Consider the following 57671-nt stretch of genomic DNA (forward strand, 5'->3'; position numbering starts at 1 on the left):
AAAATGGCTAATGAGATTGGCCGCGCACTAGCATTTATGAAATCTGCAGGAGTAGATCCTGAAAGTTTCAAGTCAGTTGATTTCTTCGCAAGCCATGAAGCGTTAATCATGGAGTACGAAAAAGCGCTAACTCGTATCGATTCACGCACCGGTGATGCATACGATGTTTCAGGCCACTTCATCTGGATTGGTGAGCGCACACGTCAGCTAGATGGCGCACATGTTGATTTTGCTTCAAAGGTTCGCAACCCAATTGGTATCAAGCTTGGACCAAAGTCCACGGTTGAAGATGCACTTGCCTTGATCGACAAGCTAGATCCAAACCGCGAACCAGGTCGCATTACCTTTATTACACGTATGGGTGCTAAGAACATCCGCGAGATCTTGCCAGCGCTAGTTGATGGCGTTACAAAATCTGGCGCAAAGGTTTTGTGGGTCTGCGATCCAATGCACGGAAACACATATGAAGCACCAACTGGATACAAGACTCGTAGTTTTGATGATGTTATGGATGAAGTTAAGGGATTCTTTGAAGTTCACAAAGCGCTAGGAACTCATCCAGGCGGAGTTCACATTGAACTTACCGGCGATGATGTCACCGAGTGCGTTGGTGGCGGCGAAGAGATTTCACATGAGGACCTAGCTTCACGCTATGAAACAGCGTGCGATCCACGCCTAAATCATGCTCAATCCTTAGAGCTTGCCTTCTTAGTTGCTGAAATGTTGCGCGATCGCTAATTTTGGCGAGTGCCGCTTTTAGTAACTTCTCATAAGACTCCTGTCGGCACCCTCAATTTATTAGCTGATGATCAGATTCTGATCGGGGCAAACCTTTCAACTGTTTCTGCCTTTAAAGCAGGTCGTGATGTAAAGGTTGTTAAATCAATTCCAGTTATTTCAGATCTCATTAACGATTACTTTGATGGGGATTTAACGGCGCTTAACGGAATTCAAGTTCGTCAACCAGGTGCGGCATTTTCACAAGCGGCGTGGAAGGCGATGCGAAAGGTCGCACCAGGAAAAACTTGGTCTTACGCAGATCTTGCTGCAAAAGCAGGTTCACCTGCAGCGGTTCGGGCAGCCGGAAGTGCATGTGCAAACAATGCAATCATGCTTGTTGTTCCTTGCCACCGCATTGTAAAAACTGGGGGAGCGTTAGGAAATTACGCCTACGGTGTAGATAAGAAGCAGTGGCTACTAAGCCACGAGGGCTTTCTTTAAGATTTCAATTGCCTCTTCGCATTGAGCATCATCAAAATCTAGGTGCGTTACTAAGCGCGCATACTTTGGGCCGAGCGCGCTAATCCATAATCCTGCATCACGGCAACGTTGCGCAAGCTCAGCTGCGGTTATTGGTAGAGCTGCTAGATCTAAACCAACAATATTTGTTTCAACTGTTGCTGGATCAATAAGCGATGCATCTACTGCAGCGATTGCAAGAGCTAATTGCTTTGCGCGGCGGTGATCTTCAGCTAGACGATCGATGTTGTTATCTAATGCGTAATGAGCACCCGCTGCTAATAAACCAATCTGACGCATTCCTGCGCCGTAACGCTTGCGCCAAACACGCGCCTTTGTTACGCGCTCCTTTGTCGAAAGCATGATTGAACCAACTGGTGCACCTAATCCCTTGGATAAACACACAGAAATAGTGTCGAAGTGCTTTCCATATTCTGCAAAAGAAACACCGGATGCAACATGAGCGTTCCAGATTCGTGCACCATCTAGGTGAAGTGCAAGTCCTAACTCATCTGCACCTTTGCGAAGTGTTGCAATTTCCGAAATTGATTGAACAGTTCCGCCACCAAAGTTATGTGTATTTTCAACAGCGATTGCAGTTGTTGAAACAAGATATGGGCCGCTATTGGGGCGAGCAATTTCCAGCGCATCAGCAGCTCTTAAAAGGCCATTCTTTGCAGGAAATGTGCGGGTAGTAATTCCGCTAAATACAGCTGCTGCGCCAAGTTCTGCACGAACTATGTGGCTATTGGTTTCAGCGATTAATTCCTCGCCAGGGGCAACCAACATTCGGATGGCCAATTGGTTTGCTAATGAACCGGTAGGAGTAAAGACTCCAGCTTCTTTGCCAAACATTGCTGCAACGCGCTCTTCAAGAGAGTTAACAGTTGGGTCATCGCTGTACACATCGTCACCAACTGGTGCGCTAGCAATTGCCTCGCGCATCGCTGCAGATGGACGTGTAACTGTGTCGCTTCGAAGATCAATAGCCATGGCTTAGTTTCTCACGATTCCTTAATAACAATCACAAACATTGCGATGACAACCATTACGCCACCCAGCGCTTTTTGCAAGGTTAAGGTCTCGCCACCAAAAGCGATAGCAAAGATCGCCGCAAAGACAACCTCCATGGTCAAGATAACTGCGACCTTGGTTGTACTCATGTGAGCCTGAGACCAGGTTTGAATAACGAAAGCAACTGCGGTGCAGGCAACAGCGGTAAAGATAACTGTTGCCCACACGCCACTATCGGGAGGTAATTGATATCCGCCCTCAAAGGCTGATGCGATACCTGAAAGAATCGCACAGACAGTTAGCTGAACAACTGTCATCGCATAGGCATCGCGACCATTGCTCCACTTACCTAAAGCGATGATGTGAGCACCAAATCCAAAGGCGCTTCCTAGAACAAGAAGTTCACCAATACCAATTGACCAACCATTCAATGACAGCAACGCTAAACCAATTGTCGCAAGCGCAACGCAGCCCCGTGTCAGTTTTGAGATTCGAGCCTTCAAGACAACTGCTGCGATTAATGGAGTAAAGACAACATATAAACCGGTGATAAATCCTGTGATTGCCGCGCCTGTGCGTTCTAGGCCAAGAGTTTGCAGAATGTATCCGCTACCTAGGAACAATCCGGCCATAGATCCACGAAGCAGTAAATCTTTATTAAAGAATTTAATGCACTGAGGGCGAATCAAAAGCATTACAACTACAGCCACGATAAATCTGCTAAATAAGAAGTTATTTACTGTTTGGCGCTCAATCGCATCCTTCATAACCACGAAGGCAAAACCCCATGCTGCGGCAACTGATAAAAGCGCCCATGGAGCAAGCTTTAACTGCAGTTGGTGGCGAGCTGACATTAGCCGCGGAGCTTCTTCAGTAACGCAACTTCCTTGCCGTGTTCTGGCTCCATGCCTGGTGTTTCAAGAATAAGCGGCGCATTTGCAACCGCGGGATGTGAAAGTAGTTCTTTAAAGGGATCCACGCCAATGTGACCATCACCAATATTTTGATGACGATCTTTTAACGCGCCGCACACATCCATCGAATCATTTGCGTGCACTAGTTGGAAGCGCTCGATACCGGCAACTTCTACCAATAGATCGATAGTTGCAGTCATTCCACCTTTAACAGAGATGTCATGGCCTGCGGCAAATACGTGACAGGTATCAAGACAGATACCAACCTTTGGGTGGTATTCAAGTGCCTTCAAATACATTTCCAGATCATCTAACTTCTTTACTAGTGATTGACCTTGACCAGCTGTTGGTTCAAGCAACAGGTAAGGAGCATCATCACCAAGTGCGTTCAGGATTGGCATCATGCCTTCATGAATCTGCTTCCACGCCTTTTCAACATGGTTCACATCCACAGCAGAACCCGTATGAATTACTACGCCAAGTGCGCCAATTTCAGCTCCACGCTTAAGTGAGTATTCAGTTGACGCTAAAGAGTTTAAATATGTTGCCTCTGTAGGTGAACCTAAGTTAATCAAAAACGGTGCGTGAACATAAGTTTCAATATCTAGTTCGGCAGCTTTGATCTTGAATGCTTCATCTAATTCAGGCTTAGCCTCAGGCATCGCCCACGTACGCGGACTGGATGCAAATACTTGAATTGCTTCGGCGCCAATTTCTTGGGCGTATGCGATTGAGCGCTTGGCCATTCCACCAGTAGTAGGGGTGTGGGCACCGATACGAGGCTTTTTAACTGGTGTAGGCATTGGATCACCCTACGGTAATCGTCACCAAACTTCCACGTAATACCTTTGTATTTACCGCAGGAGATACCTTCTTTACTACCTTTTTCTTCGCACTTCCGATACTGACAACCTTCACCTTTAGGCCAAGAGATTCAAGCATTGCTTTAGCTGCATTTGCTTCCATTGTGATTACAGTCTTCGGAATAAATGTATAGCGAGGACCCTTTGAAATAAGAATAGAAACCTTGCCACCCTTATTTGCAGTTGCACCCCCTGCAGGATTTTGTGAAATAACAGCTAGCTCAGGAGTTGTTTCACTAAATGCATAACCTGCTTCAACATTAAACCCGGCTTGTGTTAGTTCGTTCAACGCTTGCTCGCCACTCTTTCCAAGGTATGAAGCAAGTGCGACTTGTTCAATTCCCTTTGAAACTGTTAAGTCAACTGTTGCATTTCGTTTCACTTCTGTTCCAGAAATTGGTGTAGACGAGATTACATATCCCTTTGGAATATCAGAGTTAAATACTTCAGTAATTGTGCCAACGGTCAGCGGGCTTTTTGTAATTGCTGCTTGCGCAGCTTCTGGGGTTAAGCCCTTTACGGAAGGAATTGTGTAACGCTCAGGACCCTTTGAAACAATTAACTTAACGCTTCCGCCAGCATCAACTTTGCCGCCACCTTCGGGGATCGATTGAATAATCTTTCCCTTTGGAATCTCTTCGTCATAACGATTCTCGACAACAACTGCTGTTAAGCCAAGTGGGGTAAATGAGTTCATTGCCTCGTCGTAAGTGCCACCAACTGTTGAGGGAACAACTACACGCGAGCCAGGACCAATTAATGTCCACCAACCACCAACTCCAATTGCAATCGCAAGGATCAATGCAACCTTGCGATTACGACGTACACGTTTGCTTGCACGCTTCTTTTTTTCCTCTTGACGCTTTATCTCGCGGGTAGATTCCTTAACAGGTGTTGTTTCTTCTTTAACGGGCTCTTCCTTTGCCTTTTTGCGTGACTTCTCGCGGATAGGTTCAACCGGAAGATCCAAGCCAAGGTCCAGCTGGTTTTTCTTAGGATCAATTTCAATCTGAATCTTTTGAAGTTGTTCCAGAAACTCAGCGGCTGTGCGTGGACGATCATCTGGATTCTTGGCTGTGGCACTTGCAATTAGATCATCCAACGCTTGCGGGATTTCTTTGCGCTTACTGCGAAGGCGTGGAATCTCTTCATTCACATGCATGTAGGCGATCTGAATTGGTGAATCGCCATTAAATGGCTTTTCTCCTGTAAACATTTCATACGCCACAATTCCGGCCGCATATACATCGCTGCGAGAATCTGCGATTCCTCGCTGAACTTGCTCGGGAGATAGGTAGGAAACGCTTCCTAGAATCACACTGGACTCAGCGGTCATAGTTGTGCCGATTAATTCACCGCGAGCTAATCCAAAATCTGCAATCTTGATACGGCCATCTTTAGATATCAAAATGTTTTCTGGCTTGATATCGCGATGCACAATTCCAAGTACATGAGCCGCGGCAAGAGCGGACAAGATGGGTGTTAAGTAATTAATTGCATCTTTAATTTCAAAACGTCCGCGCTCATTGAGGTACTCACGGAGTGTGTGGCCTTCAATTAACTCCATCACTAAGAAGACTGCAGGTACTCCGCTTTGATTCCACCCTTGATCTTGCACAGCGACAATATTTGGATGTGAGAGCGCAGCAGCAGCCTTCGCTTCGCGGATAAAGCGAGAAACAAATGCTTCATCCTGAGCTAAATGTGGATGCATGATCTTGACTGCAACCTTGCGATCTAAACGGGTATCTAGCGCTTCGTAGATTGAAGCCATTCCGCCATTGGCCATCTGACGCAGCAATTGGTAGCGCCCATCAATGAGCTCTCCGGTCAGATCAGACATGTGCAGATTTTATGGAGCGCACCTGTGGCAGGTGCTGAGGGCGCGCCCAAAAAGGTTATGAAGTGAGTTTAAACTCGCAATTTTCCCGGGTTTCATCACGTGCAAAGTGTTTATCTTGATCAAACTGCCATTGCTTCATAAATGGCTCGACAACTGATCCATCTCGTTCCAAAACACGCTGCAATCCAATGTGTGGTTCTACATCAATCCAATAAGTAATAGCTCCCGCATCGCGCACAATTACTTGGGCTGCGCCAACTCCTTCGAGGATTAATACATCAGTTGGTTCAATAACCTCTTCGCGATCAAAGCTCATGCTGATCCAGTTAAAGAGTTTTACCGTGCAGGGTTGGCCCGCCAAATGCGCCGAAGCAAGTCGATCTAACACTTCAGTTAAGTCATTACCTAGCGCTGTTGTCCAGCCGCTATATAAATCATCAAGATGAACAACGCGAACCGAACCCGTGGCAGAAAACTCTTTTTCTAACTGCGCCGCAAGGGTTGTCTTTCCAGCTCCAGCCGGCCCATCAATAGCTAAGAGAGTCACGCCAGCGCTTCCAACCGATAACAGCAATTACAGTAAACATTGCGTACAACACCGCTGTAAACCAGTATCCAAGCAATGCGTACTCAATAGTTCCGGCTAAATCCACGACAAACCAAACAACCCACGATTCATACTTTTCGTACACCATCATTACCTGTGCAACAAGACTCCCAATGAGTAAAAATGCATCAGACCAAGTTGCTGCAGCTCCAATATTTGCAAGCACCGGTGAAAGCGCTGCAACACTTATTACAGTTCCAATTGCGATGTATTGGCGATTGCGGTTACTCATATTTCCCGGAACTGCACCAGTTGGTGCCCAATCCTTCCAGCCGTAAACAGCTGCAATGATAAATACGATTTGCAATACAGCTGATGCGAAGAGATCTACTTGATAAAAGAAAACTCCATATAGAGCACTACTTAACGCCCACCATGGCCAGGTGATTCGCTTGCCAGTTGTTCCAAGCCACACACCAACAAAAGATGTAAGCGCTGCAATAAATTCAAGGATTGAGACTTCATAGCCCCATGCTGTAAATAAAGTGGTTGACACGATGTATTCCTTTCCGCGTCCGCATTATCGGACGGGTCTATCGGTCGGTCTGAATTTCAGACCCTCTCAGCCTTGTGGGCTCCCGTGGTTATTACTCTAGCGTGAAACCAGCTGGCGCTTGATGAATGCGCCTCCAGCAACACGAACTCTTCGAGCTGTCGAAGTTTTTGCACGTTGATTGAAGATGTCATAACCAATCTTTTCTACCTCATCAACGATTCCGCAGTACAAAGTGCTTGCAGCCTCAATACATGGGCGGCTCGTTGCTTCAAGCATTGCAATTCCAGCAGCAGATTCTGCTTGCAATTGACGGACGCGAGCGATCTGGAACTTCAAAGCTTCAATAATTTCTGGAGTTAACACACGTTCTTCCAGCATTTCGCGGGTTACACCAAATTGTGCAAGCTCTTTAATCGGCAGATACACGCGACCACGATCTAAATCTTCATCAACATCGCGAATAAAGTTTGCTAACTGAAAGGCAATACCAAGCTTCTTTGCTGCCTCATATGCATCGTTATGTAATGGGCCAAGGATTGGAACCATTTCAAGACCTATAACCGCTGCAGATCCATACACATATTCCAGTAAATCTTCGTATGTTTCATATTCCTGCACAGTTAAATCCATAGTCATTGAATGCAGGAAAGCTTCAAAGTGCTCGTGCGGAATATCAAAGCGTTTGACGGTGTCGATCAGTGCACGTCCAACATGATCATTACTTGTGCCCTTTTTTAAATCGGCAAGAACGCCATTGCCCCAAGTGCTAAGGGCGTCTGCCTTTTCTTCAACACTTAGTTCCGATGCAAGATCATCAACGATCTCATCGGCGTAACGTGCAAAGCCATACAGCGCATGTACGAACGGACGTTTTGCCTTTGGAAGCAACAAGGTTGCCAAGTAGTAAGTCTTGCCATGTAATGCGTTAAGTCGCTTGCACTCTTCATATGAAGCACGAAGATCGGGATCTGTAATCCCAGCAGCGGTTAACTCATCCATTTACTTAACCGGACCCACAATGCGCTCTGCCGCTAGGCGTCCAGAAATCAAAACCATTGGTACACCTACTCCTGGTTGTGTTCCAGAGCCAGCAAATACAACGTTTTCAATTCCTGCCGCCATATTACGTGGTCTAAATGGACCTGTCTGGAAGAAGGTGTGTGCACTAGCAAATGGTGCACCGCGCTCCATTCCCTGCGCTTCCCAATCAAGCGGAGTTGTTAAAACTTCAGTTTCAATCGCATCACCAAAGCCGGTGTAACCACGATGTTCCAATGTTTCAATCATGTGGTCGCGATAAGGCTTTGCCTGCTTATTCCAATCAATATCTGCATCCAAGTTAGGGGTTGGAAACAGCACGTAATACGAATGCTTTCCATCAGGTGCCAAAGAAGGATCATCCTTAGAAGGAATAGTTACCAGCACACTGGGATCGCTCATGAGCTTCTTCTGCTTAATAAGCTCATCAAAGACGCCATCCCATGATTCTCCGAAGTGAATGTTGTGGTGAGCAGCAAAGTCATACTTCTTAGATGAACCAACCAACATAGTTACGCATGATGGTGAGTAGTTAAGACGCTTTACAGAAAGTGGGGTCTTGCCCAATAAATCGCGCCATGCAACCGGTAGATCTGGATTCAAAATTAATGCATCACATTCAATGCGCTGACCATCAGTAGTAATTACAGCCTTTGCGCGACCATTCTGAACATCTACCTTTGAAACTGTGGTGTTGTACTTAAATTCAACGCCATGCTTTTGTGCAGCAGCTGCCATCGCACGAGGAACTGCATGCATGCCACCCTTAGGGAAGAACACACCATTTACTGAATCCATGTAAGCGATAACTGCGTAAATTGCTAAAGCTTGTTGTGGGCTTACACCTGCATACATCGCCTGGAATGAGTACACCTTCTGCAAGCGTGGATCCTTCAAGAACTGATTCACCTTTGGTGACAATCTGCGGAATCCACCTAATGCAATTAAGCGCGCAAGGTTTGGAGTTAACAAGTTAAGTGGTGAATCAATATTGCGATCGATGAAATCATTCATCTCATACTTGTATAACTTAGTTACAAACTCTACGTAACGTGCGTAACCGGCAGCCTCTTCAGGGCTTACCTTCTCTGCAATCTCAGCCTCCATTTGCGCTGTATTTGCATGCACATCGATCTGTGAACCATCTGCATAAAAGGCACGGTACAAAGGAGAAACCGGCATGAGTTCAACCCAGTCCTTCATATCTTCTCCGACGCAGCTAAATGCATCTTGGATAAGTGAAGGCATAGTTAAAACAGTTGGGCCGGTATCAAATGCATAACCATCTTTATTTAATAAACCGCTGCGACCGCCAGGAACTGATTCCCGTTCAATCACAGTTACCTTGCGTCCAGCGCCAGCTAAGCGAAGTGCAGCACTTAGACCTGCGTAGCCTGCGCCAACAATGACGACATGATCGGTAGGACCTTTGACACGTGCAGGCATTAAGAACTCCTCTTTGTAGCGATGTTTGCAAGCTCGACGAGCAATGCTTTTCCATCATCGGTAAAGACTTGTGATTGTGCAGCGGTTAATGCTTGATCTGTCAGGCGATCAATTGTTGCTTCAAGCTCTGCTCGCGCACCTGTTGATTCAATAATGTCTTGCAAGATTGCAACGCCTTCAGCATCGATATCTGGCTTTCCGAAGTACTTTTTGCAAATCTCTAACTGTGCTGGGGATTGGCGTTCATGTGTCATAGCAATTAACACAGTGCGCTTGCCTTCACGAAGATCATCACCAGCAGGCTTTCCAGTAACTGATGGATCGCCAAATACGCCAAGCAAATCATCGCGAAGCTGGAAGGCTTCGCCTAGCGGCAATCCGTATGCAGAAAGTGCGTCGGTAACTTCCTTTGATGATGATGTCATCGCTGCACCTAAGTGCAACGGACGCTCGATTGTGTACTTACCTGATTTGTAGCGTGCGATCTTCATTGAACGCTCAACACTTGTATCTTTTTGTGTTTGTTCATGAATATCTAAGAATTGACCGGCCATTAGTTCAACGCGCATCTCGTTATAAAAAGGAAGTACGCGCGCAAATTGTTCAGTTGTTAAACCTGCGGTGTTTAACATTTGATCTGACCACACAAGCGCAAGGTCGCCAAGAAGTACCGCAGCTGATAATCCATATTGAGGCGCAAATCCATCTAATTGCTCCTGCACATGCACCGATTCAAAGTGACGATGAATCGATGGCTTGCCACGACGAGTATCTGAACCATCCATCAAATCATCATGAATTAATGCGCAAGCTTGTAAAAGTTCTAACGCCGCCATTGTGCGGATTGCGGATTTTTCAAGATTTCCACCAGCTGCAACAAAACCAGCATATGCAAACAATGGGCGAAGTCGTTTTCCACTATCTAATAAGAAGGATGTCAATGAATCTGAGACAGGGGATAGGTCTGATGAGATCGAATTCAGATACGCACTTTCGCGGTTAAGGAAGATGCTTAACTCTTCTTCAACGGCGCTGCGCACGCTCTTTAAGGTTGTCTTCGGCTCTGAACTCACGTGGTAACGGTACCCTCACTCAGTGGCATCGCGCATTTCGTATTCATTTGAGTTCTTCCCTCCAAAGGATGTTGAGGGTGAAGAACGGTTATGGGCTGCCATTGAAGGGCTTAAATCAATAGCCCCAGACTTTGTCTCTGTTACATATGGTGCCGGTGGATCAACCCGGGATCGCTCTATTCGAATTGCTCAAGAAATTACTAAGCGAACCGGAATTTCAACTGTTGCTCACCTGACCTGCGTCGGATCTACCCGCGAAGAGTTAATGGCAATTTTGCATAGTTATAAAGAAGCGGGCATTACAAGTATTTTGGCTTTGCGTGGAGATCCAACAGGGGGACCAAGTGCACCATGGACTTCAACACCAGGTGGCCTCAATCATGCAGATGAGTTGGTGCAATTAGCAGATGAGTTTGGCGGATTCACAATTGGTGTTGCGGCATTTCCTGATGGCCACCCTGCATCACATGGTGATTTCGAAAAAGATATTGATGTGCTGATTCGTAAAGAAGAACTCGGTGCAACATTTGCCACAACACAATTTTTCTTTGATGTAGATCGATACACGCAATTAGTAGATCGTCTTGCACAACGGGGCTCTAAGTTAGTCATCATTCCCGGCATCTTGCCTGTTACGAATGTGAAGTTATTGCACCGAATGGCTGAACTTGGTGGAACTCCAATCCCAAGCCATATTGCAGATGCCTTTGCAAGGGTAGAAAACGATCCTGCAGCGGTGCGCGCATTAGGCGTAGAGATAGCAACATCACTATGCAAGCAGCTAGTTGCCGCCGGCGCCCCAGGCTTACACTTTTACACAATGAATAGTTCGACCGCTACTAAAGAAATTGTTGGAAACCTCAATGCTAAATAAGGATGAGTTCAGAGCTAAGTGGAGCTCGCTTCATAGCGACGCCGAAACCACTGGCATCGTTGGTGGCTGGCTTAATATTTCTTACCGTTTTGGTTTGATCTGCACACTGCTTCGAATTTCTCCTAACGCGCTGACATTATTTGGTTTGCTCGGAGCAGTTGCTACAGCGTTGACCGCACATTCTGCTTGGGCGATATTTTTCTTAGTATTTTCACTGTTTTGCGATGGTATTGATGGAAGCGTTGCCATCTTCCAACACCGTGATAGCAAGTGGGGCGCAACGCTAGATTCGGTTGCAGATCGCATCAGCGAGGCGCTTTGGTTCTACGCGCTCTACGCAATCGGTGTTCCAGCGTGGATTCCCATTACTTTATGGAGTATTGCTGCATTCCAAGAGTATGCACGCGCAAAGCTGATCTCACTTGGTGTTAGCGATATTGGGGTAGTAACTCCTGCAGAACGTCCAGTTCGTGCAAGTTTCTTATTTATTGTTTTGATTTTGAATCAGTTGTCATTGCCTGGCGCAACTGCTCTTTCAATCGCATTCCTAGCTGTGCAGATCTACAGTTTTGTTAGTGTCGTGCGTTTTTCTCGTAGCCAATTGCTTCAGTAACTAAATCTCCACTAATTCCAACAAGCGGTAAACCGCCACCAGGGTGAGCAGAACCACCCACTAAGTACAAATCCTTTAGCGGCGAACGATTCTTTGCTCGCATAAAGGCAGCACGTGCCCCATTACTAGAAGTTCCATAAATCGCACCACCTGGAGCCATGACAGCTGATTCCAGATCTGCCGGAGTTCTAATTGTAAAAGATTCCAGACGATCACGCACTGAGATTCCACGAGCTTCAATCTGATCAATGATGCTATTTGCGTAATCACGAGCAAAGTCAGCGTTGCTCCAATCAAACTGGCCATGGGTCGGTGCGTTAACTAAGACAAACCAACCTTCTAAAGTTTCATCTTTTGTCATCGCTTCATCTTGCGGAGCACAGATGTAGATTGTGGGCTTTTCTACTGGCTTGCCATGGGTAAAGATCGCATCAAATTCAGCATCATAATTTTCGGGAAACAAGATTGTGTGGTGATTTAACACTTGATCTGGATCTTTACGCATGCCCAACAGCAAGGAAAATCCTGCAACTGAAACATCTGCGTTAGCTATGTTTTTGCGGGCTTTCTTCAGCAAGCGCTTATGCCCAGTAATAAGCTTGTTGTACACCAGCGATGCATCCGCGTTAGCGACAACCGCATCTGCTTCAACCACTGTTCCATCAGCTAAAACAACACCCGTGGACTTCTTTCCCTTAGTTGTAATTGAGGCAACAGGGGAGTTCAGATGGAAAGTAACGCCGACATCTATGGCACGTTGGTACACCTTTTCAGTTAACTGACCAAGGCCACCCTTTACATGCCATGCACCGAAACTCTCTTCCACAAAAGCAATTGTTGAAAGCACCGCTGGTGCTTTACGTGGATCTGATCCGCTATATGTGGCGTAACGATCCATGATGTAACGAAGGCGTTGATCCTTCAGAATCTCATCTGCATGCTCACGCAATGTTTTCCAGGGCGCAATGATCTTCATATCGCGCAGAAAAGTGATTCGCTTTATCAGCGAAAGGGGGGATTTAAGTTCAGATTCGATAAACGGTCCACGGCTGACATCCCACATTCGCTCTGCGCGCTTCATGATGCGATCCCACTGGCCCGCACTATCTGCGCCAAAGCTTGTAGTGATTGCATCCAAAGTTTCTTTGCGCGACAAATTCGCAAACTTCACATTGCTGCCATCTGCAAAGCGGTAATCAAATGAGGGATTTACAGATTCGATTGGGCACACAAGACCCATTGGCTTGCCTGTGCGCTGAAAGAAATCTTTGTAAACAGCTGGCAAAGTTAATAAAGATGGACCGGTATCAAATGCAACCTTTCCAATCCATTCAGTACGGCACTTTCCGCCAACTTGCCCAGATGCTTCATACAGAACAACCTCATGTCCACCGCGTGACAAGCGAGCAGCAGCGGTCATGCCGCCCATACCCGCGCCAATCACAACGATCTTCATACTGTGCGACCTTTCCACTGAACAGTTCCGCGCATTAAGTATGAGTAAACAATCAGATAAATCAACGCAGCGATAGATATTGGATGCAACACGCTATCTAGAACTCTTCCGCGACTCTTGATTGCACTTAGTACACGTGTGGCAACAATCGCAGCAAAACCTAACCAGCCATAAGTATTGCCGAGCAGACCAAGAATTAATGGCGCGATGCTTGTAGCAAATAAGAAGGCAATCACTAACACTGCCCCGAATATTGACCCAAAAGCTTTGTTTAAAGATTTTCCATACCCTGCTTCAATCTCATTCCATGATGCATACATGCGGGTCTCGGCGATATCTGAACCATTAATCACTGTTCCTGATGAACCACTTTCTATCAAAGCGCGTGCCAGGAACACATCATCAATAACTGCATGCTTTACAGATACATATCCGCCGATTGAGTCCAGCGCCGAGCGTCGAACAACAAAGAACTGGCCATTTGCCACCGCCATTGATTTCTGACGAGAACCTTCGGCATTTCTAAGTGGAACAGTTGATAGCCATGACCACTGAAGTAATGGCTGAATCAAACGCTCGCCGAAACTTAGTGCAATCTGTCGTGGGTACGGAGAAATAAAATCTAAACGTGCTCCACGCATCGTGGACACAGCTTTTGCTATTGCGTCGTTAGTTAAGCGCACATCTGCATCGACCGATACAAGAACATCTTCATTTGATGCTTCAAATAATTGCTGCAGTGCCCAAGTTTTACCGATCCATCCATCAGTCAAGGCAGCACCTTTAATCACTGTAAAACGTGAATCCTGTGCGGTGAATTTCTGCAGCAGCTCGTACGTTGAATCCTCTGAGCTGTCATCTAGTAAATAAAAATGCATATCCCCACTTTGTGCTGCAAGGGTTGCAACTAGACCTTCAACATTTTCAGCCTCATTGCGCATCGGAACCACGACGCCAACTGATTCCTGAAACTCTGATGCCTGCTTAGGTGTTCGAATCTGAACAAAGTTAACAGCTGCGATAGTCAGCAGGATCAAAGGAATTAAGAAAAAGAGGATCATCAAAGGGTTACGGTCTTCCGACCCATCGGTTAAAGAAGTAAGGCGCAAGTAATACACCCATGATTAATCCAGCAAATAAGGCGATTCCAGGACGGCTAAAGAAGAACAAGTTGCCGACAAACCCTGAAAATAATGTCCAGAACAACATCACATCGGCTGCAACTAAAGAACCGCCAACCTTTCGACGTTCACGTGGTGTAGAAAAATGCAGAATTGTCATTAAGAACATTCCAGATAACAACCAACCAAAAGCATTTGATACCGGAATCTCTGGCTGGAATGGAATATGGGAGCCCTTAACTACCCAAGTCCAACGTCCCGCTGAAACCATAAGCGGATCTAAAAATAGATCCCACGCCATCATTAACAATGCGCCATATAAAAAGACCCATGACTTACCAATACGGCGAGCTGCAACCAGACATGGATGCGAGATCATCACCCAAGCAAAGGGAACCACTAACGGAACAGAGAAAATCTTTGGACCCAAAGTAGATGAATATGAATACTCGCCAAATGGCCAGCTAGTTGAAACTCCAAGTTGTTCAATCGCATAACCAAAAACCAATGTAATACCCAACATGGTCCAGCCATAGCGCGCACCAAATGCAGCAATACCGTGCAAGAACATGGCAAGGGCGCCTGCGTAAACAGATGCAATTGTTATGACGCCAAGAAATCCACCATCAGATAATGGATACATAATTTGCATGAAGATAGTTGCACCAAGTGCAACAGCCATTGCTTTTATTAACATGGGAGATGCGCCACCACGTGCTCTACGTCTTGGGGTGTAATGGCGGATCGACATAGGTGTAAGTCTGCCCTATGTGCGCTGAACTTACTTAATTGAGCCGCGCACTTCACGCACGGCAAAGCGTGCAAAAAGCTCCTCTGAATACCAGTTAAAGGCAGATGTATCAGCAATCGCCTTTTGATGCGCTGCGCCCTTGTAAGCAAAATCGCGAATCGCAGCAGCAGATTCCCACAGCGAGAAAGTGCCCTGTAATCCAATTGGGGCTTCACCAATTCCAATAGCGGCGACTAATCCTGGCGCTGATTTAAGTGAGATTGTGACAGGGGGAACTGATTTCCAGAATCTAAAGTTCTGACTCCACTTAATTCGCGCTCGTGTAATTGCAGCAACCTGTCCATCCCAATCTTTGGCAGTTGCAATAAAGGGTTCTTTGCCTGCCCACTTGCCATGAGATGAAATCGGTTCAAGTAATGCACGAAACTCTGACTGTGAAATTCTGCGCCAACGCTTTACGACAAATGAGTTATCAAACTTCTCAAAATCCTCAACAGATGCAATCAAACCCCACTGCAGCGCGTTCGCATCACTTGGTGTAAAGGTTTCGCCTTTTCCTGTACCTAATGATTTATGAAAAGAAACATTCTTATCTGCCATCAGGAAGAAACGATCAAAGCCCATTGCGTGAATTGCATTTAAAAAGCGCGATGGCTTAATTGTCCAGAAGTAAGCAACAATCATTTGGTTAAGTCAGGCATTGGCCCATGAGCCAATTTCTTTGCCTTTGCTGGCGATATTCCTAGAATCGACAATATAACTTCAACTGTGGCATCCGCATCTTTTTCTGTTGTAGCTGGATTTAATAATTGATCTGCAAGGCCAGCAAGCAAGCAGGCAGAGATACTCCTAATACGGATTGCGGGAGATTCAATTTCAATAATCTTTGCTTTCATCAGCTCTGCGATGTGCTCAACAAGACCTTCTTCGGTACCGTGGAAATACTTTGGGATATCCGCCAAGTTGCGAGCTGACATAGCCGCATACATTGGATGGGTTTTCTTTACGCGCAAGAACAGACGCATAGGTAAAACCAGGTCTTCAAGTGGATCTTCGATACCTTCAAGCTGGGTATCTGCCCATAGTTCCCAATCGCGGAAAGCCTCGATGAAAGCTGCAGATATAAGTGCCTCTTTATTATCGAAATGTTTATAGATGGTGCTCACCGAAATCTCGGCAGCCTCAGCAAACTGATCGATGCTCGCTTCAGGGCCAATCTCAGCCAAGACCCTCTGGCTCGCACGCAGGAGAGCAGCCCGATTTCGCGCTACATAGGCGCTTTTACGCCCAGCATTTGGGGGCGTCGGCTTCTTTCTCGTGGGCACAAACACAGTTTAGACCTCGATTGGCTGAAAATTGAAGGTTCCCCTGACAACGGAAACACTAGCCTATAAAAGAGCGTTACCTCTATAAACGAATGCTATTCTTTTATTCAGTTATCCCAACACCTTCACCCAGCGGAGTTATTTCATGAGATTTTCCTCTAAGTCTGTAAATACATTGGTCTCATTTGTTCTCTCGTTATTCCTATTACTCGGCCTACTGCAAGTTTTTTACTTATTACTGCCTGCGCCAGCTAATGCAGCAAACGGTGATCCCGGAAGCATCGCATTCACAAGAACAGCTGGCCCAAATGACCAGCACCTAAGTACCACAGTTGTGGCACCGGGAAGCGACTCTTTGACTTATGAATGGTGGTTCAAATACACAAATGACACCTTAGGCGATATGGGAATGCTTGTAACACGCAATGGGGGATCAGGGTGTGATGGTATTGACGCGACAATCGGAAATGGAAAGTTAAGGTGGGGCAAATGCTCATGGATTTCAGATGGAGATTTAGCACTACCGAAGGACCAATGGAATCACATAGCATTTGTAAGAACTGGAAGCACTAGTTGGGTTGTCTACTTAAATGGAGAAAGTAAATTAACTTACAGCACGACTGCTGCACTTACTCCGACAACGAGTACCTACCTTCGAATTGGACGAAAATTTGGTGACACCGAGACATTCTCGGGGAATATAACTAATTTTAGATATGTCAAGGGTGTAGCGGTCTATACAGGCAATTTTACAGTTCCTACGTCGCAGTTGACGGCCACGCAGAGTAGCGGAGTTAATATCTCCGCTATTACGGGTACTCAGACTCAACTTCTCCTAAACATGCGTCAAGGCAATGCAACCACTGATGATTCAAGTTTTTCTCGAACTATCACAACCAATGGATCCCCGGTTAGTTCAAGCGAAACACCGTTTTTGGCTAATCAGACAATCGCATTTGCCACACTAAGCAATAAAACCTTGGGCATGAGTCCATTTCTCGTCAATGCCAGTTCAACAAGTGCACTCGCCGTCGCATTTACTTCGGCAACAAGCGGAATTTGTACTGTTTCAGGCTCAACCGTGACTTTAGTAGCCGCTGGACTATGTACGATCAATGCAGATCAGGCAGGGAATGCCAGCTACAACGCAGCTCAGCAAGTGCAGCAATCATTCACAGTTTTCTTAAATCAGTCGCCCTTGGCAGTTAATTCAGCGTCTGGAACCTTTGGATCAACAACCACACTCGGCACTTCAGGTGGAAGTGGCACAGGTGCGGTTTCATACACGGTCGTTTCTGGGAATTGCTCCGTCTCCGGCGATGTACTTTCAAACACAAGTGCTGGTAACTGCGTTATTACAGCTACTAAGGCAGGGGATGGAACTTACGGATCAATAACTTCAGCGCAAATCACAGTAGTTATTGCCAAGAAGTCACTAGTCTTCCCTTTCTCTATTGCATCTAGCACAGGCGCTTTTACTTATGGTGCCACTTACACAATTACTATGACATTTCCTGCCGATGCAGTGGCAGGCATTGGAACGTGGAAAGTATTTAAAGCAAGCACGGCTTATGGAATTAATGGTGCAGGAGATGAAGTTTGTTCCGGTTCGACTGTCACCGCAGCTGGAAACTACACATGCAGTTTCAATTCTGCAAGCATGTATCCAACCGCCCAGGCAATCGCAATCTCCGGATTGCACGTGAAATTCAATGGAAGTACCAATTACAACTCTTTTGATCAAACGACAAATGGAACTAAAATAACTATTGATTCCGATTGTGGTTATGTTTTTTGCCCGAATTCGGGTGCAGTTACGGTAACCGCAACTAACAAAACTATTAACTTTGGTGCTGCAAGTGGTCAGTTAAATCACTCGATTTCGAATGGTGCGAATGGGGCAACAACGGCTTGGGGCGTGGGCTGCACATCGACATACACGACAGGTGCAGCAGTTGGTACGTATCCAATTACTTGCACATCAACTTCTCGACCTACTGGTGGCCCTACCCCCATCACTAATGAATGGGTGGCGCAGAATACGAATTACACGCAACTCTATAATGCAAATGTAGATAACGACCGTTACACACTTAAAAATCCGGTTGATGCTATCTGCGGTACAGCTGCACAATGGTGGGTGAAGTGCTCTTTCTTTACTAGTGACACCTACTCGAATTTAACTTTTGTGGAAGGAGTGCTTACAGTACAAAAATTGACCTTAACTACGCCAAGCGCTCCTGCGATAAGTTCGATTACTTCTAGTTCAATAAATGTCTCTTATGTATCATCGGTACAGGCTACTTCTCACACACTTAAAATCTATGCGAGCAATGGAACAACTTTGCTGCAAACAGTGGCTAACTACATCTCAGGATCATCAATTACTGGTTTATCAAATGTGACAAGTTATAAGGTTTCAATATCTGCCATCGGGGATGGCACCAGCACGGAAAATTCAGCAGAATCTTCGCAGAGTGCCTTTACTACTCTTGGCGTTCAAGCTAATGATTTAACGATTACCTCAATGAGCGGCACATATGGAACAGATATAAGTCTTGTTTCTACTGGCGGCTCGGGTACTGGAGCACTTACATATGCAACTTCTACTGCTGGTTGCTCGCTCCCGACCTCAACTACTTTAAGGGCGACAGGCGCACTAACTTGTCAGATCTCTGTGACTAAAGCTGCAGATGCTACTTATGCGAGTGCAACTTCCGGGTTAATAAATATCGCTTTCGCAGCGAAGACGCTAACTATTACTGGACTTTCCGGCGTCAATAGAGCTTTTGATGGTGGGGTTGTTGGCACAGTTTCAGGAACCGCTACCTTGTCCGGAATTATTAATAGTGATGTTGTGACTTTACTTGGAACTCCCACCTTCGCTTTTGCAAATGCATCCGTAGGGGATTCAAAGACTGTTACGGCTAGTGGTTACTCGCTCACAGGTGCTGATGCGTCGAAATACGGTTTAACCCAACCAACTGTCACTGCAAATATCACTAAGAAGAGCGCCACAGTTACTGCAACGAGTTCAACAATCGCCGTAGGTAGTTCATACACACCTGCATTCAGTACAAGCGGATTAGCTGGATCTGATTCAATTACTGCCGTCACTTACAGCTTTTCTTCGACCGGCACAGGCACGCCTCCCACGACAGTTGGGTCTTCAACAATTACCCCTTCGGCTGCAATTTTTGGTGTCCTAGGTGCTGGTGATAACTACAACCTTAGTTATGTGACAGGAACGCTAGATATCGTTTCGTCATACTTGATCTCATTCAAATCTAATTTCACAAGTAGTGACACCTCAACCGTGACAGTCAATTTCGTCCCCGGCGATTCGCCAATTAATCAGGCTGCTCCAACTCGAAGTAACTTCACATTCCTGGGATGGTTTACATCTGCGATTGGTGGGACAAAAGTTAACGGTGGAATTACTCCAGTGGCAGACACCACCTACTGGGCTCATTGGATTCAGAACTCATTAAACGGGATGGGTTCAGCAACAAAGATTGGCTCCATAACAACGGATATTCAATATCTAGATACCTTCACACGTACTGGCGATTATGGAACTGTAACTATTTCCATTCCCGCCGGTGCGCTTCCGCATCAAACTTTGGTGGATATTTATCAAGTAACAGACCCCACCCGAGCTAATTCACTGTTGGTGGGATCCAATTACGTGCTGTCTCTAGTTGTCGCATGGTTAGCACCTGACGCTACAGTTCCAACTACGCAAACGGGTAAGCCTGTAACTATGACTATCAGTAACGGGACAATTAAGAAAGGCGCAAAGGTTTACGCCATTGTTAATGATGTTGTAACTCTTCTTGGCACAGCCACTCAAGATGGATCTGCGGAAGTTAGAATCACAGATGACCCTGAGGTTGTAATTGTTTTGACAAAGCCTGATGCCCCGACGGGAGTTTCCGCAACATCTGGAGGTAATGCAACTTCAACTGTTTCGTGGACAGTTCCAACTTCAGACGGTGGCTCTGCTATAACTGAATATACAGCAACTTCCAGTGGCGGACAGAGTTGCGTAAGTACAACTACTTCATGTTCAGTTTCAGGTTTAACAAACGGAACTGCATACACATTTACGGTCACTGCAACCAACGCAATCGGAATTAGCGATTCAAGTACTGCATCGTCTCCAATAACTCCATCAGCACCCGCTCCAACACCTGCTCCAAGTGGTGGTGGCGGCGGAGGTGGCACTGTTTATGTAGCACCAACGCCTGATCCCGCAATCGCAATTGCGGAAGCAGCGAAGGCGAAGGCTGCAGCAGAGAAAATTGCAGCAGATGCAAAAGCAGCGGCTGATCTAAAGGCGGCACAAGATAAAGCTGCTGCAGAAGCGGCTCAAGCTGCCGCGTTAAAGGCCGCGCAAGAATTAGCGGATGCTCAGGCAAAGGCTGATGCAGAGTTGAAGGCGGCTCAAGATAAAGCACAAGAGGATGCTCGAATTGCCGAAGAGTTGCGAATGGCGCAAGAAAAGGCAGAAGCAGATCTACGTGCAGCCGCCGAAAAGAAAGCTGCAGAAGATGCAGCCGCGGCGGCATTGTTGGCCGCTAGAAAGATAGTTCCAAATGTGACCTTGTATTCAATCTCTACTTCTCTGAAACTGAGCACATATGACAGTTCATACTTGAAAAAGTATGTTTCAAAGTTGAAGCCAACGGCGAAAGTTACTTGTGTTGGATACATTTACACAAAGAACACAAGCTATTCAAAGGCAAAGGCATTAGCTTCTAAACAAGCAAAGGCTGTTTGTGCATTGATCAAGGCTCAGAAGAAAACCATAGTCACATCAACAATCTTGTATCCATCGTCAAAGGCACCAAAGGCAGCTAATGGCGCCAAGTGGGTAGCGGTTAGTTATCGAGTGGATGGCTTCAAAAGCTAATCGCCAACAACCATTGGTTGGGCACCAGTGCATTCAAGCAATTCGGCGTACGAAGTTGGATACACCGCATGTGGGTGGCCAGCTGCCGCCCATACAACTTCATAATCATTGAGCGCTTGATCAATGAGAACCGTTGCGGTGGAGACCCAACCAATTGGTGCGACTCCACCAATTGAAAATCCTGATTTTTCCTTCACGTAGTCAGCATCAACTCGTCCGAGTTTTTCTATACCTAAGTTCTTGGCAACTAAGTCTGTGTCTACGCGATGGCGACCACTTGTAATAATCAAAAGAGGCGAATCATCTGGAAGTTTAAAGATAAGCGAAGAAGCGATCTGCCCAACTTCAATACCTAATGCCGATGCTGCTTCTTGAGCGGTACGAGCACTATCGGAAAGCACATGAACTTCGCCCTCAAGGCCGTGTTCATGCAGTGCAACTAAAACTCGCTTAACCGCAGCTTTTTCCTTTACGCCTTCCATGTGCGCACTTTAATACGATCCAGAATTAAATGAAGAGCAATTCCAATAGCCATTCCCCAAATAAGGTCGATCACAAGAACAGAAACAGCGGTAACAGCAAGGGTTGTCGCTTCTGGTTTAGTTGTTCGTAGAGATTCTATAATCGATGCGGGATTCAAAATTCGATAACTAGTGCCCAATAGAACCCCTGCGATTGCTGCTGTTGGAATGTAGCTAACCAATGGTGCTGCGATCAAAGCAATGAGTAGAAGAACTAGTGCGTGAAATACAGATGCGAGGCGGGATTTAGCGTGTGATCGCACATTTACGCTGGTACGAGCAATTGCACCTGTTGCTGGCATTCCACCCATGACAGATGCTGCAAGTGTTGCAATACCTTGTCCGAACAGTTCTCGATTAGGTTCGAAGTGTTTTTCTTCCTTCGCCATGCCATCGGCAACACGTGCAGAGAGTAGGGATTCAACCGCGGCAAGTAGCGCGATCCAAAGAGCAGGTACTAACAGGTTATTGAAGTCGGCAAATGTTGGAGATTGATACGTGCCGATGCTGCGGGGGATAGTTCCGATAGTCGCAACATCGATGTTCGCAGTCTTAACAATAATGGTGACAAGCAACAGGGATACGAAGCTTGCGGGGACATGAAATGGAAGCTTCTTTGCCAAACGAGGGAAGTTGAATTTGATCAGAAGGGTTAACACAACAACTAGAAGTGATGTTGTGTTGATTCCTGCTTTGATTGCGTTTTGGATTGTGTGCCAAGCAACGGGAAGAGATTTATCGCCTTCGCCCTTTGCAATTCCTAATGCGAGTGGAATTTGTTGAAGCGAGATAACAAGTGCAATACCAACGGTGAAGCCTTCAACTACGGCCCAAGGAACTCGATTGATAATCGCACCAAGCTTGAAGATCGCCATTAGAACAACCATGACGCCTGCCATCACACCAAGTGCCGGGATTGCTGTTGGTCCATACTTTTGAATAACAGGAATCAAAATAACTGTCATTGCACCGGTGGGACCACTGACCTGGAACTTGGATCCACCAAATACAGCAGCCAGGAATCCAGCGATGATTGCAGTGGTTAATCCAGCAGCAGCCGACATTCCTGATGTGATTCCGAAGCCAATAGCTAGGGGAAGAGCAACAATTGCAACGGTTATACCTGCAATTAAATCTGCAGTGATGTCTTTTCGGGTTCTAGAAAACTCGTTAAGCCGTGGCCAAAACGAGAAGAACATGCCTGATTGTAAGAGTTGAATTAGGTAGTTGTCAGTTACCGTTATCACTCTATGACAACTGATTTATATGCATTAGGCATGCGAGCCCGGAATGCTTTATGGGCTTCATTCTTTTTGCTCGGATTTTTAGGCCTTGCGTGGATTCCACGTATTCCTGAGATTAAAACCGCGCTTGGTTTAAGCGATGGTCAGTTTGGACTAGTGCTGCTTGCAAGCACGATTGGATCAATCCCTGGAGCGCAGATTGCTGGGCGTGCCGTACACATGCATTCATCAAAGTTAATAGTTCAGATTTCAGGTGTCTTACTGCCTGTCGGAGTATTTGTAGTGGGTTCTGCATCATCAGTTCAGATTCTTATTCTTGGACTATTTATTTGCGGTTTCAATGTTTCATTTATGGACATTGCAATAAATGGGCAAGCCGTTGAAATTGAAAAGCACACTAAAGGTCGCTGGATGTCGAGCTTCCATGGCTTGTGGAGTATCGGTGCATTCTCGGCAACATTGGTTGGTGGCTTAATCGCTAACTTTGTTTCACCGCAGTGGAATCTGTACATCATTGCAATCTTCGGACTTTTCACATTTCAAACAGTTGCGCATTACTTATTACCTGCAGAGTTTGATGGACACCTAGGCGAAGCTGGCGAAGGAGATGCTGGCAAGGTTGCCCTGTTTGGAAAGCAATCATTAGTTCTGTGGGCTCTAGGAATTGGCTTGATGTGTTCGCTGATTCCTGAAGGTGGCGCTTATGAATGGTCTGGAATTTTGTTGCAGGATCACATGGGAATCGGCAAAGGTTTAAACGCTGCAGCGGCAACAACTTTTTCATTAGCGATGATCGCAAGCCGCCTATTAGGTGACCGTGCCTTTGAAAAATGGGGCCATGTAAACACCGTTAAATATGGTGGCTACTTTGGTGGCGGATTATGGGGAATAGGTTTATTAGTTGGTATTCCGCTATCTGATTCCCATAAAACACTGGGATTAATAGTTGTGTGTATTGGTTTTGCAGCAGCAGGATTTGGAATGGGTCCATTCTTTCCGGCATTTAACTTGGCAGCTGCATCGATTCCAGGGATTGCGCCTTCAGTTGGCTTAGCCCGCGTAGGTTTAATTGCGATTGCTGCATACTTTGGTGGACCAACGATTATTGGTTTAATTGCCGAAGTTACTTCGCTGCCGGTGGCCTTTGCCTTCCCGGTGCTGCTTTATATGGTGGTTGGTCTGCAATCTAGATTCATCAAGGTGCGAGAACTTAAGCAATAACCCAAGTCTGTAGCAGTGTGAAGACTGCAACTGAGTACAGCAAGAAAGCAAAAGCTTTACGCAAGATAGTCGGATTCATCTGTCCGCTCTTAATGGATGCAAAGCGTGCAACAACAACCGCTCCTATTGCCATGGCAATAGGAGTACTCCATGTAACCGAAGACCAACTTTGATAGTGAGCAAAGAATGCGGTGATTGAATTGATCGCAATGATTGCAAGAGATGTACCCGCTGCTTTTCCTTGTGGAACTTTGAAGAACAGAACAAGAACGGGGATTGCAAGAAAGCCACCACCAATTCCAAATAAACCTGTCATTGAACCGATTACAAGTGAGATAACAATGAGCCAGAAGAAAGGAACCTTCTTTTCTGTTCCAGCAATTGGCTTAATCAACATCATTGTTCCCGCGGTTACTAGAACTATTGAAAAACCTGTTGTAATAACTGAGTCACTCAAGCGGTGGGCAATAATTGAAAAACCAATGTTGGTAACAAGGCCCAATGCCCAGATTATTGCCGCTTCTCTGAAAAGTACTTCTTTACTTTTTATCTTTGGAAGCAAGCCCGAAATTGCTGCGCTTAATACAACCGCGATTGCTGCAGTGGTCGCAGCTTGGGGAGTGAAGTCAAAGATGTACAGAAGAATTGGAACCGAGAGCATCGCGCCACCTGCGCCGATGAAGCCAAGGACCGCGCCGATAAAGGCACCCGCCAGCAACCCCCCAATGATCTCCATGGGGTAAGTGTGGGGCACCAAGCCCCCCTGCCAGCCGAGGCTCAACACGCTTGGCGGCTTGCTATTTGTCGGTGGCTAGGGCTATTTTTCGAACATCTGTTCGAATACCCACAGCCTTGAAAGGTAGCCTCAAAAATGTCAGCCAGCCAGGTTAACTCCGCCCTCGATGTCACTATCGATGGGGCAACAACGCCTATTGAGTTCACCTATAAAGGAAAACGCTTTCGCATCCATGCGGTGTTGTCACGGTGGTGTGAAGCAGGTGGCTGGTGGAACCGCATTAGCGATGGCAAGTATCGCCCCGATGATCAAGCACGCGCACTGTGGCGGGTAGAGGCTGCACCTATTGGTGCTTTAACAACCTTCGAACTAGAACGTGACGAGCTAACAGGTCAGTGGATTATTCGTAACGTATGAGTTTTATTCATCTCAATGTTGCCAGTGCGTACTCATTGAAATACGGAACAACGCAACCCGCCGATTTAGTGCACCGTGCCGCCGAGTTTGAAATGCCGGCGCTGGCGCTAACAGATCGCGATGGGCTAGCTGGTGCTATCCGTTTTACTCAAAGTTGTGTTGATTATGGAATCGCGCCGATTATCGGAGTCAATTGTGCAATCGACCTGGGCGATAGCAAAGGTCGCATCACATTGTTGGCACATAGCGATGGGGGATGGCGCTCGCTGTGCAGATTGATGACATCGCTAACAATGAACAGCGAAACGCGAGTGCCGGTTTTAACTTTAGATTTCTTACAACAGTTCAGTAGTTACAGCACCAATGTGTATGCGTTGCACGGCCCGGAATCACCAATCAGTAGCGCAATTCAAAACCATCGCTTTGATCAAGCGCTATCTATCTTCAATCAAACCCGTGAGCTATTTGCCAGCAATGCCATTGAATGTGTTTCACATCTTGTCGCCGGTCGTGGTCCGCGATCTACCGAACATGCAGCACGGTCTTTAATCTTTGCTCGCGACAATGATCTGGAAGCGGTTATTACCAACGCTGTTCGTATGAAGGATCGCACCGATGGACCAGTTGCCGATGTTTTAGATTGCGTGCGCCAATTGGTTCCGTTGCATGATCGCCACATCGAACGCCGTAACGCTGAAGGTTTTTTAAAATCAAGTGATGAAATGATTTCGCTAGCTGCAGAAATTGCACGAGCTGCAGGAGAACGAACACCACGTGCGCTGTTAAAGACAACCCGCGAATGGGCAGAACGTTCTTTGTTATCACCGCAGCGCGATATCGGATTAGGGGCGGCGCACCTGCCAGAACCCCATGTTGTAGGCGTTAATACCGCCCAAGAAATGCGTACCTTGCTGCGTGCTCGCAGTGAAGCAGGAATCAACTGGCGCTACAGCAGCAATGATCAAATCACTAAAGCCCGTGCACGTTTAGATGACGAACTAGCAACCGTTGCAACACTTGGATACGAGTCATACTTTTTAACCGTTGCAGATATCGCAGATATGGCAAGGGATGCAGGCATTCGTGTCGCAGCTCGTGGCAGTGGTGCCGGATCACTGATCTGTCACCTGCTTGGAATTTCAGGTGTAGATCCAATGCAACATGGTTTGTTAATGGAACGGTTTTGTTCGCCGTTGCGTAGAGCACTGCCAGATATTGATATCGATGTGGAATCTGCCAGACGGCTAGAAATTTATGACATGGTCTTTAAGCGATATGGCGATAGCGATTGGTCTGGGCCGAACAATCAATCACGGTGCGCAGTTGTTTCCATGGTTGATACCTATCGTGCCCGGCATGCAATTCGCGATGCAGGTGCAGCACTTGGTCTGCCCGGCATGGAGATCGATATGTTGGCAAAATCAATGCCACATGTACGTGCTCGCAACATTGCAGCGACCCTCGAATCCCTGCCAGAGCTTCGACGAATGAATACATCTGCGCCACTAATGGCAGCAACAATTGAAATGGCACAACGCCTAGATGGTTTGCCCCGACATCTTGCGATGCATCCATGCGCCATTGTTTTATCTGATGGAGGTTTTCTAGATCGCGCACCGCTAATGGCAAGTGCCGGGGGATACCCGATGGTGGCATTTGATAAGGATGATGTTGAAGCTGTGGGGTTGTTAAAGCTAGATGTGCTGGGAGTTCGTATGCAATCCACGATTGCGTATTCAGTCAAAGAGATCGAGCGAGTTCATAAAGATGTCGTTGATATCGATACGGTGCCACTAGATGATGCTGCGACTTATGAATTAATTCAATCAACCCGCACCCTTGGAATCTTTCAGGTTGAAAGTCCAGGACAACGCGAATTAGTTGGAAAGCTTGCACCCAATAACTTCACCGATTTAATTATTGATATTTCCTTGTTTAGACCTGGCCCAGTCAAAAGCGACATGATCACGCCATTTCTGAAAGCTCGTCATGGGTGGAGCTCTGCACAGATAATTCACCCTGATTTATATGAGATTTTGGCCCACACCGAAGGCGTTGTCGTCTTCCATGAACAAGTCATTCAGATCATCGCAACGATGACCGGGGTTTCATTGGCAACCGCTGATGAAAAGCGTCGATCGTTGGGTGAACGGGTTGGCCAACAAGAAGTGTGCGATTGGTTCTTCCCTGCAGCAACAGCCAAGGGGTACGAACTACCGATCATCACTGAGATCTGGGATGTGCTGCGCGCCTTTGCATCCTTTGGTTTTTGCAAAGCACATGCCGCAGCCTTTGCACTGCCTACATATCAATCTGCCTGGCTTAAAACGCATTACCCAGCAGCATTTCTTGCAGGGGTGTTAACCCATGATCCCGGCATGTATCCAAAACGTTTAATTGTTGATGAGGCACGGCAGTTAGGAATCACTATCGCACCGATTGATGTCAACGCATCTGATTCGACATATCGGGTCGAAGATCACGGCAACGCAATTCGCATAGCGTTATCAACCGTTAGCGGAATCAGCGATGGGGAAGTGCAATCGATTATCGCTGGCCGCCCATACATTGACTTAAATGATTTCGTACGCAGATCAGGGTGCAGCACACCGGTTACTGAAAGTCTGATCCTTACCGGCGGCTTTGATTCGTTGCATGCTGATGTCAACCGGCGCGATCTGCTGTTGCACTTTTCCGATCTGCAGAAATCACCAAGCGCCGCTGTTTCTGGCGCGCAGCTGAACTTAGGGTTTGAACCACCAGCTTTAATCAGTAGCGGTCTGCCTGCAATGACAGCTGCCGAAAGCGTGAAGCACGAGGTCGATCGATTAGGTATCGATATGTCCCGTCACATGATTGAATTTTACGGAGATTTCCTGAACGCAATTGGTGCTGTGCGATCTAGTGATCTATTGAAACAACGATCTCAATCATCGGTCTTGGTTGCGGGCATCAAGGTTGCGATGCAGACCCCACCGGTGCGTTCAGGTAAACGTGTCATCTTTCTAACTTTGGATGATGGTTATGGGCTTAGTGATTCAACATTCTTTACCGATGTTCAAGGCGAATACGCCAATGTTTTATATTCAACATCGCTGCTACTTGTACGTGGCGTTACCCGCAGAACAGGGGCCAGGGGCATATCCATAAGAGCCACTGGGGCGTGGGATTTACGTGCCGCTTACGAAAGTTGGAGCGCTAAACAAAGTACGCTCGCAATATGACGACAGAAAGTGCGGCAACACAGGCCACGATTCTGCATGTCGATATGGATGCTTTCTTCGCGTCCGTTGCCGAAAAAGATAACCCCGAATTAAAGGGCAAGGCTGTTGTTATCGGAATGGGTACACGCGGAGTTGTATCTGCGGCAAATTATGAAGCGCGCAAATTTGGAATTCACTCTGCAATGCCGGTCGGGCAAGCGCGACGGTTAGCTCCGCATGCAATCTTTTTACCGGTTGATATGGCGCGATACCAAGAGGTATCTGGGCACATCATGGAGATCTTTGAAAGCTTTACTCCTAACGTTGAACCGATATCTGTTGATGAGGCATTTCTAGATGTAACTGGTGCAAAGAAGTTATTAGGTACAGGTCGCGAGATCGCAGCTGCAATTCGTGCAAAGGTTGAAGCGCAAGAAGGAATTACTTGTTCAGTTGGAATCGCTCCATCTAAGTTCATTGCAAAGCTTGCATCAACACATTGCAAGCCCAATGGAATGCTGGAAATTACTAGCGATCGAATTCTTGAGTTTTTGCATCCGTTGCCCATTTCAGCGATGTGGGGAGTAGGACCAAAGACCGCAGAGGTTCTAGAACGTTTAGGTCTGCGCACAATTGAGGACATCGCAAGGCTTCCTCGCACAACATTGATTCGCGCAGTCGGAGAAGCAGCTGGCAGCACATTGCATGAACTTGCGTGGGGTCGCGATTACCGCGATGTTGCACCACAAGATGCTGAAAAAAGTATTAGCGCCGCTGAAACCTTTCCAACAGACCTAGACAACCCCGAAGAAATTCTGCGCGAGTACCTGCGGCTATGCGAGCGCGCAACATCTAGATTGCGCGACAAAGGATTATTTGCAAAGACAATCTCAATCAAGGTTCGCTTCGGAGATTTTTCAACGATTAATCGCTCAAAGACTTTGCCGCTTCCAATCGACAGCACCCATGATGTGTATGAAGTTGTAAAAGGTTTGTATGAAGCGCTGCGCATCGATCGTGCACGTTTGCGTCTAGTAGGCGTATCCCTTGAAAACTTAAGCGAAGGAGCACCTGTTCAGATGATCTTGGGTGAGCGCGAAAAGGGTTGGCGTGAGGCGGAAGGGGCTATGGATAAAGCCCGCGAGCGTTTTGGCCATGGTTCCGTCCGACCTGCACGCTTAATTAAGCCTTCATCAGAGGATGCTGAAGAATAGGAAAAGAAGTAGCGGGCACACACAATCTGTTCTATTGTGAGCCTGTGCCACTATCAGATCGCGAAAAGCGCCTACTTGAAGAGATGGAGGCTGCCCTTTTAACTGAGGATCCACGCCTAGTTTCAGCTCTTTCAGCTACGCCAACCTCGCCCTCTCGAAATCGCATCATGGTCGGTGCAGGCTTACTCCTATTGGGATTGGCTACCTTGTTTGGCGGCCTCATCGCTCAAATTACCCCGATCGGAATCCTGGGCTTCATCATCGCCCTCACAGGCGTGATCAGCGCGATTTCAAGCATCTCTCCTCAGGTACGTGGCCCAAAGAAGGCCCCTCGTGCGCGTGGCAACTTAAGCGCTCGCATGGAAAAGCGTTGGGAAGACCGCAAGGAGCAGTAATAAGTAGGTAAAACCCTTTCAAGCCCCTCCATGTGAGGGGCTTTTTTCATGCTGCCGTGGGGGGGGAGGAGTGGGGCGGATTTGGGGTAAAAGTGGGAAAAGGTGGTTGAAAAAGGGGAAAAGTGGAGTAAAGTGGGGAATTAAGCGGGCACGAAAGTCCGCGGCGAACCTGGGCCAAACATCAGGTATTTGGGGGGCGCTGAAAATGTTTCTAGGCACCCACGAGCCACGTCTTGATGACAAAGGTCGCTTAATCCTTCCCGCGAAATTCCGCGAAGAACTTGCTGCAGGTTTAGTAATTACTAAAGGACAAGAACGTTGTCTTTATGTTTTTCCATCGAATGAATTTTCAGTAATTACAGAGACGCTAAAACAAGCGCCAGTCACTGCGAAATCAGCACGTGATTACAGCCGTGTGATGTTTGCTGGCGCACACGATGAAATTCCTGATCGTCAAGGTCGCGTAACAATTCCTCAATCACTTCGCACATATGCAGGTTTAGAAAAAGAGTGCGTTGTTATTGGTGCAAATACTCGCGTTGAAATTTGGGATGCAACTTCTTGGAATGAATATTTAGCAGATCGCGAAAAGAGCTTTGCTGATGTTTCAGAGGAGGTCTTTCCAGGATTGTTCTAACTCTCATTTGTGGCCACTGCCGACCCTTCGAACGTAGCGACGTCCCTTCCCCGGCGCCGTTGCAACACATAGATCCGTCGGCCGGCAGTGACCAGAGATGAGAGTCGCAAGGAAAGAGAAGTAATAACTCAGTAACTAGATGAAGTAAGGGGGAAGAGATGACAAGCACGACTGAACATGTATCTGTAATGCGCGATCGCTGCGTCAATCTTTTGTCTCCCGCAATTATTGCTTCCGCAAATCCAGTTGTTGTTGATGCAACCTTGGGGCTTGGTGGCCACACAGAGGCTTTGCTTCAGAAGTTCCCACATTTAACGGTTATCGGAATTGATCGCGATTTAGATGCGATTGCAAAGGCTACAGAGCGCCTTGCTCCATTTGCAGATCGCCTAAAGACTGCACATTCAACATTTGATCGTGTTGCAGATGTTGTCTCTAGTTTTGGATACTCACACATTGATGGCGCGTTATTTGATCTTGGTGTTTCATCGATGCAGCTAGATCAGGCAGAGCGTGGTTTTTCTTATTCACAGGATGCTCCACTTGATATGCGTATGGATCGCACTCAATCGCTAACTGCGGGGGAGATCATCAATACCTACGAGCCAGGTCAGTTAGTTCGCATTCTTCGTACATATGGTGAAGAAAAGTTTGCTACTCGTATCGTTGAATCAATTGTTAAGCAGCGCGCAATCGCTCCAATGAACTCAACAGCTCAGCTTGCAACGCTAGTAAAAGAGGCGATTCCAGCAGCTACTCGTCGTACAGGTGGCAATCCTGCAAAGCGCACCTTCCAAGCGCTTCGCATCGAAACAAATGATGAATTAGGCACGATTACTCGCGCACTTCCTGCAGCACTTGATCTTCTTAATGTAGGAGCTCGTTTAGTTGTTATGTCATTCCAATCTCTTGAAGATCGAATTGTGAAGCAGTTGTTTGTTGCTTCAACAACATCTGGCACTCCACGCGATCTTCCATTCGAGCTACCTGAATTTGCTGCCAAGTTTTCAATGATCACTCGCGGAAGCGAAACACCAACCGATGCCGAACTAGAAGAGAACTCACGTTCTCAATCTGTACGTCTTCGCGCAATCGAAAGGGTGGCCGCGTAATGGCTATGACCGCATTCGCTCCAGCGATTACTCGCTCCAAAGAAATTTTCGCCGAAAAGTCATCACAAGTTGTACTCAAGCTTGTGCCTGATCTATCCGACGGAAAGCAAGCAGATCGAAAGTTCTTCGCAACATTTGTAACTGTAGTTGGCGTTATTGGTCTCATGTTCCTTCTCCTGATCAATACCTTGCTAGCTCAAGATGCATTTGAACTTACTAACTTGAAGTTGCAAGCAAAGTTAGTAAGTGATGAACGCGAAGCAATTGCACGACAGATGGACAAAATCTCTTCTCCGGCATCACTCGCAAAGGAAGCTACCGCACTTGGTATGAAGCCTTCTGAGACTCCAACTTTCTTGTCATTAGACAAGCCAATAACAGAGGTACCGGTGAAGAATGGGTAATTTTTCTCTCGCGCGCAACAGAATTAGATTCTTAATTCTGTTTACCGCAGTCATCATGTTCTTGTTTGGTGTGCGCCTAGTACAGGTGCAGGCTCTGCAGGCAAATGATTACCGCTCTCGCGCAGTTAATGAGATGGAAAAGGTAAAGACTCTTCAGGCACCACGTGGAGATATCACCGATATCAACGGACTTCCATTTGCTCGCAGCGTTGCAGCAACCAGTATCGTCGTTGATCAGACCCAGATCCTTAATCCTGCAAAGACTGCAGCTTTTGTCGCTCCGATTCTTGGTCTGAGCACCGCTGAGGTTCAAACAGCAATCACTGGAAAACGTAAGTGGTACATGGTTGCCGAGAATGCAAAGCCCGCGACATGGTTAAAGCTGGCTAAAGCAATTGATCAATACAACGCGACCCTTCCTGGCATGAGCCCAGAGCGAATCATCGGATTCTTCCCAGAGCGCAGTTATGTTCGCGAGTATCCATCAGGCTCACTTATTGCTTCACTTATTGGTTTTGTAAATCACGACGGAATCGGTGCAACTGGACTTGAATCCAGCATGAACTCAACAATTTCTGGCATTAACGGTAAGTACTCATATGCAAATGGTTACAAGGCTGAAATTCCTGGCTCACAATCTGAAATCATTCCAGCACAAGCGGGAACATCTATTCGCTTAACAGTTGATCGCGATATTCAATGGGTGGCTTCAAAGGCGATTGCAGATGCTGTGAAGTCATCCCATGCAATAAGCGGAACTGTAATTGTTATGGATCCAAAGACTGGACAGATCTTGGCGCATGCAACAGCTCCAACTTTTGATCCAAATAACACCTCTAAGGTTTCGCTCGTTTCAATGCGCAACCCTTCTGTGCAAGATGTCTACGAACCAGGATCTACTGGAAAGGTAATGACACTTGCTGCAGCAATTGAAGAAAAGAAAATTACTCCAGAGACAGTGCTAACTGTTCCTTATGCATTAAAGCGTTCTACAAAGGTTTTCCATGATCACGAGCCACATGCGACACAGCGATTAACGGCATCAGGAATTTTGGCAGTCTCTAGTAACACCGGTTCCATTCAGATCGGTGAGATGTTGTCGAACGACACTTTGCATAACTATCTTTCAAAGTTTGGAATTGGCGAGAAAACTGGATCGGGACTTCCTGGTGAATCTCGCGGAATCCTTCCTAAGGTGGCAGACTGGTCTGGAACAACAGCGCCAACAGTTGCTTTTGGACAGGGATATTCATTAACTGCCATGCAGGCAACAAGCGTCTTCGCAACAATCGCCAATGATGGTGTTCGCGTTTCTCCAACAGTTATTGCTGGAACAAGTGATGCAAGCGGAAATTACACACCTTCTGCAACTCGCGAAAGTGTTCGAGTCGTAAGTTCTGAAACTGCACAAAAAATGCGCATCATGATGGAAAGCGTTGTTTCAGCAAATGGAACAGCACCTACAGCTGCAATCGCTGGATACCGCGTTGCAGGTAAGACCGGTACTGCGATGCGTATTGATGACACATGTGGTTGCTACCGCGGATACACAGCCTCATTTATTGGTTTTGCTCCAGCTGATAAGCCAGCGTATGTAATCTCTGTAACGATTCAAGATCCAAAGGGCCTTCACTGGGGCGGCGCACTTGGCGGTCCAGTATTTAAAAAGGTGATGTCATTTGTTCTTCAATCAAAGGGAATTGCACCAACTGGTACAAAGGTAGATCCAGTTGCATTGACAGAGAAGCAGCTCATTGCCGAAAGAAAATTGGCGGAACAGAAGGCTGCGCGTGTCAAGACCAATTGAGGAGTTCAAGCGAACCGTTGAAGCGGTAGCAGCGATTGCAAATGCAACACTGACTGGCAATGATTCAACTGTAATTTCTGGCTTAACGCTCAATAGCAATGCTGTTCAAGAAGGCGATCTTTTCATCGCACTTCCCGGAGAAAAAGCACATGGTGCAGATTTTGCAGCAGATGCAATTGCGCGGGGAGCGGTTGCCGTTCTTACTGATGCAGAAGGTGCCCACAAGATTTCAGGTGTTCCAGTCATAGTGTCTTCAAATCCACGACGTGCAGCAGGTGTCATTAGCGCTTGGTTCTACAGCGAACCGATGCGAGATCTGTATAGCGTTGGCGTGACTGGTACAAATGGAAAGACAACAGTTACGACCTTGCTGCACCAGATCATGTCTGCAGCAGGTCGCGAAAGCGGTTTAATCGGCACCGTAGAAACTCGCATCGGTGATGAAGTTGTCGCTAGCAAGCGCACAACCCCTGAAAGCAGCGATCTACAGGCGTTATCTGCCGTAATGCGCGAACGTCATATGAGAAACCTTGTCATGGAGGTTTCAAGCCATGCAATCGCGTTAGAGCGAATCCGCGGAAGTCACTTTTCAGTTGTTGCATTTACAAACTTGTCACAAGACCATCTTGATTTCCATAAGACTATGGATGATTACTTTGCAGCTAAGTCAAAGCTCTTTACCTTTGAGTTTGCAGATCTAGCCGTTATCAATATTGATGATGCATATGGCGTAAGGCTTGCATCATCTACTGAACTACCGGTTATGACAGTTTCTCGCCACGATCACAACGCTACTTGGCATTACGTTTCAATAACACGTGACTATGTCGGTGCTCATGTAGCAATCCGCGGAAGTGCCGGAATTCTGATCGAAGGAAAAGTTCACCTGCATGGTGGATACAACTTTGACAATCTACTTATGGCCGTTGCTATCGCAACTGAAAGCGGTATCGACCCAATTGATATTGCTGCGATCCTGCCTCAGTTAACTGGTGCAGCAGGACGTTTAGAAGCTGTGCGGCTTGGTCAAAACTTTACGGCACTCGTTGATTACGCACATTCACCAGATGCTGTTGCACGGGTACTTGAAACAGCTCATGAAATTACAGATGGTCGAGTCATTGCAGTTCTGGGTTGCGGTGGCGATCGAGATGCAAGCAAGCGTCCTTTAATGGGTAAGGCGTTGCATGAAGGCGCAGATGTGGCAATTTTTACCAGCGATAATCCACGTTCAGAAAAACCAGAAGCGATTTTGGTGCAGATGACTTTGGGATTAGATATTCAAGAGCCAAGTGCGATTATTGAAGATCGCGCAGATGCGATTCGCGCCGCTGTAAATGAAGCACAAGCAGGAGATGTGGTTTTAGTTCTTGGTAAAGGCCATGAAAAGGGTCAAGAGATCGCAGGCGTTAATCACCCATTTGATGATCGCGTAGAACTTGCAAAAGCGATTGAGGATAAAAAATGATTACATTAACCGCAGGTGAAATTGCCCTGCTTGTTGGTGGCGAGCTTCATTGCGATAAAGATCTTCTGGTCTCGAAAGCACCTGTATTTGATTCACGTTTAGCAACACCAGGTTGTATCTTCTTGGCGCTTAAGGGCGAAACCGTTGATGGTCATGATTTTGCAGCAGATGCTTATCGTGCAGGAGCGATGTTTTCACTGACAACTCATCGCATCGATGGGCCATGCATTGTCGTTAAGGATGTAATTGAAGCGGTAGCGATTTTGGCCACCTTTGTGCGCAAGCGTTTAACTGATCTAACAGTTATCGGAATTACTGGATCGCAAGGAAAGACCAGCACCAAAGATTTATTGGCACACATGTTGCGTGTAGCAGGCCCAACGGTTTCTCCTGCAGGTTCATTTAACAACGATCTTGGTTTACCAATCACATTGCTTGAATGTGATGAGCGTACAAAGTTCTGCATTCTTGAAATGGGCGCACGCCATAAAGGCGATATCGCTCGTTTGTGCACAATTGCGCAGCCCAATATTGGAGTTGTTCTAACGGTAGGTACAGCACACCTTGGTGAATTTGGATCTGTTCAAGCGATCGCTGAAACTAAATCTGAACTCATTCAGTCATTAAGTTCTGACGGAGTTGCTGTTCTTGGAAGCTTTGATCCATTTACGCCTGCGATGGCATCGTTACACCAGGGCCGCACAATTAACTTTGGTGATGGTCAAGAAGTGCGCGCAGCAGATATTGAAATTCGTGAAGGTCGACCACACTTTGATTTAGTTACTCCTGCCGGTCGCGATGCTGTTGGCATGCGAGTTGTGGGTGCGCATCAAATTTCAAATGCATTAGCGGTCGCAGCTGTCGGAACAGCTCTTGAGCTTCCGATTGAATTAATCGCAAGTTCATTATCAACCGCTGAAAACGCGAGCAAATGGCGCATGGAACTTCATGATGTCTTTGGGCTGCTCATTATTAATGATTCGTACAACGCTAATCCCGAATCAATGGCGGCAGCTTTGCGCTCCTTGGTGCTGTTTGCGCAGGAGCGCGGGGGAGAGTCGTGGGCATTCTTAGGAAAGATGCATGAACTCGGCGAGTCAGGCCCATCGCAACATGAGGCTATTGGCACCCTTGCTCAAGAGATTGGAATTGATCATCTTGTAGCCATTGGAGCTCCTGAATACGGGGATCCAAAGGGTCAGATGAAGGTTCATCACTACGCAAGCATTGATGAATGTTTATCCATGACAGATTATTTTTCTGCAGGAGATGTTGCTTTAGTTAAAGCTTCACGATCAGAAGGTTTTGAAGTTTTAGCTCAGAAGTTAGAAAGTTTGTGGTTGAACAAGAGCGGAGTTGAGAGTTGAGACAGATTCTGATCGCTGGTGCATTCGCACTGATCTTTGCACTCTTTGGCACACGAGTTTTAATCCGATTACTTGCTAGCAAGGGGTATGGACAGATCATTCGTGATGATGGTCCATCAACTCACCGCATCAAGCACGGAACCCCAACTATGGGCGGAATCATTTTTATTCTTGCAGCAGTTCTTGGATACTTCTTTGCCCACCTAATTTCAGGCACAGCTGTTACAGCCTCCGCGTTGTTAGTGATGGGGTTAGTTGTCGCACTTGGTTTTATTGGATTCTTAGATGATTGGCTCAAAGTTTCAAAGCAAAACTCTCGTGGCTTACCTGGGCGTTTCAAGTTACTAGGTCAAGCGGTTTTTGCAGCGATCTTTGGTTACATGGGACTTCAGTTTGTTGACCAGGATTCCTTAACTCCAATTTCACAGTACTTATCAGGAGTGCGCGAAACTTCAATTTATTTGGGATCAGCGGTCGTTGTTGTCTGGATTGTGCTGATGGTGATGTCTGCAAGTAATGGCGTGAACCTCACTGATGGACTTGATGGACTTGCAACTGGTGCATCAATCATGACTTTCCTTGCCTTTGTCTTAATCGGTGTGTGGGAGTTTGGACAAAGCTGTGCAATTAATGCAACAGCTGGTTGTTATGCGGTTCGTGATCCATTGGACCTTGCAGTACTTGCTGCAGCATTTGCTGGTGGATGTACCGGATTTTTATGGTGGAACACGGCGCCAGCAAAGATCTTTATGGGAGACACTGGTTCACTTGCATTAGGTGGAGCAATCGCAGGATTTGCAGCAACTTTACGTGTAGAACTTCTGCTTATTCCACTAGGCGGCCTATTTGTCATCATCACAATGTCGGTATTGATTCAGACTCTGTACTTCAAAATCAGTGGTGGAAAGCGCGTATTTAAGATGGCACCACTGCATCACCACTTTGAATTAATTGGCTGGGAGCAAATAACCATCGTTATTCGTTTCTGGATCATTGCAGGACTTAGCGTTGCAATGGGTCTTGGCTTGTTCTATGCGCAGTGGGTTGTTAAGTAATTCATGTCAATCAACTTTGCTAACCAACGTTTCCTTGTATTAGGAGCAGGAGTAACTGGTTCTGCAGTTGCCAAGTCTCTACAAGCACGTGGTGGCATCGTAAGCATTGCTGATGACAACGCACCTGATGCAATAAAGCCAGATGCGGTAGATCTCAATAACTTTGATTCCGTTGTGATTTCGCCGGGATGGCGTCAAGATCACCCGTTGGTCACAAAGGTGCTTGCCAGTAATTTGAATATTCTCAACGAAATTGATTTAGCGTGGCAGATTCGAGCAGAGGTTGCTCCAGGTCAAAAGTGGTTAGCGCTAACTGGAACCAATGGAAAAACGACTACCGTCGAAATGACTGCAAAGATTTTACAAACCGCAGGATTAAAGGCTGTTGCATGTGGCAATGTTGGCGACACGGTTATCGAAGCGGTAGATCGCACAGATCCTTACGATTACTTAGTTCTTGAACTCTCAAGCTTTCAACTGCACTGGTCTAAGCAGGCTCAATTCGTTTCTGCGGCCATCTTAAATATTGCAGATGACCACCTCGATTGGCATGGAGACTTCAACTCATATGCAGATGCAAAGTTTTCAATTTTAGATCGCGCAGCAATCGCAGTACTAAACGCCGATGATGGTGAGGTAGTTAAGCGTGCTAACCGATTTACCGATCGCAAAGTTTTCTTTTCACTAGAAACTCCTGCACCCGGTGAAATCGGGGTAGTAGAAGAGCTATTGGTGGATCGCGCTTTTGTTCCAGATCCACAACAGGCTTCCATGCTCTGCGAGTTAGCTGATATCAAGCCAACTGTTCCGCACAATGTTTCCAATGCGCTTGCCGCATCAGCACTTGCCCGTTCAATAGATGTTCCTCATGAAGTAATTCAAAAAGCATTGCAGGAGTTTCGCCCAGGTCGACACCGCATCGAAACAGTTTTCGAGTCAGACTCCATTGCCTGGGTTGATGATTCAAAGGCAACTAATCCACATGCAGCGGCAGCCTCTTTGATGTCTCATCTCTCAGTGATCTGGGTTGCTGGGGGATTGGCCAAGGGCGCAGATATGAACGCTCTAGTTCTTCGCTGCAAGGGAAGAATTAAAGCGGCAATTCTTATTGGAGCAGATCGTCAGTTAATCGCTGATGCATTAACTCAGCACGCACCTGAAATTCCACAACTGATTATCGATGCACCTGCTGATTATGTGCGCGGTGGTCAATCCAACGGATTAATGGAAGCTGTGGTTGCTGCAGCGCTTGAAAAAGTATCTGCGGGGGACACCGTTTTGATGGCTCCAGCATGCGCATCGATGGATCAATTCATTTCATACGCAGATCGTGGAGATCGCTTCGCCGCTGCCGTTAAAAAGTTGGTTGCTCATGAGTAATCAATCACGCGAAACTTTCTTTACCAAACCGGTCAATCTTTACTACATGTTGCTTGGAAGTACCCTTGGTTTAAGTTTGTTGGGTTTGATTATGGTTTTCTCTGCCTCTTCAATTCACTCGCTGGAAACTAAGGGAACATCCTTCGGAATTGTCTTGCGCCAGTTCATCTTCTTATTGCTTTCAGTTCCTATGGCGTGGGTGTTGTCTCGCCTTTCTTTGAATCAATGGAAGGTGCTTGCTCGCTTTGGCTTTTCAGTTTCCGTGTTCTTGCTTTTGATCGTGCAAGTAATCGGAAAGAGCGTTAACGGAAACCACAACTGGATTAGTTTGGGTTTTGTCGATGTCCAGCCCAGCGAGATCGCAAAGTTCATGATGATTTTGTGGGCTGGATTTATGCTGGCAAAGCAAGAACGCTCAGGTGTTGATCACATCGCAGTATTAAAGTTAATCGCACCTGCTTTTGCGCTGTGCATCATCCTTGTTATGGCCGGTAGTGATTTAGGTACCGCTTCAGTATTTGCCTGCATTTTGGCTGGCTTGTTGTGGGTATCGGGTCTGCGGTTGGGAATCTTCGGAATTGCGTTAAGTGTTGGTCTTGTTGGATTAACTGCAGCGATTCTTACCTCGCCCTATCGTGTTCAACGATTTATGGTTTTCTTAAATCCCTTTGCAGAAGATCAGTACAAGCTTTATGGATGGCAGCCTGCACACAGCTTGTTAGGCCTTGCCAGTGGTGGTCTATTTGGTGTTGGGCTAGGAGCAAGCCGCCAAAAGTGGGGAAACCTTGCTGAAGCTCATACCGACTTTATCTTCGCAGTAATTGGGGAAGAACTTGGATTATTTGGAACCCTTGCAACATTGTTGTTGCTTTCAATTCTGATCTTTTCAATCTTTAAATTAGCGTTGCGAGCCGGTGACCCAATGGTGCGTTATGTTGCATCTGGATTTGGTGTGTGGATCGCAATTCAAACAATCTTGAATATTGGCTCTGCAATCAGCGTTTTGCCGGTAGTTGGTGTGACTTTGCCTCTTGTTTCTTATGGAGGATCAGCCTTAATCGCCACGTATATGGGAATTGGATTTGTATTGGGTGCTGCACGTCGAGACCCAGTAATCTATAAAGAGTTAAAAGAGACAGGAATTAAATGGCTACGGTAGTTCTGGCAGGCGGAGGAACCGCTGGCCATATTGAACCTGCACTAGCTGTTGCACGTCAGTGGGCTGCTGCTCACCCACATGATCAATTGATATTTCTAGGAACTTCTAGTGGGCTTGAAACAGCACTTGTTCCAGCAGCGAACTTTCCTTTGCATTTGATTCCACGAGTTCGAATCTCACGCACGCCATCTGCATCCTGGTTGAAAATTCCAATCGACCTACTGTCATCGGTTCGCGCATGTTCAAAGGTCATAAAGGGTTCTTCAGCGGTTGTTGGTTTCGGGGGATATGTAAGCGCTCCTGCCTATATCGCTGCAAAACTTGCTGGTGTTCCTATTGTCATTCATGAAGCAAATGCAAAACCAGGGTGGGCAAATCGCTTAGGAGCCGCTTTCACAGATCATTTGGCGGTCGCTCATCCCGTTGAAAGCGGAAAGTTTTCTTCCGCACTACTTGCAGGTTTGCCACTACGTTCAGATGTTGCGCAAGGTTTTGTTGCAGCTGAAAAGGATTGGAAGAAGGCGCGAAAAGCTGCAAAGACGCGACTTGGATTTTCTGAGGATGCACCACTTGTGGTCATCATGGGTGGCTCACAGGGCTCTGTAGCAATAAATAAGGTCATTGAATCCTCACTTGATGTGTTCAATCGCAAAGGCGTTCAGGTTTTGCACTCAGTTGGAAAGCTCAACGCCCTGCCTGCGTCGACTTCCAGTTATAAAGCAGTTGCGTACATAGAGGCGATGGCAGATGCGTATTTAGCTGCAGATCTAGTGATTGGTCGCAGCGGAGCGGTGACCTGCAGCGAATTCAGAGCGCTGGGCCGTTACGCTCTTTTTGTGCCTCTACCAATAGGAAATGGCGAGCAGTTTGTTAATGCCGCATCCCTTGTGGCCGATGGTCGCGCACAAGTAATCACGCAAAAGGAGTTCACCGCGAAGTATCTGGAAAGCAATCTGGATGATTTGCTTCAGCAATCAACAAAAGCAAGTGCCGAAGGTAATGGCGCAGATCTACATGCAGCAGAAAAGATTGCATCGTTAACAGAGTTTGCGATGAAAGCATGAAGCCACAACTTTCCTCGCTTATAGGCAAGCGAGTTCACTTCATAGGTATCGGCGGAGCGGGCATGAGCGGATTAGCGCGCATTGCTCTGTCACATGGAATAACAGTCAGTGGTTCAGATGCGAAAGATTCATCTGTCGTCACAGCCTTGTCTGCACTTGGCGCAACTGTTGCAACTTCGCACAATGCAGCAAATGTAGATGGTGCTGATTTAGTTGTGTATTCAAATGCAATCGCTGCAAACAATCCTGAACGTATGCGCGCTGCCGAGTTACATACTCCAACACTTACACGTGCTGCAGCGCTATCCGTCTTAATGTCTGAATCAAAGAGCGTTGCAGTTGCAGGTACTCATGGCAAGACAACTACCTCATCAATGCTCGCTGTTGCATTACAGGCATGTGGCGCAGATCCATCATTTGCAATTGGCGGAACCATTACCGCATCTGGCTCAAATGCTCATCGCGGTACTGGCGAGATCTTTGTTGCTGAAGCAGATGAATCCGATGGTTCATTTATTGAATACAACCCATTTGCAGCGATCGTGACAAATGTCGAGCATGACCATGTTGATTTCTTTGCCACCGCCGAATCAGTTGCTCAAGCCTTCCGCGATTTTGCAGCAACTATCAAACCTGGGGGATTCCTTACTTATTGCGCAGATGATCAAGGCGCAGTTGCCTTAGCTAATTCCATCAGCGGCACAGAACTTGTTTCTTACGGAGTTTCAGAGAACGCCAATCTGCATATTGATCAGATTGAACTTTTAACAATGGGCTCAACAGCTCGTGCAATCTGGAATGGAAAGAGTGTTGGACATATCGAACTTCAAGTTCCTGGCCATCACAATCTATTAAATGCAGCAGGAGTATTAGCAACGGGGCTCAAGCTGGGCTTTGGAGCGGCGGAGCTATTAACGGGATTAAGCACATTTCGCGGCACAGGTCGCCGTTTTGAAGTAAAGGGAACAGTTCATGGTGTTCGTGTAATTGATGATTACGGCCATCACCCAACGGAACTCAAAGTAACCCTTGAAGCTGCACGACGTTATGCCGCAGATGGTCGTTTGATCGTGATCTTTCAACCGCATCGTTACTCGCGAACTCAAGCCTTTGCCCAAGGCTTTGCAGATGTTCTAGATACTGCAGATCGTGCAATTGTGCTCGAAGTGTATGCAGCAAGTGAAAAACCAATCGATGGTGTTACCTCAAAGATCATCACAAGCAAGATGAGCAAAGGCGAATACATTCCTAACTTTGTCGAAGTGACAGATTCTGTAATTGCTATGGCCGAACCTGGCGATGTCATCATGACTTTAGGTGCAGGCGATGTGAGCTCGCTAGCGCCGATCATTGTTGATGGATTAGCTCGCCGATTTAATCAATCATGAACCGTCGCTTAACTCTTCTGGTTGGCGCTGTTGTTTTAGCGGCTGCAACGTATGTACTTGGGTACTCATCGCTCTTCACGGTAAGTGCGGTAGAAGTTGTTGGTAGTAAAAATCAGATCAATCCCGGAATATCAATTGGTCAGAAGTTGGCTCGTGTCGAACCACGCGCAATTGCATCAAAGTTTGAAACCCTAGATTGGGTTGAATCAGCAAATGTTTCTCGCAACTGGATCAATGGCAAGGTCACGATTGAGTTAACTGAAAGAACACCTGTGGCCATCTTTAATAATCAGGTAATCGATTCATCTGGCAAGAGCTTCGCACTTCGCTCGGAACCATCAGCACCTCTGGTGCAGATTCAATCACCAGACTTAGAGGCTGCGGTTTCTGCCGTTTCTTTCTTTACCTCTCTTCCTGAAGAGCTCAAGTCAGCATTGACAGTTGTGAAGGTTCGCAGCACCGGCGCTTTGGTCCTCGAAATCAACAACGCTGGAAAAAATCTTGAGATTCGCTGGGGTACCAATTCAGATAATGAGTTGAAATTAAAGGTTTATAAAGCACTTTTAGCATTACCTGAAAACTCTGCAATCAAAAGAGTTGATCTATCTGCACCACATGCACCAATCGTTAAATAATTTTTAGAAAAGTAATTTTTGCGACACGTTAAACAAAACATGTCGGTGTTTGATAATCACCCGTATGCACTTTAAGTTCGCCTTATCGAAAAGTAGTGAATTGTAAGGCTCAAGTTGAGGTTTATGGTTCATAAGGAGGAAACAAAGTGGCTTCACCACAAAATTATTTAGCGGTCATCAAAGTCGTCGGCATTGGTGGCGGTGGAGTTAACGCAATCAATCGCATGATCGATGTCGGATTAAAGGGCGTCGAGTTCATTGCGATTAATACAGATGCACAACATTTGTTAATGAGTGATGCAGATGTGAAATTAGATATTGGTCGCAAGACAACACGTGGTCTTGGTGCAGGTATGGATCCAGATAAGGGTCGCGAAGCCGCACTTGATCACGCAGATGACATTGAAGAAATTCTTCGTGGCGCAGATATGGTTTTCGTAACTGCAGGCGAAGGTGGCGGAACCGGTACAGGTGCAGCTCCAGTTGTTGCAAAGATTGCTAAAGAGATTGGCGCGTTAACAATTGGTGTTGTTACTCGTCCATTCTCATTTGAAGCAAAGCTTCGTTCAACTCAGGCAGATGCTGGTATTGAAGCACTTCGTGCAGAAGTAGATACCTTGATCGTTATTCCTAATGATCGTTTACTTGCAATTTCAGATCGCACAATTACTTTGGCTGATGCCTTCAAGAGTGCAGATCAAGTTCTACTTTCAGGTGTTCAAGGAATTACCGAAATCATTACTCAGCCAGGACTTATCAACCTTGACTTCGCAGATGTTAAAGCGGTTATGTCAGGTGCGGGTTCTGCACTTATGGGAATTGGTTCTGCTCGTGGTGAAAATCGTGCACTACGTGCAGCAGAGCTTGCAATCTCAAGTCCGCTACTTGAAGCATCAATTGATGGCGCAATGGGCGTTCTTCTTTCAGTTTCTGGTGGATCAGATCTTGGTTTGTTTGAAGTTAACGAGGCGTGCGAGCTTGTTCAATCAGCTGTGCATCCAAACGCTAAGTTCATCTTCGGTACAACTATCGATGATGCCCTAGGTGATGAAGTTCGTATCACCGTTGTTGCAGCAGGTTTCGAAGGTGGAGAGCCTAAGAAGGTTGCAACACCTGTAATTGATGCGGCAACACTTGGTGGGGTAGCAGATCCGATTGCATCTAATGATCCAATCTCTGTGGCACTTGATCTCGGTAACGAAACTCCAAAGCGTCGCGTGACCTTTGAAGAGCTAGTTTCTGAAGATGAGATCGACGTTCCCGACTTCATGAAGTAAGGCTTTGCCTCACTTTTTTACTGATCGGCGCGGAGGCTCAAGCCTTGGCGCCTATGAATCCTTGAACTTTGGATTTCATGTTGGCGATGATCCTGCAGCGGTCACCTCGAATCGTTCATCGATTCCGAATGCTCAATTCATGAATCAAGTACATGGAGACAAGGTCGTAGTAATTGATGAATTACTTGCGACAGATCCAACCTGCGATGCAATGATCACAACTAAAACTGGAATCTCATTAGCTGTCATGGTTGCAGATTGCATTCCATTGCTTTTGATTTCACGCGAAGCGGTAGCTGCGGTTCATGTTGGACGCGCCGGATTGATTAATAAGGTCGCAAATAAAACCTTGCATCAAATGCGCACCATGGGTGCCATCGATGTACATGCGATCATCGGCCCATCTATTTGCGGCCGATGCTACGAAGTTCCATTTGAAATGCAGCAGGATGTCATCGCTGATCATCCTCGTGCATTTTCAACCACACATAAGGGAACTCCTGGTTTAGATCTTCCAGCGGCATTGATAGCCGATCTTGTTGCTGAAGGTGTCACCTATGAAGCCTCATCAAGCTGCACAATGGAAGATGATCTGTATTTTTCCCATCGCAAACACAATCCAACTGGTCGCTTTGCCGGAGTTGTTTCATTATGAGCCGCATCGATGAGATCTCTGCACGCCTTGAAATCGTGCGCGCCAATATTGCGGCCGTAGCCGATCATGAAGTTACTTTGATCGCGGTTACTAAGACCTTTCCAGTAAGTGATGCCCAGATTCTGCACGATTTAGGAGTCAGCAACTTTGGAGAAAATCGCGATGCCGAAGGTGCGGAAAAAGCGGCAATTGTTCCTGGCACCTGGCATTTCCAAGGTCAGATTCAAAGCAACAAGTTGAAATCGATAACTTCGTGGGCATCGGTAATTCATTCGTTGGATGACCCTCGACATTTTGAGATTATTGAACGGGTTGCACCCCATCCGCTAACAATCTTTTTGCAGGTTTCCTTAGATGGGGCACACCATCGCGGGGGAGCAGGCCTTGAAGAGCTGTACTCGTTGGCTGAGTTGGTAGAAAAATCTCCGACCCACACCTTGGCGGGGTTGATGTCGGTGCCTCCATTGGGGATTGAACCGGATGTTGCCTTTTCCCAATTAGCAGTGATCCACAATGATTTTATGAAGCGTTTCCCCGCGGCTACAAAGCTTTCGGCGGGCATGAGTGGGGATTACCAATCCGCGATTTCTCATGGTGCGACACATGTACGCGTAGGCTCATCAATCCTCGGTTCTCGCTAGGTGCGCAGGTAACCTTTCACTATGTCTAATGCAATCCGCCGTGTCGCTAATTACCTTGGTTTGATGGATGATCCTGAGTTCGATACTCCACAAACACAGTCATCATCTACACCAGCTGTTCCAGCAACAGGTGATGTCCGAATCAAAACTCGCGAGCCACGTGCCGTGTCAGCAGTTCGTCACACATCAGTAGTCGAAGTTGCTCCACAACTTGATCTTCCAACTTTGGATCGCATCATTACCTTGCATCCTCGTTACTACAACGAAGCGCGCACAATCGGTGAGCACTTCCGCCAAGGCAATCCAGTCATTATTAATCTGACTGAGATGGATGAGTCAGAGCACAAGCGCCTAGTTGATTTTGCATCTGGTCTTGCATTTGGTTTGCACGGAACAATTGAACGCGTTACCAAGAAGGTTTTCTTGATCTCGCCTGCAAATGTAAATGTCAGCACTGAAGATAAATCAGCCGCTGCACAAGCAAGCTTCTTTAACCAGAGCTGATTCATGTTGAGCGTCGGCTCACTACTTGCAACAATTCTGCAAGTATTTCTCTACGCCCTATTAGGTCGTTTGATCTTTGATTACATCCAGATGTTTTCACGCACCTGGCGACCACGCGGTCCAGTTCTTTACTTGGTTGAAGCGATCTACACAATCACAGACAAGCCAATGAAGTTTGTGGGACGTTTCGTTCCACCACTTCGATTGGGTGCAGTAAGTCTAGATATGAGTTTCATTGTGCTCTTTTTCGGAACACAAATCTTGATGGGTTTTGTTAGCCGGATTTAATTCTTGGCTAACTTAACTTCAACACCAATCTCAGTATCTGTAATCGCTAGCGCACTATCGCGCACCATTGATGTCGCCAAAACCTCATCTGCGATGTGCTGTTGATCAGCTTCAATAGCTGCAGCAATCTCAGCTGATGCATTCCATGTGACGGTAATTCGATCAGAGATCTCAAAGCCATCGCTCTTGCGACGCTCCTGAATAAATCTGATTACTTCACGCACATTTCCTGCAGCGATCAGGGCAGGGGTTAGTTGTAGATCCAGGGCAACGCTTTCGCCATCGTGGGATGAAACGCTCCATCCTGATTTTGGAACCTCAGTAACAACGAGGTCATCTAGTGCAATCTCCCAGGTGCCAACCGTAGTTGAGCCAGTTGAGCGAAGGGTCTTCACCAGAACAGTGGCATCAGCTGCAGCGATCGCCTTAGCGATCTCTTGTACAGCGCCACCAAACTTTGCGCCCAATGATTTGAAGTTAGCCTTCACGCTGATATCAACTAAATCTCCATCAGCATTTGCAATGTCCTCAAGGGTTTGAACATTCAATTCATCTGCAATTTGTTCGCGCATTGCTTCTGGCAATGTTGACCAACCACTTGCTGCAATGAGTGCGCGACCCAATGGCTGGCGAATCTTGATACCTGATTCAGCACGAGTTGCACGACCAAGTTCAACAATCCGTCGAGTCAATGCAACCTGAGCGCCAAGTTCTGTATTGATCGCTGATTGATCTGCAACAGGCCAATCAGAAAGGTGTACAGATGTTGGAGCGCTTGCATCAGTTGGGCGTACTAGCTCCTGCCACACCTGTTCAGTAATAAATGGAACTAGGGGAGCGAGCAACTGAGTAAGAGTTACCAAGCACTCATGCAAGGTTCCAAGTGCTGCTACATCTCCATCCCAGAAACGTCGACGTGAACGTCGCACATACCAGTTTGAAAGATCATCAATAAAACGAGCAAGTGCACGTCCTGCAATCTGTGAATCAAAATCTTCTAGCGCTGCATCAACCTCTTGAACCAAAAGATTGAGTTCAGAGATGATCCAGCGATCCATCAATGGACGATCTGCCACCGCAGGTGTTTGTGACAGTTCAAAGTTTGATGCCTTTGCATACAAAGCGTGGAATGACACTGTGTTCCAATAGGTAAGCAATGTCTTGCGAACAACCTCGTTGATGCTGTCATGGCCAACGCGACGAGCAGCCCACGGAGATCCCGCCGCCAACATGTACCAACGAACCGCATCTGCGCCGTGTTGATCCATCAAAGCCATTGGCTCTAGAACATTGCCAAGGTGCTTACTCATTTTGCGTCCATCCTTATCCAGGATGTGGCCTAGGCACAAAACTGTTTTATATGAGGATTGATCAAAGACCAAGGTTCCAATAGTCATTAATGTGTAGAACCAGCCACGAGTTTGATCGATCGCTTCGCAAATAAAGTCAGCAGGGTATGAAGCCTTGAACTTTTCTACTGAACCTTCTTTGTGCGGATATCCCCATTGAGCAAATGGCATGGCACCTGAGTCATACCAGCAATCGATAACTTCGGGCACTCGTGTCATTGTTTGTGAACATTCTGCGCAAGCAAAGGTGATGTCATCTACAAATGGACGGTGCGGATCAAGGTTTGAAAGCTCCTGTCCAGCAAGTGCGCCAAGCTCCTTCAGTGAATCAACACAAATTTCATGCTTGTTTTCGCAACGCCAAATTGGAAGCGGTGTTCCCCAATAACGGTTACGTGAAAGCGCCCAGTCAATGTTGTTGTTTAGCCAGTCGCCGTATCGGCCTTCCTTGATTGTTTCGGGATGCCAATCAGTCGCAGCATTTTCTCGCAGCAGCGCATCTTTAATAGAAGTGGTGCGGATGTACCAAGAAGGTTGCGCGTAGTACATCAACGCTGTGTGACAGCGCCAGCAATGTGGGTAGGTGTGCTCATACTGCTGATGCTTGTACAGCGCACCGCTTGCCTTGAGCTCCTTTACCAACGCTTTATCTGCCTCTTTGAAAAATACTCCACCAACAACTGGAACATCAGCTAAGAAATGTCCATCAGGTGCAATTGGATTTACAACAGGCAATCCATAGCTACGGCACACCGCTAAGTCATCTGCACCAAATGCTGGTGCTTGGTGAACTAAGCCGGTTCCATCTTCAGTTGTTACATAAGTTGCAAGAACAACATAGTGAGCATCTGGAATTTCGATGTAATCAAATGGTCGCTTGTATGTAACGCGCTCAAGCTCTTTGCCCAACATCGTCTTTAGGATCTTCTTCTCGCCCTTAACTGTCTCCATCAAATTTTGAGCAACAACCAAAACTTCAGTTGTCTCTTCATGTGTCACTTCAATTGCTACATATTCAACATCTGGGTGAACAGCAACAGCTGTGTTGGAAACCAATGTCCATGGGGTAGTGGTCCAGACCAATAAAGATGCGTTAAGCGGTGCTAATTCACCAGATGTAACTGGAAAGCGAACAAAGACAGATGGATCTGTAACAGTCTCATACCCTTGCGCTAACTCGTGATCTGATAACCCTGTTCCGCAACGAGGGCAGTACGGAGCAACGCGATGATCCTGAACTAATAATCCCTTTTTCCAAATCTCTTTCAGAGACCACCACACAGATTCAACATATTCTGGTGACATCGTCCAATACGCTTCATCAAAATCAACCCAGAAGCCCATGCGATCTGTCATATCTGTAAATGCACTTACGTGACGCTGAACTGATTCGCGACACTTGTCATTAAATGGTGCGATACCAAACTTTTCGATATCTCCCTTGCCAGAAAAACCAAGCTCTTTTTCAACTGCGATTTCAACTGGAAGACCATGGCAATCCCAACCCGCTTTACGAGTTACCTGCTTGCCCTTCATGGTGTGAAAACGTGGAAACAAATCCTTAAATACGCGAGCTTCAATGTGGTGAGTACCAGGCATTCCATTTGCAGTTGGTGGACCTTCATAAAAAGTCCAGGCTGGTGCACCTTCGCGTGCCGCAACGGTTTGTTCAAAGATTGAGTTTTCGCGCCAGAACTTTAAAATTGAATGTTCGACGGCAGGCAGATCAACAGCTGCTGGAATAGCGCGAAATGACATAAAAAAATCCTCCAGAAAACAATCTCTGGAGGGACGATCGCTGCATTCACAGCGTTCGCGGTACCACCCGCCTTGTGCATCGAAATGCACCACTTCATATCTTGCGTGCCGGTTCTACATGAGCTTTTCGCTCAATTCTTCCTGCTGGCTCGTGAGGTGATGGCCCCGTCAACGCCGCTTACGCGAGGGCTTAAGTGTAGTTCATGGGGATATAAAAGAATGACCGTGGCGAAATTGGTAACCGCGCCCGCTTGGGCATAAGGTTCGCGACATGCCTAAGAAGCCTGTAAAGAAAGCGGCCGCGAAGAAAGCTGCGGTTAAAAAGGCTCCTGCAAAGAAGGCGGCGGTAAAAAAGGTCGCCAAGAAAGCGGCGGTAAAGAAGGTCGCTAAGAAGGCAGCACCTGCCAAGAAAGCTGCTGCGAAAGCTCCAGCGAAGAAGGCGGCCCCTGCCAAGAAAGCTTCAGTTAAAAGTATTCCTGTAAAGAAAGCTCCCGGAAAGCCATTTCCTTCAAAGACAACTCTTACAGTTGATGAAAAATCACAGACTGTTTCAGTTTCAACGGTAACTGCGCCAGTTGTTGCGCCAGTTGTTGAGGAACGTCGCTTGGTTATGCCACCTCCACCGCGTCCCGTTAAGAGCGGTAAGAAGATTGCACCACTAAAGCCAATAAAGGGCGCTCCAATTCCTGTTGTTGTTAGCGACTCTGAATCTCCATGGACCGCCGCTGAAATTAAAGCGATCCGCACAGAAATTTCAAAGGAGCTCGAGCGCTTGCGTAAAGAGCTTGCAGTTGTTGAACGTGAGATGGATGAGTTAATCCAGGAATCTGGCGAAGGCGCTGGCGATGATCAAGCAGATGCTGGAACAAAGACTTTTGAACGCGAACATGAGATGTCATTGGTTATCAATGCACGTGACATGGTTTTGCAAACCGAGCGCGCACTTGAGCGCATCGATAACAAGAGTTATGGAAACTGCGAAGAGTGCGGTTCTCCAATTGGTAAGGCACGTCTACAAGTTTTCCCTCGCGCAACTCTCTGCATGCTGTGCAAGCAGAAGGAAGAACGGCGCTAACTGTGCGCACATGGCGCACACTTTTTAGTGTTGCCTGGTTTGTGTGGGTTTTAGATCTAGCTACAAAAATCTGGGCGGTTAGCACCCTTTCCCATCGATCAAATATCAAAGTACTTGGTTCATTTTTCCAATTAACCTTTGTGCGAAATTCTGGCGCAGCATTTTCATTTGCTGAAGGTGCAACAATCTTTTTATCCTTGTTCGGAATCGCAGTACTAGTTGCGATTTTTTACTTTTCTCCACAAATTACATCTAAAGGCTGGGCGGTTGTTTTGGGGTTAGTAATGGGCGGAATTCTGGGCAATTTAGTTGATCGGATCTTCCGTGAACCAGGTGTTTTACGCGGACATGTCATTGACTGGATGCAGCTCCCACATTGGCCGATATTTAACGTAGCTGATTCAGCAATTGTCATCGCAGCCTTGATTTCGATGATTTTGACGGGGCGAAATATCCCACCCATAACAAAGGTAGGCTCCTAGGTATGAGCAACCGTGAACATCGCACATTAACTGTTCCTGAAGGTGTTGCCGGCGAACGTATCGACAGCGCATTAACTCGCGTTTTAGGGTTATCGCGCACCGCAGTTGTGAAGCTACTTGAAGATGGCGACATCACCACTGGCGGAAAGCAAATGCCAAAATCTGATCGGGTTACTGCAGGTCAAGTTATAGAAGTTTTGATGCCAGCTCCAATTAATGCAGATCCAATTCCACTTACGCCTATCGAAGGCCTAAGCATTATTTACGATGACAATGACATCGTTGTTATTGATAAGCCAATCGGATGTGCAGCACACCCAAGTCCAGGATGGACCGGCCCAACAGTTGTTGGTGCATTGATGGCAGCTGGTTACACAATTTCAACAACTGGTCCCGCAGAGCGTCAGGGAATTGTTCATCGTCTTGATGTTGGTACAAGTGGCTTGATGATCGTTGCAAAGAGCGACAAGGCTTTTCATGTATTGAAAGATGCCTTCCGAAATCGCACAGTCGACAAGGTGTATCACGCATTAGTTCAGGGTCACATGGATCCAACAACTGGAACTATCGATGCACCAATCGATCGCCATCCAAAGGAAGATCACCGCTTTGCAGTTATTGCAACAGGTAAAGAATCAATCACGCACTACGAGGTCATGGAGTTTTATCGTGGCGTTTCAATGGTGAAGATTGAATTGGAAACCGGACGTACTCACCAGATTCGTGTTCACTTTTCAGCACTTCACCATCCATTGGTGGGGGATACGACGTATGGTGCAGATCCCGTGCTGGGTAAGAGTTTAGGAATGTCTCGACCTTGGCTTCACGCTGCCGAACTTCACTTTGCCCACCCAATCACTGGCCAGGCTTTGAACTTTGAAGCCCCATACCCGGCCGATCTCACACGCTCGCTGGCGTTGCTTTCCGACGCCGTTCTGCCTTAACCACTAATCTCGCCAATCATGTCCAACGATAACTTCGTCCATCTGCACGTCCATACCGAGTATTCAATGCTCGATGGCGCTGCTCGTGTTGGCGATTTAATGTCTGAAGTTAAGGCGCAGGGCATGCCGGCGATCGCCATGACAGATCACGGAAATGTGTTTGGTGCATTTGATTTTTATAAAGCTGCTAAAAAAGCTGATGTAAAACCAATTATTGGAATTGAAGCCTACGTTGCTCCTGAATCACGTTTTGATAAGAAGCGCGTGCAATGGGCCGATGGTGGAGAAGATGATGTGTCAGGTGGTGGCGCCTATACCCACATGACGATCTTGGCTGAAAATAATGAAGGTCTTGGAAATCTATTTCGTCTTTCATCTCTTGCATCCCTTGAAGGTTATTACTACAAGCCTCGCATGGACCGCGAACTGCTTGCTCAGTATTCAAAGGGATTGATCGCAACAACAGGTTGTCCTGGTGGAGAAATCCAAACTCGTTTGCGCATGGGTGCTTATAAAGAAGCGATCAAAGCAGCTAGCGCTTACCGCGACATCTTCGGCAAGGAAAATTTCTTTCTTGAAGTAATGGATCACGGGATTGAAATTGAATCCCGTGTTAAAGCAGATTTAATGAAGTTGGGTAAGGAACTTGGTCTGCCGCTTCTTGCAACTAACGATCTTCACTACACACGCCAAGAGGATGCTGGCGCGCATGAAGCGTTGTTATGTGTGCAATCAGGTTCTACCTTGGCAGATCCCAAGAGATTTAAATTTGATAATGACACCTTCTATGTAAAGACCGCTGCTCAAATGCGCGAACTTTTCAAAGATATTCCTGAAAGTTGTGACAACACCTTATTAATTGCTGAACGTTGCAACATCACCTTGCGCGAAGGCGAAAATCTGCTGCCACAGTTTGAGGTTCCAACAGGTGAAACTGAAGATAGTTGGTTGAAAAAAGAGGCAGAGCGCGGCCTGAAAGAGCGTTTAGGTGCTCGTTTAACTCCAGCACATGAAGATCGCCTGAAGTATGAGCTTGGCGTTATGGAGAAGATGGGCTTTCCGGGTTACTTCCTTGTTGTTGCCGACCTAGTTGGTCATGCAAAGAAGGTTGGAATTCGCGTAGGTCCAGGTCGTGGATCTGCTGCGGGATCACTCGTTGCATACGCGCTGGGAATCACCGGTTTAGATCCACTCGAGCACGGGCTTTTGTTTGAGCGATTCCTAAATCCAGAACGTATTTCGATGCCTGATATCGACTTGGACTTTGATGAACGTCGTCGCAGCGAAATGATTCGTTATGCCACTAATAAGTATGGTGAAGATCGCGTTGCTCAGATCATTACTTACGGAACTATTAAATCTAAGCAAGCGATCAAGGATTCAACTCGAGTACTTGGTTATCCATATGTTGTTGGCGAAAAGTTAACTAAGGCGTTGCCACCATCTGTGATGGGCAAGGACATTTCTCTTGGGGGAGTCTTTGATCCCAAGGATGATCGTTATGGAGAAGCAGGAGAGTTCCGCGCTCTCTATAACTCAGATCCTGATTCAAAACGTGTTGTTGATACCGCACGTGGTCTTGAAGGTTTGAAGCGTCAATGGGGTGTTCACGCTGCAGGAGTTATCTTGTCTCGCGAACCTTTGTTGGATGTTATTCCGATTCATCGCCGCGAAGCAGATGGAGCGATCATCACTCAGTTCGATATGGGTGCGTGCGAAGCAACTGGTCTGCTCAAGATGGATTTCTTGGGACTTCGAAATCTTTCAGTACTTGATGATTGTTTACTTAACATCAAAGCAAATCAAGGAAAAGATGTAGTGCTTGAAGATTTAACGCTGGATGATCCAAAGACTTACGAATTACTTGGTCGCGGAGACACCTTGGGTGTATTTCAGCTCGATGGTGGACCAATGCGTGCGCTGCTTCGAAGCATGGTTCCAGATTCATTTGAAGATATTTCCGCGGTTATTGCTTTGTACCGTCCAGGACCAATGGGCGAAAACGCGCACAACAACTATGCAGATCGTAAAAATGGTCGCAAGCCTGTTGAGCCAATTCACCCTGAACTATCTGATGCGCTGCAGGATATTTTGGGTGACACATACGGCTTAATCGTTTACCAAGAGCAGGTAATGGCGATTGCCCAAAAGGTTGCCGGCTTTACCTTGGGTCGCGCAGATCTTTTGCGAAAGGCGATGGGTAAGAAGAATAAGGACATCCTGGATAAGGAATACGTTCCATTCGAAGCGGGCATGAAGGAAAATGGTTTCTCTACCGCCGCCATTAAACGTTTATGGGAAGTGCTAATTCCCTTCTCTGATTACGCATTTAACCGTGCGCACTCAGCTGGTTATGGCGTTGTTTCATACTGGACCGCGTATTTAAAGGCGAACTTTCCAACTGAATATATGGCAGCGCTTTTGACCTCTGTTCGTGACGATAAAGATAAGTCAGCTTTGTATCTGTCTGAATGTCGCCGCATGGGAATCAAGGTTCTGCCGCCTGATGTCAATGAATCCGATGCTGAATACACGCCACGCGGAGTAGATATTCGCTTTGGACTGGCTGCAATTCGCAATGTCGGTGAAGGTGTTGTTGCATCTATTAAGAATGCGCGTGATGCAAAGGGTCGCTTTACATCCTTTGGTGATTTCTTAGCAAAGGTTGATGCGCAGGTCTGCAATAAGAAGACAATCGAATCTTTGATCAAAGCAGGTGCCTTTGGATCACTCGGCTCAACTCGTAAGGGATTAATCGCTGTCCACCTTGAAGCTATTGATTCTGTCATTGAATCAAAGCGTGCCGAAGCGATCGGACAGTTTGATTTGTTCGGCGGAGAAGCGGTCACCGCTGTTTCGGGATTAGATATCGAAGTACCTACGGGCGAATGGGACAAGGCGATGCTCTTGTCCTACGAACGCGAAATGTTAGGTCTGTATGTTTCAGATCATCCATTGCTGGGTGTTGAACATGTCTTGCGCGCCAACACAGATATGTCCATCAGCGAGTTAGTTGATGATGGCGCACAGCACGAATCAATTGTCACCATCGGCGGCTTAATCACAAGTGTTACCCGAAAGGTTTCGCGTCAAGGTGCATCATGGGCGGTTGTAACCGTTGAAGATCTTGAAGGTGCGCTAGAAGTCTTGTTCTTTGCAAATACTTACAATCAGTACTCAATGTCATTGACTGAGGATCGCATCGTCACAGTTCGTGGTCGTGTTGATCGTCGCGAAGATGCACTGCGATTTACCGCACTTGAAATGTCGATGCCAGATATCAGTGCAGGCCCTACAGGCCCACTAGTGATTTCATTGCCGATTCAACAATGCACTCCACCTGTAGTTGATCGCATTAAAGAGATTTTGCGTTCACATCCCGGAAAGCGTGAAGTGCATTTGCAGCTTCTGGATAATGGCAGCAGCACAGTAATGAAGGTTGATGCGTTGATCACTTCATCACCAAGTTTGAGCGCGGATTTGAAATCAATTTTGGGCCCTAACTGCCTCGTTTAATTTAATGAGCAAGGCCAACCGCCTTGCCGTTACAATTACCCAATGATTCGTACCGTTGACCTGCGCGGACGAGCCCTGTCTAAAGCCCAATACAACTCTGAACTGCCCCGAGCCACGCTCAATGTGCAAGAGGCGATGGTGCTGATCGAGCCCATTATGGAGCGAGTTAAGAATGGCAATGAGTCCGATCTGATCGCATTGGCTCAAGAGTTTGATGGCGTCACTCCAGCTGCCATCAGAGTTCCACAAACAGAACTTGATAAAGCGCTATCTCAATTAGATCCCGCGATTCGCACCGCGTTAGAGCTTTCAATTGTTCGCATCACTAAAGTTCACAATGATCAACTTCGTAGCGAAAAGACAACCACCGTTGTCGATGGCGGAACAGTTACTGAAAAATGGATTCCCGTAGATCGTGTCGGTCTCTATGTTCCAGGTGGACGCGCTGTGTATCCAAGTAGCGTCATGATGAATGTAATCCCAGCACAGATTGCAAAGGTTCAATCAATCGCTGTTGCTTCACCTCCGCAAAAAGAGTTTGGCGGATTGCCTCACCCAACAATTCTTGCAACATGTGCACTGCTTGAAATCTCCGAGGTGTATGCGGTTGGGGGAGCGCAAGCGATCGCCTTGTTTGCTTACGGTATGGAAGGTGTCTGCGAAAAGGCAGATCTGGTAACCGGACCCGGAAATATTTATGTTGCCGCTGCCAAGCGGGCACTTCGCGGAGTAATCGGAATTGATTCAGAGGCAGGACCAACTGAAATCGCAGTGCTGGCAGATTCATCGGCGATTGCTGCAGATGTTGCCGCAGATTTAATTAGCCAGGCAGAACACGATGTAATCGCAGCTGCGGTATTAGTAACTGATTCTGTCGAACTAGCAGCAGCTGTTGAAGCAGAGTTAAAGATTCGTGTAGCAGCGACGAAGCACTCAGATCGAATTAAGACCGCGCTATCTGGTGTGCAATCTGCGATCGCATTGGTCGATGACATCGCACAAGGCTTAGATGTTGTTAACGCTTATGCTGCAGAGCACCTTGAAATTCAAACACGTAATTCACGCTCAGATGCAGCAAAGATTCGTAACGCAGGTGCGGTATTTATTGGTCGATTCTCACCTGTTTCATTAGGTGATTACTCTGCAGGTTCAAACCACGTTCTTCCA

General features: G+C 46.7%; 50 protein-coding genes (2 of these 50 only partly in view). 32 read left to right on the forward strand and 18 right to left on the reverse strand.

Annotated elements, in window-relative coordinates:
• Together AC8GFU_RS02775 and AC8GFU_RS02780 are read left to right on the forward strand one after the other, a co-directional pair.
• On the forward strand, positions 1-738 hold the 3' portion of the coding sequence (locus AC8GFU_RS02775) for a class II 3-deoxy-7-phosphoheptulonate synthase (protein ID WP_506626981.1). The gene continues 609 nt to the left of window position 1, outside the view; 738 of the gene's 1347 nt are visible here — the last part of the coding sequence; its start codon lies off the left edge, out of view; its stop codon occupies positions 736-738.
• Between the two features lie 9 nt (positions 739-747).
• The gene (locus tag AC8GFU_RS02780; protein ID WP_506626982.1) at positions 748-1221 is read left to right on the forward strand and encodes a methylated-DNA--[protein]-cysteine S-methyltransferase; all 474 of its coding nucleotides are present in this window, start codon (positions 748-750) and stop codon (positions 1219-1221) included.
• Here AC8GFU_RS02780 and AC8GFU_RS02785 read toward each other — a convergent pair.
• The 9 genes from AC8GFU_RS02785 to AC8GFU_RS02825 all read right to left on the reverse strand — a co-directional run bounded on the left by AC8GFU_RS02785 (position 1198) and on the right by AC8GFU_RS02825 (position 10533).
• Positions 1198-2232, reverse strand: coding sequence for a threonine aldolase family protein (locus AC8GFU_RS02785; RefSeq protein ID WP_506626983.1), 1035 nt, complete (start codon positions 2230-2232; stop codon positions 1198-1200). The two genes, AC8GFU_RS02780 and AC8GFU_RS02785, sit on opposite strands and share 24 nt — an antisense overlap.
• 11 nt (positions 2233-2243) lie before the next feature.
• A complete protein-coding gene (locus AC8GFU_RS02790; protein ID WP_506626984.1) occupies positions 2244-3107 on the reverse strand; it encodes a DMT family transporter in 864 nt (287 codons plus the stop codon).
• The gene (locus tag AC8GFU_RS02795; RefSeq protein WP_506626985.1) at positions 3107-3970 is read right to left on the reverse strand and encodes a deoxyribonuclease IV; all 864 of its coding nucleotides are present in this window, start codon (positions 3968-3970) and stop codon (positions 3107-3109) included. The genes AC8GFU_RS02790 and AC8GFU_RS02795 overlap by 1 nt, the downstream gene beginning before the upstream one ends.
• 4 nt (positions 3971-3974) lie before the next feature.
• Complete coding sequence (gene pknB / locus AC8GFU_RS02800) at positions 3975-5873, reverse strand: Stk1 family PASTA domain-containing Ser/Thr kinase (protein ID WP_506626986.1); 1899 nt, start codon at positions 5871-5873, stop codon at positions 3975-3977.
• A 55-nt stretch (positions 5874-5928) separates the two neighbouring features.
• A complete protein-coding gene (locus tag AC8GFU_RS02805) occupies positions 5929-6420 on the reverse strand; it encodes a uridine kinase family protein (RefSeq protein ID WP_506626987.1) in 492 nt (163 codons plus the stop codon).
• Positions 6401-6976 carry a nicotinamide riboside transporter PnuC gene (gene pnuC / locus AC8GFU_RS02810; RefSeq protein WP_506626988.1) on the reverse strand — a complete coding sequence of 192 codons (576 nt, stop codon included), beginning with the start codon at positions 6974-6976 and terminating at the stop codon, positions 6401-6403. The genes AC8GFU_RS02805 and pnuC overlap by 20 nt, the downstream gene beginning before the upstream one ends.
• A gap of 96 nt (positions 6977-7072) precedes the next feature.
• Positions 7073-7975, reverse strand: a complete 903-nt coding sequence (locus AC8GFU_RS02815; RefSeq protein ID WP_506626989.1) for a phytoene/squalene synthase family protein — start codon at positions 7973-7975, stop codon at positions 7073-7075.
• Positions 7976-9460: a phytoene desaturase family protein gene (gene crtI / locus AC8GFU_RS02820; protein WP_506626990.1), complete on the reverse strand. Its 1485-nt coding sequence runs from the start codon at positions 9458-9460 to the stop codon at positions 7976-7978. It lies immediately after the preceding gene.
• Positions 9460-10533 carry a polyprenyl synthetase family protein gene (locus AC8GFU_RS02825; RefSeq protein ID WP_506626991.1) on the reverse strand — a complete coding sequence of 358 codons (1074 nt, stop codon included), beginning with the start codon at positions 10531-10533 and terminating at the stop codon, positions 9460-9462. The genes crtI and AC8GFU_RS02825 overlap by 1 nt, the downstream gene beginning before the upstream one ends.
• A 22-nt stretch (positions 10534-10555) precedes the next feature.
• Here AC8GFU_RS02825 and metF point away from each other — a divergent pair, with 22 nt between their 5' ends.
• A complete protein-coding gene (gene metF / locus AC8GFU_RS02830) occupies positions 10556-11407 on the forward strand; it encodes a methylenetetrahydrofolate reductase [NAD(P)H] (RefSeq protein ID WP_506626992.1) in 852 nt (283 codons plus the stop codon).
• Entirely contained in the window at positions 11397-12020 is a 624-nt protein-coding gene (locus AC8GFU_RS02835) for a CDP-alcohol phosphatidyltransferase family protein (RefSeq protein WP_506626993.1), read from the forward strand. The genes metF and AC8GFU_RS02835 overlap by 11 nt, the downstream gene beginning before the upstream one ends.
• Here the strand turns inward: AC8GFU_RS02835 and AC8GFU_RS02840 are convergent.
• The 5 genes from AC8GFU_RS02840 to AC8GFU_RS02860 form a co-directional block, all read right to left on the reverse strand.
• On the reverse strand, positions 11980-13476 hold the full coding sequence (locus AC8GFU_RS02840) for a phytoene desaturase family protein (RefSeq protein WP_506626994.1): 1497 nt from the start codon (positions 13474-13476) through the stop codon (positions 11980-11982). The two genes, AC8GFU_RS02835 and AC8GFU_RS02840, sit on opposite strands and share 41 nt — an antisense overlap.
• Positions 13473-14537 carry a glycosyltransferase family 2 protein gene (locus AC8GFU_RS02845; RefSeq protein WP_506627165.1) on the reverse strand — a complete coding sequence of 355 codons (1065 nt, stop codon included), beginning with the start codon at positions 14535-14537 and terminating at the stop codon, positions 13473-13475. Before AC8GFU_RS02845 ends, AC8GFU_RS02840 begins: the two co-directional genes overlap by 4 nt.
• 7 nt (positions 14538-14544) lie before the next feature.
• A complete protein-coding gene (locus AC8GFU_RS02850) occupies positions 14545-15294 on the reverse strand; it encodes a carotenoid biosynthesis protein (RefSeq protein WP_506626995.1) in 750 nt (249 codons plus the stop codon).
• An 84-nt stretch (positions 15295-15378) separates the two neighbouring features.
• Positions 15379-16032: a spheroidene monooxygenase gene (locus AC8GFU_RS02855; RefSeq protein WP_506626996.1), complete on the reverse strand. Its 654-nt coding sequence runs from the start codon at positions 16030-16032 to the stop codon at positions 15379-15381.
• Positions 16029-16574, reverse strand: coding sequence for a TetR/AcrR family transcriptional regulator (locus AC8GFU_RS02860; RefSeq protein ID WP_506626997.1), 546 nt, complete (start codon positions 16572-16574; stop codon positions 16029-16031). Before AC8GFU_RS02860 ends, AC8GFU_RS02855 begins: the two co-directional genes overlap by 4 nt.
• A 244-nt stretch (positions 16575-16818) precedes the next feature.
• Here AC8GFU_RS02860 and AC8GFU_RS02865 point away from each other — a divergent pair, with 244 nt between their 5' ends.
• A complete protein-coding gene (locus AC8GFU_RS02865) occupies positions 16819-21588 on the forward strand; it encodes a YDG domain-containing protein (protein WP_506626998.1) in 4770 nt (1589 codons plus the stop codon).
• Here AC8GFU_RS02865 and AC8GFU_RS02870 read toward each other — a convergent pair.
• On the reverse strand, positions 21585-22070 hold the full coding sequence (locus AC8GFU_RS02870) for a YbaK/EbsC family protein (RefSeq protein WP_506626999.1): 486 nt from the start codon (positions 22068-22070) through the stop codon (positions 21585-21587). The genes AC8GFU_RS02865 and AC8GFU_RS02870 overlap by 4 nt on opposite strands.
• Entirely contained in the window at positions 22058-23308 is a 1251-nt protein-coding gene (locus AC8GFU_RS02875; protein WP_506627000.1) for a SulP family inorganic anion transporter, read from the reverse strand. Before AC8GFU_RS02875 ends, AC8GFU_RS02870 begins: the two co-directional genes overlap by 13 nt.
• Positions 23309-23359: 51 nt before the next feature.
• Here AC8GFU_RS02875 and AC8GFU_RS02880 point away from each other — a divergent pair, with 51 nt between their 5' ends.
• Positions 23360-24574, forward strand: coding sequence for an MFS transporter (locus AC8GFU_RS02880; RefSeq protein WP_506627001.1), 1215 nt, complete (start codon positions 23360-23362; stop codon positions 24572-24574).
• Here AC8GFU_RS02880 and AC8GFU_RS02885 read toward each other — a convergent pair.
• Positions 24564-25310 (reverse strand): sulfite exporter TauE/SafE family protein, encoded by a 747-nt coding sequence (locus AC8GFU_RS02885; protein WP_506627002.1) that lies wholly within the window; start codon positions 25308-25310, stop codon positions 24564-24566. The genes AC8GFU_RS02880 and AC8GFU_RS02885 overlap by 11 nt on opposite strands.
• Positions 25311-25445: 135 nt before the next feature.
• On the opposite strand from AC8GFU_RS02885, the gene AC8GFU_RS02890 reads away from it, so the two are divergent.
• The 21 genes from AC8GFU_RS02890 to AC8GFU_RS02990 all read left to right on the forward strand — a co-directional run bounded on the left by AC8GFU_RS02890 (position 25446) and on the right by AC8GFU_RS02990 (position 47380).
• Entirely contained in the window at positions 25446-25727 is a 282-nt protein-coding gene (locus AC8GFU_RS02890) for a DUF6504 family protein (protein ID WP_506627003.1), read from the forward strand.
• Entirely contained in the window at positions 25724-28951 is a 3228-nt protein-coding gene (locus AC8GFU_RS02895) for a DNA polymerase III subunit alpha (protein WP_506627004.1), read from the forward strand. The genes AC8GFU_RS02890 and AC8GFU_RS02895 overlap by 4 nt, the downstream gene beginning before the upstream one ends.
• On the forward strand, positions 28948-30144 hold the full coding sequence (gene dinB / locus AC8GFU_RS02900; protein ID WP_506627005.1) for a DNA polymerase IV: 1197 nt from the start codon (positions 28948-28950) through the stop codon (positions 30142-30144). The genes AC8GFU_RS02895 and dinB overlap by 4 nt, the downstream gene beginning before the upstream one ends.
• Before the next feature lie 44 nt (positions 30145-30188).
• Complete coding sequence (locus tag AC8GFU_RS02905; RefSeq protein ID WP_506627006.1) at positions 30189-30539, forward strand: DUF3040 domain-containing protein; 351 nt, start codon at positions 30189-30191, stop codon at positions 30537-30539.
• 205 nt (positions 30540-30744) lie between these two features.
• A complete protein-coding gene (gene mraZ, locus AC8GFU_RS02910; RefSeq protein ID WP_506627007.1) occupies positions 30745-31176 on the forward strand; it encodes a division/cell wall cluster transcriptional repressor MraZ in 432 nt (143 codons plus the stop codon).
• Positions 31177-31334: 158 nt separating this feature from the next.
• Complete coding sequence (gene rsmH / locus AC8GFU_RS02915; RefSeq protein WP_506627008.1) at positions 31335-32288, forward strand: 16S rRNA (cytosine(1402)-N(4))-methyltransferase RsmH; 954 nt, start codon at positions 31335-31337, stop codon at positions 32286-32288.
• Positions 32288-32692: a cell division protein FtsL gene (gene ftsL, locus AC8GFU_RS02920; protein ID WP_506627009.1), complete on the forward strand. Its 405-nt coding sequence runs from the start codon at positions 32288-32290 to the stop codon at positions 32690-32692. The genes rsmH and ftsL overlap by 1 nt, the downstream gene beginning before the upstream one ends.
• Positions 32685-34499 (forward strand): peptidoglycan D,D-transpeptidase FtsI family protein, encoded by a 1815-nt coding sequence (locus AC8GFU_RS02925; protein ID WP_506627010.1) that lies wholly within the window; start codon positions 32685-32687, stop codon positions 34497-34499. The genes ftsL and AC8GFU_RS02925 overlap by 8 nt, the downstream gene beginning before the upstream one ends.
• Positions 34483-35967: a UDP-N-acetylmuramoyl-L-alanyl-D-glutamate--2,6-diaminopimelate ligase gene (locus tag AC8GFU_RS02930; RefSeq protein ID WP_506627012.1), complete on the forward strand. Its 1485-nt coding sequence runs from the start codon at positions 34483-34485 to the stop codon at positions 35965-35967. Before AC8GFU_RS02925 ends, AC8GFU_RS02930 begins: the two co-directional genes overlap by 17 nt.
• Positions 35964-37334, forward strand: coding sequence for a UDP-N-acetylmuramoyl-tripeptide--D-alanyl-D-alanine ligase (locus AC8GFU_RS02935; protein WP_506627013.1), 1371 nt, complete (start codon positions 35964-35966; stop codon positions 37332-37334). The genes AC8GFU_RS02930 and AC8GFU_RS02935 overlap by 4 nt, the downstream gene beginning before the upstream one ends.
• Positions 37331-38389, forward strand: a complete 1059-nt coding sequence (mraY, locus tag AC8GFU_RS02940; RefSeq protein WP_506627014.1) for a phospho-N-acetylmuramoyl-pentapeptide-transferase — start codon at positions 37331-37333, stop codon at positions 38387-38389. Before AC8GFU_RS02935 ends, mraY begins: the two co-directional genes overlap by 4 nt.
• A 3-nt stretch (positions 38390-38392) precedes the next feature.
• Positions 38393-39769: a UDP-N-acetylmuramoyl-L-alanine--D-glutamate ligase gene (murD, locus tag AC8GFU_RS02945; protein WP_506627015.1), complete on the forward strand. Its 1377-nt coding sequence runs from the start codon at positions 38393-38395 to the stop codon at positions 39767-39769.
• Complete coding sequence (gene ftsW, locus AC8GFU_RS02950) at positions 39762-40928, forward strand: putative lipid II flippase FtsW (protein WP_506627016.1); 1167 nt, start codon at positions 39762-39764, stop codon at positions 40926-40928. Before murD ends, ftsW begins: the two co-directional genes overlap by 8 nt.
• Complete coding sequence (locus AC8GFU_RS02955) at positions 40916-41992, forward strand: UDP-N-acetylglucosamine--N-acetylmuramyl-(pentapeptide) pyrophosphoryl-undecaprenol N-acetylglucosamine transferase (protein WP_506627017.1); 1077 nt, start codon at positions 40916-40918, stop codon at positions 41990-41992. Before ftsW ends, AC8GFU_RS02955 begins: the two co-directional genes overlap by 13 nt.
• Positions 41989-43380: a UDP-N-acetylmuramate--L-alanine ligase gene (murC, locus tag AC8GFU_RS02960; protein ID WP_506627018.1), complete on the forward strand. Its 1392-nt coding sequence runs from the start codon at positions 41989-41991 to the stop codon at positions 43378-43380. The genes AC8GFU_RS02955 and murC overlap by 4 nt, the downstream gene beginning before the upstream one ends.
• Positions 43377-44015 carry a cell division protein FtsQ/DivIB gene (locus AC8GFU_RS02965; RefSeq protein ID WP_506627019.1) on the forward strand — a complete coding sequence of 213 codons (639 nt, stop codon included), beginning with the start codon at positions 43377-43379 and terminating at the stop codon, positions 44013-44015. Before murC ends, AC8GFU_RS02965 begins: the two co-directional genes overlap by 4 nt.
• A gap of 146 nt (positions 44016-44161) precedes the next feature.
• On the forward strand, positions 44162-45292 hold the full coding sequence (gene ftsZ, locus AC8GFU_RS02970) for a cell division protein FtsZ (RefSeq protein WP_506627020.1): 1131 nt from the start codon (positions 44162-44164) through the stop codon (positions 45290-45292).
• Between the two features lie 61 nt (positions 45293-45353).
• Entirely contained in the window at positions 45354-45947 is a 594-nt protein-coding gene (locus AC8GFU_RS02975; protein ID WP_506627021.1) for a purine nucleoside phosphorylase YfiH/LACC1 family protein, read from the forward strand.
• Positions 45944-46588, forward strand: a complete 645-nt coding sequence (locus AC8GFU_RS02980) for a YggS family pyridoxal phosphate-dependent enzyme (RefSeq protein ID WP_506627022.1) — start codon at positions 45944-45946, stop codon at positions 46586-46588. Before AC8GFU_RS02975 ends, AC8GFU_RS02980 begins: the two co-directional genes overlap by 4 nt.
• Positions 46589-46609: 21 nt before the next feature.
• The gene (locus tag AC8GFU_RS02985) at positions 46610-47092 is read left to right on the forward strand and encodes a cell division protein SepF (RefSeq protein ID WP_506627023.1); all 483 of its coding nucleotides are present in this window, start codon (positions 46610-46612) and stop codon (positions 47090-47092) included.
• 3 nt (positions 47093-47095) lie between these two features.
• Positions 47096-47380, forward strand: a complete 285-nt coding sequence (locus AC8GFU_RS02990; RefSeq protein ID WP_506627024.1) for a YggT family protein — start codon at positions 47096-47098, stop codon at positions 47378-47380.
• Here the strand turns inward: AC8GFU_RS02990 and ileS are convergent.
• Entirely contained in the window at positions 47377-50487 is a 3111-nt protein-coding gene (ileS, locus tag AC8GFU_RS02995) for an isoleucine--tRNA ligase (protein ID WP_506627025.1), read from the reverse strand. The two genes, AC8GFU_RS02990 and ileS, sit on opposite strands and share 4 nt — an antisense overlap.
• 271 nt (positions 50488-50758) lie before the next feature.
• On the opposite strand from ileS, the gene AC8GFU_RS03000 reads away from it, so the two are divergent.
• The 5 genes in view from AC8GFU_RS03000 to hisD are tightly spaced (at most 42 nt apart) and all read left to right on the forward strand, a layout consistent with a single transcriptional unit that may run on beyond the window.
• A complete protein-coding gene (locus tag AC8GFU_RS03000; protein ID WP_506627026.1) occupies positions 50759-51562 on the forward strand; it encodes a TraR/DksA family transcriptional regulator in 804 nt (267 codons plus the stop codon).
• Between the two features lie 2 nt (positions 51563-51564).
• A complete protein-coding gene (gene lspA, locus AC8GFU_RS03005; RefSeq protein WP_506627027.1) occupies positions 51565-52044 on the forward strand; it encodes a signal peptidase II in 480 nt (159 codons plus the stop codon).
• A 2-nt stretch (positions 52045-52046) separates the two neighbouring features.
• Positions 52047-52988, forward strand: a complete 942-nt coding sequence (locus AC8GFU_RS03010; RefSeq protein WP_506627028.1) for an RluA family pseudouridine synthase — start codon at positions 52047-52049, stop codon at positions 52986-52988.
• An 18-nt stretch (positions 52989-53006) separates the two neighbouring features.
• Positions 53007-56504: a DNA polymerase III subunit alpha gene (gene dnaE / locus AC8GFU_RS03015; protein WP_506627029.1), complete on the forward strand. Its 3498-nt coding sequence runs from the start codon at positions 53007-53009 to the stop codon at positions 56502-56504.
• Between the two features lie 42 nt (positions 56505-56546).
• Positions 56547-57671, forward strand: the 5' portion of a protein-coding gene (gene hisD / locus AC8GFU_RS03020; RefSeq protein ID WP_506627030.1) for a histidinol dehydrogenase. 183 nt of this gene lie beyond the right edge of the window; the window shows 1125 of its 1308 coding nt (coding positions 1-1125); its start codon is at positions 56547-56549; the stop codon falls past the right edge of the window.

Origin of the sequence: Planktophila warneckei (SeqCode) (assembly GCF_965234675.1) — a bacterium.
Lineage (GTDB): Bacteria > Actinomycetota > Actinomycetes > Nanopelagicales > Nanopelagicaceae > Planktophila > Planktophila warneckei.

Excerpts from the sequence above, each read along its gene's own strand:
- mraZ (WP_506627007.1), top strand. The coding sequence starts at position 30,745 with ATGTTTCTAGGCACCCACGAGCCACGTCTTGATGACAAAGGTCGCTTA.
- AC8GFU_RS03010 (WP_506627028.1), top strand. The coding sequence starts at position 52,047 with ATGAGCAACCGTGAACATCGCACATTAACTGTTCCTGAAGGTGTTGCC.
- AC8GFU_RS02980 (WP_506627022.1), top strand. The coding sequence starts at position 45,944 with ATGAGCCGCATCGATGAGATCTCTGCACGCCTTGAAATCGTGCGCGCC.
- ftsL (WP_506627009.1), top strand. The coding sequence starts at position 32,288 with ATGGCTATGACCGCATTCGCTCCAGCGATTACTCGCTCCAAAGAAATT.
- AC8GFU_RS02935 (WP_506627013.1), top strand. The coding sequence starts at position 35,964 with ATGATTACATTAACCGCAGGTGAAATTGCCCTGCTTGTTGGTGGCGAG.
- AC8GFU_RS02880 (WP_506627001.1), top strand. The coding sequence starts at position 23,360 with ATGACAACTGATTTATATGCATTAGGCATGCGAGCCCGGAATGCTTTA.
- AC8GFU_RS02855 (WP_506626996.1), bottom strand. The coding sequence starts at position 16,032 with ATGATTGTTGCTTACTTCTGGACAATTAAGCCATCGCGCTTTTTAAAT.
- AC8GFU_RS02835 (WP_506626993.1), top strand. The coding sequence starts at position 11,397 with ATGCTAAATAAGGATGAGTTCAGAGCTAAGTGGAGCTCGCTTCATAGC.
- crtI (WP_506626990.1), bottom strand. The coding sequence starts at position 9,460 with ATGCCTGCACGTGTCAAAGGTCCTACCGATCATGTCGTCATTGTTGGC.
- AC8GFU_RS02985 (WP_506627023.1), top strand. The coding sequence starts at position 46,610 with ATGTCTAATGCAATCCGCCGTGTCGCTAATTACCTTGGTTTGATGGAT.
- AC8GFU_RS02875 (WP_506627000.1), bottom strand. The coding sequence starts at position 23,308 with ATGTTCTTCTCGTTTTGGCCACGGCTTAACGAGTTTTCTAGAACCCGA.
- ileS (WP_506627025.1), bottom strand. The coding sequence starts at position 50,487 with ATGTCATTTCGCGCTATTCCAGCAGCTGTTGATCTGCCTGCCGTCGAA.
- AC8GFU_RS03000 (WP_506627026.1), top strand. The coding sequence starts at position 50,759 with ATGCCTAAGAAGCCTGTAAAGAAAGCGGCCGCGAAGAAAGCTGCGGTT.
- rsmH (WP_506627008.1), top strand. The coding sequence starts at position 31,335 with ATGACAAGCACGACTGAACATGTATCTGTAATGCGCGATCGCTGCGTC.
- AC8GFU_RS02790 (WP_506626984.1), bottom strand. The coding sequence starts at position 3,107 with ATGTCAGCTCGCCACCAACTGCAGTTAAAGCTTGCTCCATGGGCGCTT.
- dinB (WP_506627005.1), top strand. The coding sequence starts at position 28,948 with ATGACGACAGAAAGTGCGGCAACACAGGCCACGATTCTGCATGTCGAT.
- AC8GFU_RS02815 (WP_506626989.1), bottom strand. The coding sequence starts at position 7,975 with ATGGATGAGTTAACCGCTGCTGGGATTACAGATCCCGATCTTCGTGCT.
- AC8GFU_RS02895 (WP_506627004.1), top strand. The coding sequence starts at position 25,724 with ATGAGTTTTATTCATCTCAATGTTGCCAGTGCGTACTCATTGAAATAC.
- pknB (WP_506626986.1), bottom strand. The coding sequence starts at position 5,873 with ATGTCTGATCTGACCGGAGAGCTCATTGATGGGCGCTACCAATTGCTG.
- AC8GFU_RS02890 (WP_506627003.1), top strand. The coding sequence starts at position 25,446 with ATGTCAGCCAGCCAGGTTAACTCCGCCCTCGATGTCACTATCGATGGG.
- AC8GFU_RS02850 (WP_506626995.1), bottom strand. The coding sequence starts at position 15,294 with ATGTTAATAAAAGCAATGGCTGTTGCACTTGGTGCAACTATCTTCATG.
- AC8GFU_RS02965 (WP_506627019.1), top strand. The coding sequence starts at position 43,377 with ATGAACCGTCGCTTAACTCTTCTGGTTGGCGCTGTTGTTTTAGCGGCT.
- murD (WP_506627015.1), top strand. The coding sequence starts at position 38,393 with ATGTCAATCAACTTTGCTAACCAACGTTTCCTTGTATTAGGAGCAGGA.
- AC8GFU_RS02795 (WP_506626985.1), bottom strand. The coding sequence starts at position 3,970 with ATGCCTACACCAGTTAAAAAGCCTCGTATCGGTGCCCACACCCCTACT.
- AC8GFU_RS02865 (WP_506626998.1), top strand. The coding sequence starts at position 16,819 with ATGAGATTTTCCTCTAAGTCTGTAAATACATTGGTCTCATTTGTTCTC.
- AC8GFU_RS02990 (WP_506627024.1), top strand. The coding sequence starts at position 47,096 with ATGTTGAGCGTCGGCTCACTACTTGCAACAATTCTGCAAGTATTTCTC.
- AC8GFU_RS02870 (WP_506626999.1), bottom strand. The coding sequence starts at position 22,070 with ATGGAAGGCGTAAAGGAAAAAGCTGCGGTTAAGCGAGTTTTAGTTGCA.
- AC8GFU_RS02925 (WP_506627010.1), top strand. The coding sequence starts at position 32,685 with ATGGGTAATTTTTCTCTCGCGCGCAACAGAATTAGATTCTTAATTCTG.
- murC (WP_506627018.1), top strand. The coding sequence starts at position 41,989 with ATGAAGCCACAACTTTCCTCGCTTATAGGCAAGCGAGTTCACTTCATA.
- ftsW (WP_506627016.1), top strand. The coding sequence starts at position 39,762 with ATGAGTAATCAATCACGCGAAACTTTCTTTACCAAACCGGTCAATCTT.
- AC8GFU_RS02785 (WP_506626983.1), bottom strand. The coding sequence starts at position 2,232 with ATGGCTATTGATCTTCGAAGCGACACAGTTACACGTCCATCTGCAGCG.
- AC8GFU_RS02845 (WP_506627165.1), bottom strand. The coding sequence starts at position 14,537 with ATGATCCTCTTTTTCTTAATTCCTTTGATCCTGCTGACTATCGCAGCT.
- dnaE (WP_506627029.1), top strand. The coding sequence starts at position 53,007 with ATGTCCAACGATAACTTCGTCCATCTGCACGTCCATACCGAGTATTCA.
- AC8GFU_RS02885 (WP_506627002.1), bottom strand. The coding sequence starts at position 25,310 with ATGGAGATCATTGGGGGGTTGCTGGCGGGTGCCTTTATCGGCGCGGTC.
- AC8GFU_RS02955 (WP_506627017.1), top strand. The coding sequence starts at position 40,916 with ATGGCTACGGTAGTTCTGGCAGGCGGAGGAACCGCTGGCCATATTGAA.
- AC8GFU_RS02840 (WP_506626994.1), bottom strand. The coding sequence starts at position 13,476 with ATGAAGATCGTTGTGATTGGCGCGGGTATGGGCGGCATGACCGCTGCT.